Origin of the sequence: Flavobacterium sp. 9 (assembly GCF_002754195.1) — a bacterium.
Classification (GTDB): Bacteria; Bacteroidota; Bacteroidia; order Flavobacteriales; family Flavobacteriaceae; genus Flavobacterium.
Map to the genome: position 1 here is coordinate 5,361,460 of NZ_PEEU01000001.1, position 57,671 is coordinate 5,419,130.

Sequence of the window (57,671 nt, forward strand, 5' to 3'; positions counted from 1 at the left end):
ATTTATAATTTAAAGGAACTAAACTCTCGTTGCTTTCTAAAACTTTTGTTTTGTTTGAGATTAAATCATTTTCTAAAATATAATATTCCAGAACTTCATTTTTTTCAAAATCAAGAGTATAATTTTCAAAAGATTCAGGTAATGCTATTGCAGGATGCGCTCCAATCGAAAAAGGCATTTTAGATTCACCTTCATTAATTACTTTATATTCAATGTCTAATGTAGATTCCTGAAGCGTATAGATAAGTTGTAATTCAAATGAGAAAGGATATTTTTTCAATGTTTCTTCATTATATTTTAATGAAAAAACGGCACTATTTTCGGTTTTTTCGATCAATTGAAAATCCATGTCACGAGCAAAACCGTGTCTTGGTAATTGATATTCAGTTCCGTTAATAGTATAAGTATTGTTTTTTAAAGTCCCAACAATTGGAAAAAGAACAGGCGAGTGTTTCCCCCAGAAATCAGGATTACCTTCCCAGATATATTCTTTATTCTGATTATTTTTTAATGAAAATAATTCTGCTCCCGCGTGTTTAATAGAAGCACTTATCTGTGAATTTGAAATAGTTGTATTCAATTTTTTATAGTTGAAGTAGATTAATTTTATAGATATGTAAATGTATTTTATAAATTTTATTTTTCTAAGAAAAAGCTTTAAAATATTTTTTTGATAAAATTATGCTAAAATTAAATTTATCTTTTAGGTTTTCTCTAGAAATAGCTTTTTTTTTCATTAATTTGCTACATAAACAGCTAAAAAATATGAAAAAGCATTCCTTTAAAAGCCTTTTAACCATGGCTTTCTTTGTTGGAGTTTCTTCTGTTTGGGCGCAACAAACGCCTGCGGGGACAGCAGTAAATCCAGTAAACAATTATAATTATCATGATGCGTTTGCACCAAATTTTTACACTAAAAATGGTACGCCAACGCGATCTGCAAGCGGTCAGCCAGGAGTTGAGTATTGGCAAAACAGAGCTGATTATCAGATTACAGCAAAGCTAAACGGGACTACAAACGAAATTATCGGTACAGACGAAGTTACATATACTAATAATAGTCCGGATAAATTGTCATTTGTTTGGATGTATTTAGACCAAAACTTATTCAAAGCAGATTCAAGAGGAAATGCTGTTGTGCCTTTAACAGGAAGTCGTAACGGAGCTCAAGGTCAGGTTTTTGACGGAGGAAATAAGATAAAATCAGTAAAAGTAATTTCTGTTGGAAAGAAAAAAACAGAAGTTGATGCAAAATATGTAATTACAGATACCAGAATGCAAGTTTTTCTTCCAGAAGAATTAGCTTCAAAAGGAGGTTCTGTAAAAATTAAAATCGAATTTTCATTCATCGCTCCTTTTGAAGGATCTGATAGAATGGGAGTTTTAGAAACTAAAAACGGTAAGATTTTCACAATTGCACAATGGTACCCGCGTATGTGTGTGTATGATGATGTAAGAGGTTGGAATACTGCTCCTTATTTAGGCGCTTCTGAGTTTTACTTGGAATATGGAGATTTTGATGTAAAAATTACAACTCCTGCAAATTATTACGTTGTAGGTTCTGGAGAACTATTAAATGGAGCAGAAGTATTACCTGCTGAGCAATTTAAACGTTACAAAGAAGCTTCTCTAAGTGATAAAACAGTTTCGATTCGTTCTGCTTCTGAAGTTGCTGCAACGGCGACTGCAAATGCAACGGCCGTAAAAACATGGCATTATCAAATAAAAAATGCACGTGATTTTTCTTGGGCATCATCTCCGGCTTTTATTTTAGATGGAGCCAAAATTAATTTACCAAGTGGTAAAAAAGCATTGGCATTATCAGCTTATCCTGTTGAAAGTGACGGAAAAGATGGTTACGGGCGTTCAACTGAATATGTAAAAGCAGCGATTGAAAACTATTCTAAAAGATGGTTTGAATATCCTTATCCTGTAGCAACAAACGTAGCAGGAAACGAAGGCGGAATGGAATATCCAGGAATTGTTTTTTGCGGATGGGAATCTAAAGGAAAAGATTTATGGGGAGTTACAGATCACGAATTTGGACACATTTGGTTTCCTATGATTGTAGGTTCAAACGAGAGATTATTTGCCTGGATGGATGAAGGTTTTAATACTTTTATAAATTCATTAAGTACGGCAGAATTTAACAAAGGCGAATATAATGATCCTCCAACAGATTTGCATAAAAATGCGGAGCCTTTTACAAGACCTGATTTAGAAACTATCATGAGTTCTCCTGATAATATGAAGGAAGCAAATATAGGTATGTTATGTTATTTCAAGCCAAGTTCAGGATTAATAATCTTAAGAGAGCAAATATTAGGAAAAGAGCGTTTTGATACTGCTTTCCGTACTTATGTAGAGCGTTGGGCTTACAAACATCCACAACCAGATGACTTTTTCAGATCTATGGAAAATGTTGCTGGTGAAGACTTAAGCTGGTTCTGGAGAAGCTGGTACGTTAACAACTGGCGTTTTGACCAAGGTGTAAATTCAATTAAATATGTAAAAAACGATCCGTCAAAAGGAGTTGTAATTACAGTTGAAAATTTTGATAAAATGCCAATGCCAATTGTTTTAGATGTTAAAACAAAAAGTGGTAAAGTTTCAAGAGTTACTGTTCCTGTAGAAATATGGCAACGTAACAATGTGTGGTCATTCAAACATGATTCTACAGAAGAAATTCAAAGTATAACACTTGATCCTGATCATGTTTTTCCAGATCATAATGAAGCAAATAATATCTGGACAGCCGGAAAAAGTACAATAGAAAAAGACATAATTTTAGACGGTTATTTAGGAATATATTCAACAACTAAAGCACCACTTAAAATTGAATTTACAGAAAAAAACAGCACATTAAATGCTGAGATTACAAACTATCCAAAGTTTCCTGTATCACCGGTAGAGAACGAAAAAGATACATTTGAATCAACTGGAGCTGGATTAAAATTTAAGTTTAATGAAGCAAAAACAGGATTTGATATGATAATTTTAGGCAGCGGACAATCGATTCCGTTTACTAAATAAGAATTAGAAATATACAATACTAAAATATTTAAAACCCGATAGTTATTCTATAGCTATCGGGTTTTCTTTTTGTTTCAGGTTTTCTATTTTGTTTCAAGTTTCAGGTTAAAAAAGAAACCTCAGAACCTCAGTATCTCAGAACCTTAGTAGCTTACAAAAAATAACATTACATTAAAAAAATGTTAGAATTTTAATTTTTTGTTTTGAGAATTAAAAAATAGTGTACTTTTGCACCAATGAATAAAATAAGTTTACATATAACTTCTTTGTCACGGACAAACTCACCTGTAACTTCTCCCGAAGTACGGATACTATCTCTATAGTATTCACAGAGTTTTTCGCCGCGTATTTATTTATATTCATTTTTCATTTTGAAATCACATAATTTGTCCATTGGACAAACATATCCTAAAAGTATATATTATTTTTTGAATTTTCTTAGTCAAGTTTTTGATTTTGAGAATGTTACTTCTTTTTTGTCTATTTTTATTGGATTGAATTCAGGATTTCAAACTAAACAATACGTTTTAATTTTTAACTCTAACTTCAACTATTGAAATGAAAATCTCTATTGTTGTTACTCAGGAAGAACACTTCAAATTCGCACAGGAAATTTGCGATACAATAGAATCATCTGCCTTGTTAAGAGGTACAGGGATTGCTAAAAGAACTCCTGAATACATTCAGAAAAAAATGTCGAACGGTGATGCGATGATTGCTTTGGCAGATGGAAAATTTGCAGGTTTTTGTTATATCGAAAGTTGGCAACACGGCAAGTTCGTGGCGCATTCAGGCTTAATTGTACATCCGGATTATAGAAGTTTGGGCTTGGCAAAAAAGATCAAATCAAAGGTTTTTGATTATTCTCTAAAAAGATATCCAGACGCTAAAATATTTGGAATTACAACCGGTTTGGCTGTAATGAAAATCAACTCTGATCTTGGTTACAAACCCGTGCCTTTCTCTGAACTTACGACAGATCCAAGTTTCTGGTCTGGCTGTAAAACCTGTACCAATTATGAAATTCTAAAAAGCAAAGAAAACAAAATGTGTCTTTGCACAGGAATGTTGTACGACCCGAAAGAAAAACAAAAAGATCCGCCAAGACATCCTTTTAACGAAGCCGTTTTAAGCAGATTAAAGAAAATAAAACAAGCCTTATTCTTAAATAAACTATTGTCGTTTATCTTTTTAACCTAAGAATAAATTAAAAAAGAAATCTCAAACTTGCTACATACGAAAGTATTAGCCTAAATTATAAAAAATGAAAAAAGTTGTATTAGCTTATAGTGGAGGATTAGATACCTCGTATTGTTTGAAATATTTAAAAAATGAAAAAGGATACGAAGTTCACACCGTACTTGTAGATACAGGAGGATTTGATGCTGAAGAATTATCAGCAATTGAAAAAAGAGCTTACGAATTAGGAAGCGCACAACACGCCAATTTGACTATCATTGACAAATATTATGATAAAGCTATAAAATATTTGATTTTTGGAAACGTATTAAAAAACAATACATATCCATTATCAGTAAGTGCAGAACGTGTTTTTCAGGCAATTGAAGCTATAAAATATGCTAAAAAAGTAGGAGCAAGCGCGATCGCACACGGAAGTACAGGTGCAGGAAATGATCAGATTCGTTTTGATTTAATTTTCCAAACCATCGCTCCGGAAATTGAAATTATTACACCAATTAGAGATTTAAAACTTTCAAGACAAGAAGAAGTAGATTATTTGGCTCAAAACGGAGTTCACTATTCTTGGGAAAAAGCACAATATTCTATCAATAAAGGACTTTGGGGAACAAGCGTTGGAGGAAAAGAAACCTTAACTTCAAGTCAACCGTTACCAAGTGAAGCATATCCGTCTCAATTGCAAAAAGAAGGAGAAGAAAAAGTGACTTTGCATTTTGAACAAGGAGAATTAGTGGCATTAAATGGTAAAAAAGATGCACCGGAAAATAATATTGTAAAACTTGAAAAACTGGCAAATGTTTATGCAATTGGTAGAGATATTCATGTTGGAGATACAATTATAGGAATTAAAGGAAGAGTTGGTTTTGAAGCTGCAGCTCCATTAATCATTATAAAAGCGCACCATTTATTAGAGAAACATACACTTGGTAAATGGCAACAATACTGGAAAGAACAATTAGGAAACTGGTACGGAATGTTATTTCACGAAGGTCAGTTTTTAGATCCTGTAATGAGAAACATCGAAACTTTCCTGCAAGACACACAAAAAACAGTAAACGGAACCGTAACGGTTTCATTAAAACCATATCATTTTTCGCTTGACGGAATCGAATCTAAAAATGATTTGATGAACACAGGTTTTGGTCAATACGGAGAAATGAACAATGCATGGACATCTGACGATGCAAAAGGATTTATCAAAATTCTTGGAAATGCACAAAATATATTTTCATCAGTAAACCATTTAACTCATGATTAATGTTGGAATAATTGGTGGTTCGGGCTACACAGCCGGAGAACTTATCAGAATCTTGATGTATCATCCCAATGTAAACATCGATTTTGTTTACAGTACAACCAATTCTGGTAAACCACTTTCAGTGGCGCACCACGATTTGATGGGAGATATTGAAATGAATTTTACGGATGTTGTAAATCCAAATGTAAATGTAGTTTTCTTGTGTTTAGGTCACGGAAAATCGATTTCATTTTTGGAAGAAAACAAGTTTGCAAGTCATACCAAAATCATTGATTTGGGAAATGATTTCAGATTAACGAAAGATGCTAATTTCGAAGGAAAAGAATTCATTTACGGATTGCCTGAATTAAATAAAGCGGAAATTAAAAAAGCAAATTTTATTGCAAATCCAGGTTGTTTTGCTACAGCTATTCAATTGGCTTTATTGCCTTTAGCAAAAAATAATCTATTGAAATCTGACGTTCATATTAATGCAACAACTGGAAGTACAGGTGCGGGTGTAAGTCTTGCCGAAACTTCTCATTTTAGTTGGAGAAACAATAATATGTCGCATTATAAAGCTTTTGAACACCAACATTTGGGCGAAATCAACCAAAGCGTTAATCAATTGCAAGCGGATTATTCAGATGAATTAATTTTTGTTCCGAATAGAGGCGATTTCACAAGAGGAATTTTTGCAACATTATACACAACTTATGAAGAAAGCTTAGAAGATTTAGTTGCCAAATACGAAGATTTCTATAAAAATGAACCTTTTGTAACCGTTACAACGACAAACATCAATATGAAACAAGTCGTTCAAACCAACAAATGTATCATTAGTTTATTGAAAAAAGGAAACCGGATTTTAATCACTTCAATCATTGACAACTTAACCAAAGGTGCTTCAGGACAAGCGATTCAAAACATGAATTTAATGTTCGGATTAGAAGAAACTACAGGTTTACATTTGAAACCAAGCGGATTTTAGGAAAAATTGTTTCAGGTTTAAAGTTTCAAGTTTCACGTTCTGTACGTAACTTGAAACAAGAGATATGAAACTTAACAATAGTTTCAAGTTTAATGTTTCACGTTCTCTATATAACTTGAAACATTAAACCTGAAACAAAAAAAACAAAAATTGACATGAATTTATTTAACGTATACCCACTTTATGATATAACTCCTGTAAAAGCGCTAGATTGCACAATTACAGACAATAACGGAGTGGAATATTTAGACTTATATAGCGGACATGGTGTAATTTCGATTGGCCATACGCAACCTGATTATGTAGAAAAACTAAAAAATCAATTAGATCATTTAGGATTTTATTCGAATGCAATTCAGAATCCTTTGCAGGTAGAATTGGCTCAGAAATTAGGTAAACTTTCAGGATTAGAAGATTACGAATTGTTTTTATGCAGTTCTGGAGCTGAAGCAAATGAAAATGCTTTAAAATTAGCGTCTTTCCATAACGGAAAATCAAGAGTTGTAGCTTTCGATAATTCTTTCCACGGAAGAACTTCTGCAGCCGTTGCTGTTACAGACAATAAGAAAATTGTAGCACCAATTAATGCACAACAAGTAGTTACTTTTTTACCTTTAAATCAAATCGAATTAGTTGAAGCAGAACTTGAAAAAGGAGATGTTACAGCAGTAATTATTGAAGGAATTCAAGGAGTTGGAGGTTTAGATCAAGGAACAACAGAATTTTTTCAGGCTTTAGAAAAAGCATGTAAAAAACATGATGTTGTTTTGATTTTAGACGAAGTACAATCAGGATATGGAAGAAGCGGAAAATTCTTCGCATTTCAACATCACGGAATCAACGCTGATATTATTTCAGTTGCGAAAGGAATGGGGAACGGATTTCCGGTTGGAGCCATTTTAATTTCTCCAAAATTTGAAGCAAGTTTCGGATTATTAGGAACCACTTTCGGCGGAAGCCATTTATCTTGTGCAGCAGGAATTGCGGTTCTTGACGTAATTGAAAAACTAGATTTACAAAAAAATGTAAACGAAGTTTATGAGTATTTCTTAGAAAAAATTAAAGAAGTTCCCGGAATCAAACAAGTAAAAGGAAAAGGATTAATGCTTGGAGTAGAATTTGATTTTGACGTTGCTGCTTTAAGAAAAAAACTAATCATCGAAAAACACATTTTTACAGGAAGTGCTAACAACAAAAATCTATTAAGAATTTTGCCACCATTGACAGTGAAAAAAGCTGATATTGATACTTTTATCGTAGCTTTAAAAGAAAGTTTGCAAGAACTTCAAAACTAAAGTTTACCAAATACTTTTAATTCGTTTAATCGTTTAACTGGTTAATCGATTAAACGAATTAACGACTAACCAATTAAACCAAAAAAATGAATCCATTATCAATTGAAAAACGCAATCTGGTTTTGCGCTCTATGGCAAAACTGGTCGAGCAGGAGCGGAGTCAGATTATCTTGACCAATCAGGAAGATTTATTGGCATACGACGGCTCAGATTTAGCGATGGAAGAACGCCTAAAAGTAGATGATAAAAAAGTCGACGAGATGATTTTGTCTTTGAATCAACTAGCTTCTCAGGAAGATCCGGTTGGAGTGGAGCGTTTTCATTTTGTTCATGATAATGGAATAAAAGTCATAAATAAAACAGCCGCTTTTGGCACGATTTTAATCATTTACGAATCTCGTCCGGACGTTACAATCGAAGCTGGAGGAATTGCCTTTAAATCCGGAAATAAGATTTTATTAAAAGGAGGAAAAGAAGCTTTAAAATCAAACCTGAAAATTGTTGATTTATGGCATCAGGCTTTAGCAGAAAACGGAATTTCGAAAGATTGGGTAGAATATTTGAATTATAATCGAACAGAAACTCAGGCTTTTTTAGAAAAACCAACTCAAAAAGTAGATTTAATTGTTCCAAGAGGAGGAGAAAAATTAATCGAGTTTGTAAAAGCACACGCCACTTGTCCGGTAATTGTAAGCGGACGCGGAAACAATTTTGTTTACGTTCATAAAGATGCAGATACAGATCTAGCTTTAAAAATAATTTTGAATGCTAAAACCTCTAAAATCTCGGCTTGTAATGCAGTTGACAAGGTTTTAATAGATTCTAAATTGCCCAATTTTGAAGGTTTTACAGCTATTTTAATCGAGACTTTAAAAGAATCTAATGTAGAAGTAATCGTTGATGAATCATTAAAAAGCTTTGAAGACACAGAAACACTTCAAAACGAAGATATTTGGTATGAAGAATTTTTGGATTATAAAATCGTAATCGGAACCATTGATTCTGAGGAAAATGCAATCGAAAAAGTAAATAAATATTGTGGCGGACATTCAGCAGTAATTATTACAAGAGATGACAAAGCAGCACAAGAATTTATGGACGCCGTTGATACAGCAGCCGTTTATCAAAATGCTTCAACCCGTTTCACCGATGGAGGACAATTTGGTTTAGGAGGAGAATTAGCGATAAGTACAGATAAATTACATCAAAGAGGACCAATTGGTTTGCAACATTTGGTAACCAACAAATGGTACGTGTACGGAGAAGGACAAATTAGATAATTGAGATAATTGGATAATTTGTCAATTAGATAATTAAAACTTAATTGTAGACAAAGCTTTGCGAACTTACCGTTTGTAAACACAAACAGAATAAAAAAAACCTTGCGCCCTTTGCGGTAAAAATAATACAGCATGTCAAAAAAAAGGATTTTATTAAAAATAGGAAGTAATACTTTAACCAAAGAAACCAATCATATTTCGCGGGGAAAGATCGAAGATATAGGTATGCAAATTGCTGCTCTAAATAAAGATTACGAATTTGTAATCGTAAGTTCCGGAGCCATTGCAGCCGCCAAACAATTTGTAAAACTTGAAAGCAAAGGAAAAGAAATTGCATTAAAACAAGCTTTAGCTTCAATTGGGCAACCCCATTTAATGCGGATTTTCCATGAGAATTTCAGCGATTTAGGTTTATTGACATCACAATGTTTATTGTCTTATTCAGATTTCGAAAAAGAACAATCGAAAGTAAACATTGTCAATACAATAAACGTTTTGGTCGAGAACAATTACATTCCGATTATTAATGAAAATGATACCGTTGCAACGGATGAGATTCGGTTTGGAGATAATGATAAATTAGCAGCTTTAACCGCGGTGCTGCTAAATGTTGATATTCTGATTATTGCCACCAATACAAACGGAATTTATACAAAAGATTCTATTCATGATGAAAATCCTGAAACGATTCAATTAGTAAAAGACTTAAAAGTATTAGAAAAAGAAATAGGCGAATCAAAATCATCACACGGAACAGGCGGAATGCAATCCAAAATCGAAGCAGCAGGAATCGCAAAAGCTGCCAACATCGAAACTTGGATCGTCAACGGATTAAATGATAATTTTATTCTGAAGGCATTAAAGGACGAAATTCCTTTTACGAAAATTGTGTAGAAATGTTTATTTGTTTAATCGTTAATTCGGTTAATCGATCGGGCAAATAAACAGTTAAACAAATTAACGATTAAACAATAAAAAGACATGAATTATATTTCAATAAAAGATATAGACTCATTATCAAAATGGGTAAAAAGCGCATTAAAAATCAAAAAAAATCCGCTTAAAAATCAAGACCTAGGAAAAAACAAAACCTTAGGAATGTTATTTTTCAATCCAAGTTTAAGAACGCGTTTGAGTACTCAAAAAGCCGCTATAAACTTAGGAATGAACGTTATGGTGATGAATTTTACCAACGAAGGTTGGACATTAGAATTCGAAGACGGAGCAATAATGAATTCTGGAGCTTCAGAACACATCAAAGAAGCTGCAGAAGTAGTTTCTCAATATTGTGATATCATTGCAATTCGTGCTTTCGCAGGTTTGGTAGACAAAGAAAAAGATTATGCCGAAACTGTAATTTCAGGATTTTTAAAACACGCAACAGTGCCAATTGTAAACATGGAAAGTGCTGTTCGTCATCCAATGCAATCTTTGGCAGACGCAATTACAATGGAAGAATACAAAACGAAACACAAGCCAAAAGTAGTTTTGTCTTGGGCTCCGCATCCAAAAGCATTACCACAAGCCGTTGCAAATTCATTCGTAGAAATGATGCAAATGCAAAAAGATATGGATTTTGTAATCACACATCCGGAAGGTTACGAACTAAGTCCTGAAATCACGAAAGATTGCAAAATCGAATACGATCAAAACAAAGCTTTCGAGAATGCCGATTTCGTTTACGTAAAAAACTGGAGTAACTTCAACGATTACGGAAAAGTAACCAACATAGATCCAAGTTGGACGGTTACAGCCGAAAAAATGGCATTAACCAATAACGGAAAATTCATGCACTGTCTTCCCGTTCGTCGTAACGTAATTGTAAGCGATGAAGTGATTGACAGCGAAAACTCAATCGTAATTCAGCAAGCGAATAACAGAACGTATTCTGCACAATTAGTTTTACAAAAGATTTTGAAAAAATTGTAATTTTTTGAGGTACTAAGGTTGTAAGTTTCTAAGATGCTTAGAAACTGATGAATAAAAACCTTAGTCCCTTAGAACCTTAGCAACTTAGAACCTCATGAAAAAAGTTACTTTAATAAAAATTGGTGGAAATATTATCGATAATCCAACCGAATTAGAACAATTCTTAACCGATTTTTCTAAAATCGAAGGACATAAAGTTTTAGTTCACGGCGGAGGAAAATCGGCTACAAAAATGGCACAAAGTATTGGTTTGGTTCCGCAAATGATTGACGGACGCCGAATCACAGATGCGCCAATGCTTGATGTTGTCGTTATGATTTACGCAGGACAAATCAACAAACATATTGTAGCGCAATTGCAAGCCAAAGACAATAACGCAATTGGTTTTTCTGGAGCTGATGGAAATTTAATTCAATCCACAAAACGAAATCACCCAACAATCGATTACGGATTTGTAGGCGATGTAAAGCAGGTTAATACCAAATTATTAGCGACTTTATTGGAAGCAGGAATTGTTCCGGTTTTCTGCGCCATCACACACGATAAAAACGGACAATTGTTAAACACAAATGCCGACACAATTGCAAGTGAATTGTCAATCGCAATGTCTGAAGTTTTTGACGTTACGCTTACTTATTGTTTTGAAAAACAAGGAGTTTTACAAGATTCAGAAGATGATTCATCGGTAATAACCCAAATCAACGAAGAATTATACAATAAACTAAAAGAAGAAAAAGTAATCCATTCCGGAATGATTCCCAAACTGGACAATTGCTTTAACAGTTTATCAAGAGGCGTTCAGAAAATCAAAATTGGGCATCATAAAATGCTCCAAAATTCAGATATTCCGCATACGACTATAACATTATAAAAAATGTTGCCACGAATTGACTCTAGTTTTTTCTTTTAAAAGATAAAATAATTTTAGACGTACGGTAAAAAGTTTATTTTGATTTTAAATCTTTGACAAAAAGATAATTTATGAAAATTGGTGTAATTCGTAGCAAAAAAGCACAACTGCGCAGTACTTTTAAATTTTAATTTAAGAAATTTGCGCAAATTAAAAATGTCACAGATTCAATTAAAAAACTTTGTGACTTCGTCCCGATAGTTATCGGGATCACGGCAGAGAACCTACACAACTATGAAGAATATAGAAACGCTTACCAAAGAAGCCATAGAATTATTAAAAAGTCTTATCGAAACCCCTTCATTTTCAAGCGAAGAAGATCAGACGGCACTTTTAATAGAAAATTGGTTCAATCAAAACGAAATTCCTTTTAAAAGAGAAAATAACAATGTGTGGGCTTTCAATAAATATTTCGACGAAAACAAACCGACACTTTTACTGAATTCTCACCACGATACCGTAAAACCAAACCAAGCTTACACAAACGATCCGTTTAAAGCGATCGTAAAAGATGGCAAATTATTCGGTTTAGGAAGTAATGATGCCGGAGGATGTCTGGTTTCGTTATTGGCGACTTTTGTACATTTTTATGAGAATCAAAACCTGTCTCATAATATTGTAATTGTAGCTTCCGCAGAAGAAGAAAGCAGCGGAAAAAATGGTTTAAACAGCGTTTTACAGCATTTACCAGAATTAGATTGCGCGATTGTTGGCGAACCAACTTTAATGCAACTAGCTGTTGCAGAGAAAGGTTTGTTGGTTCTTGACGTAAAAGTAAAAGGAACTGCAAGTCACGCCGCACATCAAAACGATGATAATTCAATTTACAAATCAATTCCTGTAATGGAATGGTTTAAAAACTATAAATTCGATAAAATCTCGGATGTTTTAGGTCCCGTAAAAATGACCGTAACGCAAATTAGTGCTGGAAAACAGCATAATGTAGTGCCGTCAGAATGTGATTTGGTTGTAGACATTCGTGTAACAGATCGTTATACAAATACTGAAATTCTGGATGTGGTAAAAGCAAACGTAAATGCCGAAGTAACGCCAAGATCAATGCATTTAAACGCTTCGTCTATTCCGGTTGAACATGGTTTGGTACAAGCCGGAATTGCTTTAGGAAGAACAACTTACGGATCGCCAACACTTTCAGATCAATCTGTTTTGAGTTGTCAATCTTTAAAACTTGGACCAGGCGAAACCTTGCGTTCACATTCAGCAGACGAATTTATTTTCATCAACGAAATCGAAGAAGGAATCGACTTGTATATCAAAATATTAACTGATTTCTTTAAATTATAATTTTGTTTTTTTAGAATTAAGATCTTTGTTATGAGAGAAAAATTTGATAAGTGGATACAAGTAAATAAAAAGTCTATTTCTAAATCTGAGAAGTATTCAAAAACTATAACTACTATTTCAAATCATTTTAAAAAGTCTTTAGAAAGAAATATTGATTTATATAAAATTATAAAGTCTGAAGAAATTCTTAAACTTAAAGAAGAATATTTTAGTTACGCTGAATTTCTTTCAAAAAATAAAAGAGGAAATAGAATGTATAGTCGTTCATTAGATTTATATATTGAATTTCTAGAAGATGAAGGAATTTTGCTGGAAATTGAAAAAATTGAAAATGATCCTAATTTAAGAGAGTTAGAAAAAAAAGCAATCATTTTAAGCAGAATTGGACAAGGTAAATATAGAAATGATTTAATAAAAATTTGGAAAGGCTGTTCATTGTCAGGTTATAAAGATGTTAGGTTTCTAATAGCATCACATATAAAGCCATGGAAAGTATCTAACAATGACGAAAAAGTAGATAAATTTAATGGACTTTTACTTTTACCGACTTATGATAAATTATTTGATTTAGGATTTATCACTTTTGATAAAGGTGGATTTATTAAGATTTCAAAAGAATTAGAAGACATTGAAAAAATTGGTATAAATGAAAAGATGAAAATCAAATTAAAAGAAGGTAATTTAAAGTATTTAGAGTTTCATTACAATAACATCTTCAAAAAAACAGTAATATAATAGAAACATTTGTTTCCAAAAAATCTAAAAAACTAAGTTATGAAACTTTGGGAAAAAGGAATACCAACAGATAAACAAATCGAGCATTTCACAGTAGGAAACGATCGTGAACTGGATTTGGTTCTTGCAAAATACGATGCTTTAGGTTCTATTGCACACGCTAAAATGTTGGGTCAAATTGGTTTATTAACTAAAGAAGAAACAACTTCTCTGGTTGATGCCTTAAACGAAATCATTGCTGACGTTGCAAAAGGAAACTTCGTAATCGAAGACAGTTTTGAAGACGTACATTCCAAAATAGAATATTTATTGACTGTAAAACTTGGCGATGCCGGAAAGAAAATCCACACTGCACGTTCTCGTAACGATCAGGTTTTAGTAGATGTTCATTTATATCTAAAAGACGAATTAAAAGCCTTAAAAGAACAAGTAAAAACATTGTTTGATTTGTTAATGGAATCGGCAGAAAAACACCAAAATGTTTTATTGCCAGGATATACGCACTTGCAAATCGCCATGCCATCGTCATTCGGAATGTGGTTTTCTGCTTACGCTGAAAGTTTTATTGACGATATTACAATGTTGAATGCAGCTTCAAAAATCGTTGATCAAAATCCGTTAGGTTCTGCTGCAGGTTACGGAAGTTCGTTTCCAATCAACAGAACATTTACAACTCAGGAATTAGGTTTTGAAACCTTGAAATTCAATGCCGTTGCAGCACAAATGAGCCGCGGAAAAGCAGAAAAAACTGTTGCATTTGCAATGGCAAGTGTTGCAGGAACCTTATCAAAATTCGCAATGGACGTTTGTTTGTACATGAGCCAAAATTTTGATTTTATTGGTCTTCCGGCGCATCTTACAACAGGATCGAGCATTATGCCACACAAGAAAAATCCGGATGTTTTTGAATTAATCAGAGGAAAATGCAACAAGATTCAGGCACTTCCATACGAAATCACTTTAATTACGAATAATCTACCAAGTGGTTATCACAGGGATTTGCAACTTTTGAAAGAAGGTTTATTTCCAGCGCTTCAAAATCTGAAAGCATGTTTAGATATTGCGATTTTCTCAGTAAAAGATATTACAGTAAAAGACAATATTTTAAAAGATAAAAAATACGATTATCTGTTTACAGTAGATACTTTAAACGAAATGGTTGTTGCAGGAATGCCATTCAGAGATGCATACAAAGCCGTTGCAGAACAATTGGAAGTAGGAACTTATCAATCGCCAAAAGAAACAAAACACACACACGAAGGAAGTATTAATAATTTGTGTCTGGATGCTATTAAAGATAAAATGAAAGCAGCTTATTAATTGTTGATTGTTAATTGTAAAATGTAAAACGATTACTATTCATAAAAAAACGAAATCCCGAATCTTTGATTCGGGATTTCGTTTTTAAGCATAATCTATAATCTATAATCTATAATCTATAATCTATAATCTATAATCTATAATCTATAATCTATAATCTAAAATATTTCACAATATTCATCTTACAAATAAAAACACTATTTTTGATTTGCACTTTTATAAAAGTAACTATGAATAAGTTTGACGACCAAGCCACTAAAACGCTTTTCGATAGAAATTTAATAACAGAGAATCAGTATCAGGAAATAAGTTCCTATCGCAATCTGAATATTTTTTCGCTAAATGCCGAATTAAAGTTTTTCCTCTATTTATCGGTTTTGTTATTTACATCAGGAATCGGAATTTTGATTTATGAAAACATCGATAGTATTGGTCATATTGCCATACTTTCGTTATTATTAATTGTCATTGCAGTTTGTTTTTATTACTGTTTTAAAAACGCAAAAGGCTTTCAGAAATCCGAAACCACTTTTGAACATCCTGTTTTAGAATATTTAGTTTTATTGGCAAATATCTTGACTTGTATTTTTATAGGTTATTTGCAATTTCAGTACAAACCATTCGGAACACATTACGGATTAGCAACTTTAATTCCAACGGTTGTCAGTTTCTTTTGTGCGTATTATTTCGATAATAAAAGTGTTTTAACTATTGCTATAACTGGTTTAGCGGCTTATATTGGACTTTCGGTAACGCCCCAGGATTTATTGAATAACAGTTATTTTTATGCAAATCAAACTTTAAGTTATTCTGCAATAATGCTGGGAGTTTTACTCATTTTATGGACAGTTTACAGCACAAGAATTCAGTTAAAAAAGCATTTTACTATTATCTATCTAACATTTGCTTTGCACATTATAAGTATCGCATCAATCAACAGCTTAGTTGATTATTACAGTGAAGGTATTTGGTTGATTTTTGCTTTTGTTCTGGCAGGTTCATCGTATTATTTTTATAAAGTAAGTCATAATCTCAAGGCGATTTCGTTGTATGTTTTTATGATCGTCTATGCTTATATCGGTTTTAATATCTTCTTGTTCCGAGTTTTTGAGCATGTTGATTTTTCAGATATTTGGGAGTTATTTATTTTAATTCTTCCAATTTATTTCATTGGCTCGATAGTCTTATTTATTAAACTTATTAAAAACTTCAATAAAGAAATTGCAAAATGATAGTATACGATAAACAATTTTTAGATGATTTAGCTTTGCTTGGAGAAGCAAATTCTTTGAAAGAAGCGGGTTTTATAAGTAAAGAACAAAGAGATTTAATCAAAAAAGAACTTCCGGATTTTAGAGGAAATAGTAATATTTTGGTTCGATTAGGATTCTTTTTGTTGGGAGCATTTCTATATTTATCGGTATGTGGCGCAATTTCGTTATTAGGTCTTAGTGGAGAACAATCCTTTTTCAATGTTTGTTGTTATATTTTTGCTATTGTTGGTTTTGTCGGAGCAGAATTTTTAGCCAATCACAAATATTATGGACACGGATTAGAAGATGCATTTTGTCTCGGAGCGATTCTAAATGTTGGTTTTGCGATTGCCATCACTACAGAAGGATATGAATTGGTAATTGCGGTATTTGTTGCAATTGCTTCTTTCGTAATGTACATAAGATATTTACATTTATTGTCTTTGCTTGTTTTTTGTTTAGCTACTTCGGCTGTTTTATTTTATGGATTATTTGAATTTGGTCCTGTCGGAAAAACTATTTTGCCATTTGCAGCAATGTTAGTTTCCGCTGCATTTTACTTTTTAACTAAAAAAGCGATTAGTAATCTCAAGGAAAGGTATTACTATAATGGGCTTTTGCTTGCCAATAGTTTCTGTTTAGTATTATTTTATCTTTCTTGTAATTATCTTGTAGTTAGAGAACTTTCTGTAATGCTTTTAGGAAATGAAATACTTCCAGGAAAAGATATTCCGTTTGCCATATTTTTTTATGCGTTTACTTTTATTGTTCCCGTTGTTTATTTGGTGCAAGCCTTAAAAACAAAAGACAGAATCATGCTTTGGATTAGTTTTCTGGCTATTGGATTTTCAATTTATACGATCAGATTCTATTATTCAGTTTTACCAATAGAAGTCGCATTAACTCTGGGCGGATTGGTTTTGTTTGCAATCGCTTATTTTTCTATTAGAAATTTAAAAAATAAAGAAACTGGATTAACTTTTAAACCGGACAGAATTAATAGTTCGAATGCGTTTCTAAATGCCGAAGCCTTAATTGTAGCTTCAACAGTTGGTTTAAAACCAGAAATGAAATCAGAATCTCCAATGGATTTTGGAGGCGGAGGTTTTAGCGGAGGAGGTTCAGAGGGAACTTTCTAGTGAATTGTTAATTGTTGATGATTGATTATTAATTATAAAAATAGAAAAGTGAGATGTAAATTGATTTACATCTCACTTTTTATATTAAAAGTATTTAGGATTAAGAGATTAACTTAATTTTTCTTAATATCTAAATGGTAAAATTTTTTAAACTTTTTCCTTTAAAGCGATTGCATCAATATCGCTGTGCGAAACATCGTAAACAGCTTTTCCGTTTTTGATTAGAATAAGTTGTGGAGATTCGTGATAAACGTTGAATTTGTTAGCAATTTCATTAGAGATATCGCGATGGGCAATTAAATCTAAAAAGTAAGCATCAACGGTTTCATTCAAATCAAATTCGCGTTCAAATTGTTTCAAAGCCATTCGGCTAATGCTGCATCTTGTGCTGTGTTTGAAAATTACAACAGGTTTTTCATTAGATAAAGCTTCTATTTCTGATAATTGAGCTAAATCAGTTAATTCTGTCCAGTTTACATTGCTTTTTGGAGAATCTGTATTCTCTGAATTTCCGAAGATTGAATTTAAAAAACTCATATTTTGGCGTGTTTTTATGACTTTTTGGCGTTAAAAATTGGTTAAAAGCTGATTTTTAGCGACATTTTGTCTGTATTTTTAGTATGGAATATATTTTGAAAGATCTGAAGCAAAGTTATATCATTTAAAGTTAAAAATTTAATCCAATAAATTGTAATTTTAATGGTATCGAAATTTATTAAGTAAAATCAATCATAAATCACATACATATGAACATAAATAAATTTACAATTAAGTCGCAGGAAGCCATTCAGCTATCACAGCAATTGGCCCAACGCAACGGACAGCAACAGATAGAAAACGAACACATTTTTAAAGCTATTTTTGAAGTAGATGAAAATGTGGCGCCGTTTATTTTGAAAAAGCTGAATGTTAATGTTCCGTTGTTTTTACAAATATTAGACAGTACAATTCAGAGTTTTCCTAAAGTTTCAGGAGGAGATATTATGCTTTCCAGAGACGCAAACAAAATGCTGAATGAAGCTGAGATTATTGCTCAGAAAATGAACGATGAATATGTTTCTATCGAACATTTAATTTTGGCAATTTTCGATTCAAAAAGTAAAGTTTCACAAATTTTAAAAGATCAGGGAGTTACAGGAAAAGGTTTAAAAGCTGCTATCGAAGAACTTCGTAAAGGAGAAAGAGTAACATCGGCATCAGCTGAAGAAACTTATAATTCCTTAAATAAATACGCTAAAAACTTAAATGAATTAGCACGTACCGGAAAACTCGATCCAGTTATTGGTCGTGACGAAGAAATCCGTCGTGTGCTTCAGATTTTAACGCGTAGAACAAAAAATAACCCAATGTTAGTTGGAGAACCGGGAGTTGGTAAAACAGCTATTGCCGAAGGTTTGGCTCATAGAATTGTTGATGGCGATGTGCCTGAAAACTTAAAAGATAAAATCGTTTTCTCACTTGATATGGGAGCGCTTATTGCGGGTGCGAAGTTCAAAGGAGAATTTGAAGAACGTTTAAAATCAGTTGTAAAAGAAGTTACCGCTGCCGAAGGTGATATTGTTCTTTTTATAGATGAGATTCATACACTTGTTGGTGCAGGTGGAGGAGAAGGCGCAATGGATGCTGCAAATATTCTGAAACCAGCTTTGGCTCGTGGTGAGTTGAGAGCGATTGGAGCAACGACTTTGGATGAATATCAAAAATATTTTGAGAAAGATAAAGCCTTAGAGCGTCGTTTCCAAAAAGTTTTAATTGATGAACCGGATACAGAAAGTGCAATTTCTATCTTACGTGGAATCAAAGAAAAGTATGAAACGCATCATAAAGTTCAGATAAAAGACGAGGCAATTATTGCAGCAGTTGAACTTTCTCAACGTTATATTACGAATCGTTTTTTACCGGACAAAGCCATCGATTTGATGGACGAAGCAGCTTCGAAACTGCGTATGGAAATCAATTCAAAACCAGAAGAATTAGATGTTTTGGATCGTAAAATCATGCAGTTAGAAATTGAGATTGAAGCCATTAAACGTGAAAAAGAAGAAAGCAAATTGAAGATCCTACGCATGGATTTGGCGAACTTAAAAGAAGAACGCAACGAAATCTATGCAAAATGGAAATCTGAGAAAGATGTTGTTGACGGAATTCAGGCTGTAAAATTAGAAATTGAAGATTTTAAATACGAAGCAGAACGTGCAGAACGTGACGGAGATTACGGAAAAGTAGCCGAAATTCGTTACGGAAAAATTAAAGAAGCGCAAGAACGTCTGGATGTTTTACAGAAACAATTGCAAGAATATCAATCTGGTAATTCTTTGATTAAAGAAGAAGTAACCCGCGAAGATATTGCAGAAGTTGTAGCAAAATGGACCGGAATTCCAGTAATGAAAATGCTTCAGACAGAAAGAGAAAAACTTTTGCATCTTGAAGACGAATTACACAAACGTGTAGTAGGGCAGGAAGAAGCGATTGAAGCGGTGAGTGATGCCGTTCGTAGAAGTCGTGCAGGTTTACAGGATTTGAAAAAACCGGTTGGAACTTTCTTATTTTTAGGAACAACAGGAGTTGGTAAAACTGAGCTTGCAAAAGCTTTGGCAGAATATCTTTTTGATGACGAAAATGCGATGACACGTATCGACATGAGTGAATATCAGGAACGTCACAGTGTAAGCCGTTTGGTTGGTGCGCCTCCAGGATATGTTGGTTATGACGAAGGTGGTCAGTTGACTGAAGCTGTGCGCAGAAAACCGTATTCTGTTATTTTGTTAGATGAGATCGAAAAAGCGCATCCGGATACTTTCAATATTTTATTGCAAGTTTTAGATGAAGGTCGTTTGACAGACAACAAAGGGCGTTTGGCTGATTTCAAGAATACAATTATCATCATGACATCCAATATGGGAAGTCAGATTATACAAGAGAAATTTGAGAATTTTAAAGGAAGTATTGAATCTGTGACTGAATCTGCAAAAGTGGAAGTTTTGGGATTATTGAAACAAACCGTACGTCCGGAATTTATAAACCGTATCGACGAGATTGTGATGTTTACGCCTTTAACGGTCGATAATATCTCTAGAATTGTGAGTTTACAACTTAAGAGCGTTACAAAAATGTTGGCCTTACAAGGTATTACAATGGATGCTACGCCAGAAGCAATCAAGTATTTGTCAGACAAAGGTTACGATCCGCAGTTTGGTGCAAGACCGGTAAAACGTGTCGTTCAAAGAGAAGTGCTGAATCAATTGTCGAAAGAAATTTTGGCTGGAAACATCACTACAGACAGTATAATTTTGATTGATGCTTTTGATGGACAATTGGTTTTTAGAAACCAAACTCATATAGAGAAATAATTTATTGCAGACATACAGATTAGTACGTCTTTATAAGCTAATAAAAACACCATTCGTTGCGGCGAATGGTGTTTTTTTATGCTTAAACGCGAACCAAAATTCGAAAATAATATAACTTTTTTTTAAAGTAATATAAAATAATCCCAAATAAAGTCTTGACCTTTACAGTACTGATTTAACGATCAATCAAAAGAAAGATAATCTTAATTACAAAACGATGAACAATATTTTTAGAGGATTAATAGCAGGTTACGGCGCTAAGAAATTAGGCGGAGGATGTTTTGGAACTATTTTAGTTTTCATAATTATATGGGTGCTTTTAGGACAATGCAGTTAATTTTTAGTTAGAAAAATCAACAAAAAGTCTTAGATTAGCACTAATAAATAACCAAACTTACGAATTATACTGGATGCTAAAAGTCAGTGAATTACGTAGTTTTTTAAAATTAAAAAAGTATAATGGCATCAGGTTTTTTCGTACTATTAGACGATATCGCAGCAATTATGGATGATGTTGCAGTAATGAGTAAAGTTGCAGCAAAAAAAACAGCAGGTATTTTAGGAGATGATTTAGCAGTAAATGCTGAAAAAGCTTCAGGATTTGCTTCATCCAGAGAACTTCCGGTATTATGGGCAATCAGCAAAGGTTCACTTCTTAATAAAGTAATCATTTTGCCGATCGCGTTTTTATTAAGTGCATTTTTTCCAGTTGCAATCATTGTAATCTTAGTACTTGGCGGACTTTTTCTTGCCTATGAAGGAGCAGAAAAAATCTACGAATTTGTATTCCCGCACGAACACGAAAAATCAGAAGGAATTACTGATGAAGTTTTAACCGAAGAACAAATTCTGGAAGCTGAAAAAGGAAAAGTAAAATCAGCTATTGTAACTGATTTTATATTATCTGTAGAAATCGTAATTATTGCCCTTGGAACCGTAATTGGCAAACCAATTGCACAACAAATTGTAGTAGTTTCAATAATTGCTATAATTGCAACAATTGGAGTTTACGGCATCGTTGCGCTTATCGTAAGAATGGATGAAGCTGGATTTAAACTAATTCAAATTAGCAAAAAAGACAAAAGTGTATTTAAATTTATCGGAAACATATTGGTAAAAGCGCTTCCATTAGTAATTAAAAGTTTGACTGTTATTGGTACAATCGCATTACTTTTGGTCGCTGGCGGAATATTCGTGCATTACATTCCGTTTTTCCATCATTACGTTCCGCAATTGCCATTACCTTCAATTATTAAAGAATTTGTGATTGGACTTGCTCTTGGACTTGTAGTTTTGGCAATCGTAAATCTGATCAAAAAGATACTTCCAAAGAAAGCTTCAGCAGAATAAACTCATTATAAAATTATTCAGAAACACCATTCGAAAGATTGGTGTTTTTTTTTGGAGCAAAATAATCAGTTCCAAAAGCCCACCAGTCCCGTCATTCACTATATCTTTTTTTCCGCAAAAGCGGCAAAAAAAGGATGCCGTTTCTACCGGGGCTATGCGATAATTTTTAATTTTCATAAGAAATAACTGTAGTTGCGTAAAATTTTTTAAATAAATAATCTTTTGATTTACAATGATTTAATTGTTTTTGCTGTTTTTTTAACATTTAGGCAAAGCAACCAAAGCAACCTATCTGCATCTTCATAGTAATTAACAATTAATTATAATTTTATATGAAAAATTTTAAACTTAAATCAGTTTTAGTAGTATTATTTTTAGGAATTGCATTAACTTCATGCAGCAGCGACGATGATAAACCAACTCCTCCTCCTACATCAAATACAAAAATTTCTTTTGTATCTGCAGTTACAGGACCGGCAACAGGAAAAGTAAATGACGAATTAAGCTATGAGGCAACTTATACTCCTGAAACTGCTTGTGGTGTATTCAGTAAATTTACAGAAGTGTCAATTGGTGCATCAAAAGGATTTGGAGTTGAAGTTAAATATCCTGCAGAAGTTTGTACACTACAAACTCCACAACCTCAAAAAGCGGTTTATAAATTTAAAGCGACAGCAAAAGGAACTTTTGAAATTAAATTTCAGAAATCAGCAACTGAATTCTTAATTCAAAAAGTGGTTATAAACTAGTTTTTTAGTTGATAAATTTTTAGGTTAGGAACCATTTTATAAATATTAGATTCTGTCAAGGAATAAGATATTTGTAAAATGGTTTTTTTTTAAGTGAGTCACATTCTAATTATTGTAAACGTTTGTTTATAATCTTAAAAAGATAAATTTTACATCTTGTGATTTTGCGAGCAAACAGTAAAGACTATTTTTAAGCGAACTTTGCGTAAATCTTTGCGAACTTCGCGGTTGATAACAACACTTTGTCATTCCTCTAAAAATTACTATTTTTGCACTCTAAATTTTATGTCATGCCGAAAAGAAAATATAAAATCGCCGTTATTCAGTTAAATCTAAATGACGTTGCCGAAAATAATCTAAAAAAATGTATTAGTTGGGTAAAAGACGCTGCCAATAAAGGCGCAGAAGTTATCTTACTTCCGGAATTATATAGCAGTCATTATTTTTGTCAAAGTGAAGATGTAGATAATTTTGCTTTAGCAGAACCACTTTACAGTACTTCGTTTATTGCTTTTAGTGCTTTGGCAAAAGAATTAGGAGTAGTGATTATTGTTCCTTTCTTCGAGAAAAGAATGGCGGGAATCTATCACAATAGTGCGTACATTATTGATACTGATGGAACAGAAGCTGGTTTATACCGTAAAATGCACATTCCGGACGATCCACATTTCTACGAAAAATTCTATTTTACGCCAGGTGATTTAGGATTTCAGGCAATTGAAACTAAAAAAGGAAAAATTGGAACTCTAATTTGTTGGGATCAATGGTATCCTGAAGCAGCTCGTATTACTGCTTTAAAAGGTGCCGAAGTATTGTTTTATCCAACAGCAATTGGTTGGCATCCAAAAGAAAAAGAACAATACGGAGAAAACCAATATGGCGCGTGGATGAACGTTATGAAAGGTCACGCTGTTGCAAATGGAGTTTTTGTTGCCGCTGCAAACAGAATTGGTTTAGAAAAATATATTGAAGGAACAGAAGGAATTCAGTTTTGGGGAGCTTCGTTTATTGCAGGTCCGCAAGGTGAAATTTTAGCTCAGGCTTCTCACGATCAGGAAGAAATTCTAATTGCAGAAGTTGATTTGGATTTGCAAGAAAATGTGCGTCAAAACTGGCCGTTTTTCAGAGACAGAAGAATCGATGCTTTTGGAGATATTACAAAAAGAGCGATAGACTAGTTCAGTCAATTTATAAATACAAAAAAGGACGAAATTTATATTTCGTCCTTTTTTTGTAAGCTTCGGAGAAGCGAAATATTTATAGCAAAAAATAAAAGTTTACAATATAAAGCTCCAGCGGAGGGATATGTATTAGATTGAAAAAAAGATGTCGCTCCGCTGGAGCTTTTTTTATTTGTTTTATTCAAGTTCTATAAAAATTTTGCTCCGCTGGAGCTTTAAATAAGGTATTGAAAATCTAGATTTTTTAAAACTCTGAGAATATTTATAATTTATAACAAAAAAGGAGCAACTTCAAATTTGAAGTTGCTCCTTTTTATTCTTATTAATAATAAGATTATTTTACTTGGAAAGTAACTCTTCTCACGATTTGACGTGCTTCTTTAGATTTTTTATTCACAGAAGTGTCTTCACCATTTGCAATTACATTCAATCTTGAAGCATCGATTCCAGCATTTTCTGCTACTTTTTTCACAGCTTCAGCTCTTTTTCTTGATAATTCAATATTGTAACTAGAATTTCCAATTTCGTCAGCATAACCAATAATATCGGCAGTTTTACCAGGATTGTTTTTCAAGTATTTCACTAAGAAATCAACACCGGATAACGAAGCATTTGTTGGTTTTGAAGAATTAAAATCAAAATAAACATTTACATATCCACCGTTAATCAATTCTTCAACAGTATTGTTTGTTGCGCCTTCGCTGCCTTTTTTAGCATAAGTTTTATCTAAATAACTTTCTAATTCATCAGGAACTCCATTTTGATTGTTATCAATAGATTGTCCTTTAGTATTTACAGCAACTCCTGAAACAGTATTAGGTTCTAAATCATACAAATCAGCAACACCATCTTTATCAGTATCAATAAGATTAGTTTCAATTGTAGTAACTCTATCTTCCAATTTATTTAATCTTTCATTGTCTTCTGAATACCAGTCTGCATGTTTTTCGTTTTTACCTAAGTAGAAGGTCAAACCAACAGAAGCATTTAATAATACTCCTTCTAACGAACTATTATTTGGAATTCCATGCCCATCAAAGTTATGGTTTTGTCTTCCGTTAATAATTCCCGTTAAATCTCCGGTTAAAGCAACTCTATTGCTTAATCTAACTTGTCCAGTTAATCCCATGATTCCATGAGCCATGTAATCTTTTCCATCAAAACCATCGTCGTTACTCAATTGAGAAACACCAAAACCACCATGCGCTAATAAACCAAAAGTGTTCGTCCATGTTTCAAAGTTTAAAGCTCTACCAAGGTTAACAACTCCTTGTAAACTTGCTCTGTAATATTTGCTGTCGAACTCAGGTGTGTCATTGCGTTCCTGAAGTTGATCATAACCAACATCCAGTTTTAATCCAAATTTAGGATTAAACATATATCTCACACCTAAATCTGTGTGAAAAAGACCAAAGGTTTCGCTGGAATAACCAGGAGTCATTGATCGCATTGGTTTGTTTACACCACCATTTAATTCAATAGACCATTTATTGTATGCAGGTTGATCAACTGAAGATTGAGTTGAAGTAGTGGCCATATTTTGAGCATTTGCTGCAAATGATAGTAATACGAGGGATAGGGAAGCTAATTTCTTTTTCATGATATCTAAATTTAATTCGGTTTTTATTTTAAACTCATGACAAAATTATGCGACACATTTTAGAATGCGTTCTATAGCCTCTTACATAATTCCCACCTTTTAGCTTTTAATTATGTAAATAAGTTAAAATAAGCACAATAAAAGACAAAAAAAAAGGATAAAACTAATGTTTTACCCTTTTTTGAAATATCAAATGTGAAAATTATTTTAAATCCGGCTGAAAGATTTTTATCGTTCCGTCGCCTTCACTGCTAACTACTAATAAACTTCTTTTTGTTGGACTTTTAGAAGCCGGAATAAAAAGAATTCCTTCTGGAGCATCACCAGTTTTTACAGTTTGCAAATATTGTGGAGAAGCAGGATTTGTTACATCATAAGTCATAAAAGCATCAGATCTTTCTAAACCAACAAATAGAATATTTTGAGTTCCCATTTTAACAGCAACTACAGCTTCTGGCTCAGAACCCTTATCATCACTACGTTTGTCATCATAAGTTCCTAATTCCTGAGTCTTTTTGTCTACATCATTTTTACTGTCAAAAACAATTTTACCAGTGTTTCCATTCCAGATAGAGAAAGAACGAGCACCAAAAGCTACTAATTCATCTAGATCTCCATCACCGTCAGAATCTCCCATATCAGTAATAAGATTAAGTCTTCCTAAGTTTGGCTCTAGTTTTAAAGTTGCAGCATCAGGAAAAACAGTTGCGTCTAACTTCATGTCTTTCATTCTTTTAATATCTGAATAAGCAGTATATTCTCTTGCGTCACCTTCGTTTGCAGTAACAAAATATGGAGTGTCATTTGCTGTAAAATGGCTAATTCCGTCAGGCATATACATACCTTTAACTTTCCATGGATTAAAAGCAATTTTGTCATCTTTATCACTTACGTCAATTGCATTAGCAGCAGTATTGAAATCTTTAAAACCTAAAGGATAAATTGCAGTAATAGTTTTAGATGTTAAATCTACTTTTGCAACACCATTATTTTCTTGTAAAGTTACCCAGGCAGTTTTAGAATCATCAGAAATAGTTACATATTCAGGCTCGATATCCTGAGCAAAACTTTTTGCATATTTCGAAATTCTAAAACCGTCTTTTTGTAAAGTTGCTGCCTGAGCGCTAAAAGACTCAAAATTTAAAGTCGTAACGGCATAACCATTTGCAACTTCAATTATAGAAATACTTCCGTTTGGATCCTGCAAATAATCTGTGCTTGGTTCTCCTTCATTAGCAGTCATAATAAATTTTCCGTCAGGCGAAAAAGTAATCATGTCAGGCAATGCGCCAACTGTAATTTGTTTGACAAGACTTAAATCGCTGGTATTAAAAACAACAACTTTTCCGTTTCCTTGTTTGTTAACCGTTGATTCTAAAGCCACAGCAAGTTTTCCGTCAAAAACAGAAACACTGTTTGAAGCGCTTTCATATGGAGTTAAATCTATTTTACCAATTTTGGTTGGTTTTGTAGGATCAGATAAATCAATTACATCGATTTGATTTGTTCCGCTATTGTTTACTGTAAAAAGTTTTTTTGTTTTTTCGTCATATGCAGAGATTTCTGCAGCTCCTTCGCCTCCAATTGTAATCGAACCGATTTCTTTAAAAGTTGCAGGATTTTCGTTGCTTCCAATTTCTGGTTCGTTTTTTGAATTTTCATCATTATTACAACTTACCATAATAGATAAAGCTGCTAGTAATGTGATGCTTAGTTTTTTCATTTTAATGTTTTTTAGTTTTGCCAAATTTAATTCGCAGAACTTCGTCCTATATTAAGCCTTCATTATTTAATCTTTAACTTAATTTTTATCAGATATTTTGGCATAAATCCAATTTGATTTCATTGTACTATTTTATAATCCTCCCGAATGCTTATCTTTGTACACTTTTAAATTTTAGAACCTCTTTATGTCAAATAATAGAAGATTTCCAGCAGAATGGGAAAAACAACAAGGAATCGTATTGTGTTTTCCGCATAATGGTAACGACTGGCCAGGAAAATACGAAGCAGTTCAATGGGCTTTTGTAGAATTTATTAAAAAAGTAGCCACTTTTGAAACTGTTTTTTTGGTCGTAGCCGATGAAAAATTAAAAGAAAAAGTTGCTGAAATGCTTGAAAGAGCACGAGTAAATATTGCAAATGTTTCTTTTATTATTCATAAAACCAACAGAAGCTGGATGCGTGATTCTGGACCAATTATTGTTAAAAATGGTTCGAAAAGAGAGGCTTTAAACTTTAATTTTAACGGTTGGGCGAAATATAAAAACTATCAATTAGATAAATTTGTTCCGGGTAAAATAGCTGATTTTATTGATGTTCCTTTAACACAAGTAATGTACAAAGGAAAACCGGTTATTGTAGAAGGCGGTGCAATTGATGTAAACGGAAAAGGAACTTTATTAACCTCAGAAGAATGTTTGATGCATCCTTCAATTCAGGTTCGAAATAAAAACTTTACTAAAGAAGATTACGAAGCTGTTTTTAAAGAATACTTGGGAGTTACAAACGTAATTTGGCTTGGAGATGGAATAGAAGGTGATGATACGCACGGTCACATCGATGATTTATGCCGATTTGTAAACGAAGATACGATTGTAACAATTGTAGAAACAGATAAAAACGACTCAAATTACAAACCATTACAGGATAATTTGAAGCGTTTGCAAAATGCAAAACTTGAAGACGGAAAATCTCCAACAATTGTTGCATTACCAATGCCAAAACGTGTAGATTTTGAAGAATTAAGATTACCGGCGAGTTATGCGAACTTCTTAATCTTGAATAATTGTGTTTTGGTTCCAACTTTTAACGATAGTAATGATAGAGTTGCACTAAATATATTGTCAGAATGTTTCCCAGACAGAGAAGTAATCGGAATTAGTTGTATCGATTTTATCTGGGGATTTGGGACATTACATTGCTTGAGTCAACAGATTCCAGCTTAATATTAGCCACGGATTACACAGATTAAAAGGGTTTTTGCAGGTTTCTTTAATTCTTTAAAGTGGTTTTGTCAGGCTGAGCGAAGTCGAAGCTTCGCAAAGTTTTAAGTTAATAATTTTTTGAATAGACTCCTGCTTTAGCTGGAGGTCAAAATAAAGTCAATATAAAGGGCTTTAGCCAAATTCTTATTTTGGCTAAAGCCTTTTTTTTTGTTAGCATACAATACCTCCAGCTAAAGCGGGAGGCAATTCAAATAAAACTTTGCGACTTTGCGTCTTTGCGCGATTAAAAATAAAAATCTGCGAAAATCAGTTTAATCTGTGGTAAAAAGGCATAAAAAAACCTTGGCGATAACCAAGGTTTTATATTTTCTATATCTCTTCAGATATTTTATCTTCTCTTCAAGCTCTCACAAAAGGAGCTAATAATTGGCTTGAAACTTCTCCAAAACCAATACGAACTTCATTGCTTTCGCAGAAACCTCTTATAATAACAGTATCATTATCTTCGATAAATTTACGTTCAGTTCCATCTTTTAGCTTAATTGGGTTTTTCCCGCCCCAAGTTAATTCTAACATAGAACCAAAACTATCAGGAGTTGGACCAGAAATCGTTCCTGAACCCATCATGTCACCAGAATTTACACGACATCCGTTTGAAGTATGATGCGCTAATTGTTGTGCCATTGACCAATACAAATATTTGAAATTTGATTTAGAAACAATAGTTTCTTCTTGGTTTTCCGGTTGTATTGAAACTTCTAAATGAATATCGAATGCCTTTTTTCCTTTAGTTTGTAAATAAGGAAGCGGCGTTGGATCTTGTTTAGGACCTTTAGTTCTAAAAGGTTCCAAAGCATCCATCGTTACAATCCAAGGAGAAATTGATGTTGCAAAGTTTTTGGCCAAGAATGGTCCAAGAGGCACATATTCCCATTTCTGAATATCGCGCGCGCTCCAGTCATTCAATAAAACCATTCCGAAAATGTAATCTTCGGCTTCATGATTTGGTATGTTTTCTCCCATTACGTTTACATCTGTAGTAATGAAAGCAGTTTCAAGTTCAAAATCTACTGAACGGGAAGCACCAAAAACAGGTAATTTTTCCCCATTTGGTAAAGTTTGTCCCATTGGTCTGTGAACCGGAATCCCAGACGGAACAATAGTTGAGCTTCTTCCGTGGTATCCTACCGGAATGTGTAACCAGTTTGGAAGTAAAGCATTTTCCGGGTCGCGAAACATTTTTCCTACGTTAGTCGCGTGCTCTTTACTAGAGTAAAAATCAGTGTAATCACCAATTAAAACAGGCAATTGCATCTCGACATCGTCAATTTTAAAAATAACAATATCGCGATCTTTTGTTGAATCTCTTAGCTGTGGATTGTTTTCGTCGAATATATCAGCGATACGATTTCGAACGAGACGCCATGTTTTTTTTCCGTCAGAAATAAAATCATTTAGCGTGTCCTGCATGAACATATCATCGGTTAAATCTATTCCTTCAAAATAGCTTAATTGTTGTAAAGCCCCTAAATCAATGGCATAATCGCCAATTCGCGTTCCTACTGTAACGACATTTTCTTTAGTAAGAAATACACCGAAAGGAATATTTTGAATAGGGAAGTCACTATTTTCTGGTACTTCTAACCATGATTTTCTTTTGGTATCGTTGGCGGTTATTGGCATGTGAATGTTAATTATTTGTTGAAAAATTCTATGTCAAATATATCATAATCTAACAGTTTGACAAACGTTTTTTTGTATTTTTGCAGGAAATTAACGAAAAACGAAAAAATGCAACGCGACGAACAAATTTTTGACCTTATACTAGAGGAACAAGACAGACAAATTCACGGATTAGAACTTATCGCTTCAGAGAATTTTGTAAGTGATGAGGTAATGGAAGCAGCTGGTTCTGTTTTAACTAACAAATATGCAGAAGGATATCCTGGCAAAAGATACTACGGCGGTTGCGAAGTAGTTGACGTTATTGAGCAAATTGCAATTGACAGAGCCAAAGAATTATTTGGTGCTGAATATGCAAACGTACAGCCTCACTCAGGTTCTCAGGCAAATACTGCAGTTTACCACGCATGTTTAAATCCTGGTGATACTATTTTAGGTTTTGATTTATCGCACGGTGGTCACTTAACTCACGGATCTCCGGTAAACTTTTCAGGTCGTTTATACAAGCCTGTTTTTTACGGTGTAGATGCTGAAACTGGTCGTTTAGACTATGATAAAATTCAGGAAATTGCTACTAAAGAGCAACCAAAATTAATCATCGCAGGAGCTTCGGCTTATTCTCGTGATATGGATTTTGAGCGATTCAGAGTAATTGCTGATAGTGTAGGAGCAATCTTATTTGCTGATATTTCTCACCCTGCAGGTCTTATTGCAAAAGGATTGATGAATGATCCAATTCCACATTGTCATATTGTTTCTACAACAACTCACAAAACATTACGTGGACCACGTGGAGGTTTGATCTTAATGGGGAAAGATTTCGAAAACCCACAAGGATTAAAAACTCCAAAAGGAGAAATCAGAATGATGTCTTCATTATTAGACCTTGCTGTTTTCCCAGGAAATCAAGGTGGACCATTAATGCATATTATCGCTGCTAAAGCTGTTGCTTTTGGTGAAGCTCTTAAAGATGAGTTCTTTACATATGCAATGCAATTACAAAAAAATGCAAATGCTATGGCAGATGCTTTTGTAAAAAGAGGATACAAAATTATTTCTGGCGGAACTGATAACCACATGATGCTTATTGACTTAAGAAATAAAAATATTTCTGGTAAAGAAGCTGAAAATGCATTAGTAAAAGCAGAAATCACAGTAAATAAAAACATGGTTCCATTTGATGATAAATCACCATTTGTAACTTCTGGAATTCGTGTTGGAACAGCTGCAATCACAACTCGTGGTTTAGTTGAAGAAGATATGGAAACTATCGTAGCACTAATCGATAAAGTACTTGCTGATCACACAAATGAAGCAGTTATTGAAGAAGTAGCAAACGAAGTAAACGAAATGATGAGCGAAAGACCAATTTTCGTATACTAAAAAATAAAATTTAAAACTTAATTGTTTTAAGTTTCAGGTTTCAAGTTTAAAGTTTTGTGCCGCGTAAAAAAACGTAAAGCAAAACTTTAAACTTTTTTCGTTCCTAAAAGAACCTGAAACGTGAAACTTGAAACAAAAAAACTATAAAAGAATGGGCGTATTAAGATTACAATTACCAACAGATCCAAGATGGGTAAATATTGTAGAAAAAAATATTGAAGAAATCCTGACAGACCACGCTTGGTGCGAGCAAAAAGCAGCAACAAACGCAATAACTATTATTACGAATAACTCAGAACATCAGGATTTGGTTAAAGATTTATTGGCTTTAGCCAAAGAAGAAATCGATCATTTTGAGCAAGTTCACAATATCATTATCAAAAGAGGATTAAAACTAGGACGCGAGCGCAAAGACGATTATGTAAATGAACTTTATTTATATATGAAGAAAAGCGGAGACGGAAGCAGAGTTTCAGGTTTGGTAGAAAGATTATTATTCTCGGCAATGATTGAAGCAAGAAGTTGCGAGCGTTTCAAAGTTTTATCAGAAAACATCCAAGACGAAGAATTAGCCGTTTTCTACAGAGAATTAATGGAAAGCGAAGCTGGACATTACACGACATTCATTACATACGCCAGAAAATACGGAGTAGGAATCGACGTTGAAAAACGTTGGAGAGAATGGCTTGCCTACGAAGAATCAATTATCACAAACTACGGAAAAGGCGAAACGATTCACGGATAAGAATTTTTGTTTCAGGTTTTTCTTGTTTCAGGTTTCAGGTTTCAGGTTTTCTGTTGCAGTCAAAAATTTCACGTTTGTCACGTTGAGCGAAGACGTGCTCCAATTAAAAAGTTTTCAGTTTCAGTTTACGTTTGTCACGTTGAGCGAAGTCGAAACGCGCTCCAATAAGAACATTTCCAACAAAAAAATCCGTTTTAAATCCGCGTCTTCGCGATAGCGAATCCGTGTCATCCGCGTCAAAAATTAAACGCAAAGTTTCACAATCAATAATCAACAATTAATAATTAATAATTGAAGAGATTGTTGATAAATGAATAATTAGTTTTCTATTGATCTTAAAAACGTCATTTTCAAAATTTATATCTTTGAGAGTAACAGAAAATTTAAAACCATGAGAATAGAAACTGATCTGAAATTAGGGTTTAAAGATGTGATGATTAGACCAAAAAGATCAACGCTCAAAAGTAGATCTGAAGTCTCACTAGAACGAAATTTTAAATTTTTGCACAGTACCACAATCTGGACAGGAATTCCAATTATGGCTGCCAATATGGATACTGTAGGGACTTTTGAAATGGCAGAAGTTCTCGCTAAAGAAAAGCTTTTTACAGCTATTCACAAACATTATTCATTAGAAGAATGGAATAACTTCCTGCAAAAAGTAACACCGGATTTCTATAATTATATTGCAATAAGCACCGGAACCGGAAAGGAAGATTTTGCGAAAATCGGTCAAATTATAACCGCAAATCTGTTACTGAAATTTATTTGTATCGATGTAGCTAATGGATATTCAGAGCATTTTGTACAGTTCTTAAAACAAACCCGAAAACAATATCCTGACAAAGTTATTATTGCCGGAAATGTTGTGACAGGCGAAATGGTTGAAGAATTATTATTGGCTGGAGCCGATATTGTAAAAGTCGGAATTGGACCAGGTTCAGTTTGTACAACTCGTGTAAAAACTGGTGTTGGATATCCGCAGCTTTCAGCAATTATCGAATGTGCCGATGCTGCTCACGGTTTAGGCGGACACATAATTAGCGACGGCGGTTGCAGTACTCCGGGCGATGTAGCGAAAGCTTTTGGTGCAGGTTCAGATTTTGTAATGTTAGGCGGAATGCTTGCCGGACATACAGAAAGCGGAGGAGAACTGATCGAAGTAAACGGCGAAAAATTCAAACAGTTTTACGGAATGAGTTCTACAACCGCAATGGATAAACATGTTGGAGGAGTTGCAGAATATAGAGCAAGCGAAGGAAAAACGGTTCAGGTACCTTTCAAAGGAAAAGTTATAAATACAATATTGGATATTTTGGGAGGTTTAAGAAGCACTTGTACATATGTAGGCGCTTCAAGATTGAAAGAATTAACCAAACGCACCACTTTTATTAGAGTAAGCGAACAGGAAAATCAAATATTTACTAAATAATAAACAGCATTTAAAATACAATATGATCACAATTTCAGAAGCAGCTATAGGCGACATCAAGCAAATTCAGACTATAGTACATATTACATGGCCAATTACTTATGGTGAAATTTTATCAAAAGAACAATTGGATTATATGTTGGATCTTTTTTATTCTGATGAAGCTTTAACGGAGCAATACAATAAAAGAGAACAATTGTTTTATATGATTTACGAAGGTGAAACTAATATAGGTTTTATCGGAATTGAACATAATTATAACGGAGAAGCAGTAACAAAAATTCATAAAATCTATCTTTTGCCGGAAACCCAAGGAAAAGGAATCGGTAAAAAAGTTATTGATGAAATCGGGAAACTAGCTTCAGAAAATAACTCAACAGCTTTATCTTTAAATGTAAACCGCTTTAATTCGGCATTAGGATTCTACAAGAAAATAGGTTTTGAAATTATCGATGAAGTAAACATTGATATTGGAAAAGGTTATTTAATGGAAGATTATGTGATGAAGAAACCATTGTAATAATTCATTCGAAAAATACTTATAAAATACAAAAAGACCTGATTTCGTTATTAATTGAAATCAGGTCTTTTTGTATTTAGTTTCTTCTGTATTACTTCTTTAAATCATATTCTTCATCAATTTGTTTGATGATAGTTTCTCCGGATTTAATCAGATTATTGTATCGTTCGTAAATCTGATTCCATGGAATTAAATTCCTTGATAATTCTTTTCCTTTTGGAGTGCTTAAAACTCTCCAATTATCTTCGATACTTTCAGGATTAGTAAGATTGTCTTCAAGATAACGCTCTAATTTGTTTTGGTTTGACATCCAGCCAGACTCAGACGAATTTACTTCTGAAAGTGTTTGTTGGTAGAATTTCAGGATATTTAAAGAAAGAGAATCGTTCTCAATATTTCCAATTCTTCCTGAAGATACAAAACCGTTAAATCTGTAAATATTAGGTCTTAAATAAACATTCATATTAATAATCGGAAGTTGCTTTTTTAAGCTATCCTTATCATAAGGTTTGTTTTTATCTAATTTACTTAGAGAAGTATATAGTTTTCCAAATTCCTGATATTGTTTGATAATAGTTTTGCTGTCATTAACATCACTTTGAATATCAGACTTTAATCCAACTAAAAACTTTTTAACCTGATCTTGTTCGTGTCTGTGTTCGCTCCATCCGTGAAGCCAAATCGATAAGGAAACTGCAAAAACGATAATGAAAATCTCTAAACCAATTTCTTTTACTTTTTCTACAAAACTATGTTTTTTGCTTGTTGCTACTTCATGCATTTTTTTGGTATGTTTAATTACTTCTAATTCTGCCATTTTGTTTGTAAATTGGATTGTATGGTTGCAAAAATATGTTAAATGAAGTTAAAAATTTAGATGTTGTTGAAAAAAAATATAAAAAGATAATTGATAAAATTTCTTTGAGGAAAAGTATTTCTATCAAAGGGACCTTTTGCACTTTACAAGTGCAATAATTAAAAAAAAACAATACTTTACTTGTTAAAATTTAAAAATGTATATTTGTCGAAATTAATTATTTAGATAGAAATGCAAGAGATGATTTTAGGAATACTAATCAGTATTATTACAGGTGTAGTATCATCGTATTTATTTTTAATGTATTTCTTGAATCGGAAAAGAGTAAAAATTGAAATATCTTCACATATAAGTAAAGTAACTTTTGAGGGACAAACAAACTACTTTTTTAAATTCATCAATAATACAAATTCAGAAATATTTGATATTAGAGTCGAACCAACTTTTTACAAGCAAGTGGGCGGAGTTGGCGGAATGAATATTCAAGGAAAAGATATCATTTTGAAAGATAATTTCATTTCTTATATTCCTTGCAAAAAGAGTAGTGATACTAATGGTCTTCATGCTATGCGAGTTCGGACAACTGAAGATATTGAATTAAATTGGACCGATAATTCATCCTATATTCGACTTACGGTAATTGCGAAGCATTCATTGTCCGGTTTTACGAATGTTTTTGTGAAAGATTTTTATTCTAAAGACGCAATTACAGATAAGAAATTTAAATCAGGTGATGATTTAGGTGTTGGCTAACAATTAACAGTAATAATTAGGTTACATATTATTTAATCAATAATATTGTTATATAAATTAATTTAAAATTATTTATTATGAAAAGAGATGTTATAGTAGGGTAATTTCCCAAGTAAAAAATATATTAATCAAAGCCAGTTTTATAACTGGCTTTTTTATTTCTTTAACTCACAATAATATCATGTTTAAACAGCAATCCTTTCAACTCTTTCAAAGCAAAAACAGCTTTCTTCAGTTTGGTCTTTGAAGGATCAATAGTATAATTGTAACTGGTTTTAAAATCCGCTTTGTTGGCGATCGCTTTATCAAATTCTGAGCGGTATAAATCGCAATTATCAAATAAAACACTCGTAAGATCAGTTGCCATAAAATCGACTGCAATCAAGCTGCAATTGGTAAATGTGGTACCTTTTATTTTTAAAGTATAAAACTTCGAAAAATCCAGAATGCAATCGTGAAAGTGAACTTCAAAAATAAGTTTATCACACATTGCAAAATTCACTTCTTTGATTTCGCAACGGTTAAAAGTTGCCGTTCTAAAAGCTACATAATTAATTTTGGATTCATTAAAAATGCAATCATTAAAAACGCAATCAATAAAAGTAACCGCTAAAAAAGTACAGGCAGAAAAATTACAATTATTAAAAACACAACATTCAAAATCCTTAAAATTAAGATCGTCTTTACCATAAGTTTTGGTATTGTATTCTTTATCAAGGAAATATTCGGACTCTTTTTTCAATGCTGTTTTTTAATCTTTATTTGAGTCCGAAAGGTACTAATTTTAAGTGTTATTCTAAAAGCGTTTTTTTATAAAAACAGAACTAAAAATCAATTTGATGTTTTTCAGAAACTTGCATTTTTGTAATAATGACATTCTTAATGATTTGAGGTTTTGAGATCGTTTGAATATTGGTTTTTTATATATTTAATTAAATTACTGAAAATTCTATGATTTTTTTAAGATTCAATATTTTATTGTAGTTCTAATTTGATGTAGCTTTACGCTGATTTTTAAAGTAAAAACGAAACAATTTATATCATATGGGATCAACAAGAAAAGAACATGATTTTTTAGGAGAATTAGACATTCCGGATCATCTGTATTATGGTATCCAAACTTTTAGAGCTGTAGAAAATTTTAATATTACAGGAATTCCAATTTCAAAAGAGCCATTATTTATCAAAGCTTTAGGTTATGTAAAAAAAGCCGCAGCTCTTGCCAATAAAGATTGTGGCGCACTTGACGCAAAAATTGCCGAAGCGATTTGTTACGGAAGCGATCAGGTAATTGCCGGTAAATTTGATCAGGAATTTGTAAGCGATTTAATTCAGGGCGGAGCAGGAACATCTGTAAATATGAATGCAAATGAGGTAATCGCAAACATAGGTTTAGAATATCTTGGGCATAAAAAAGGAGAATATAATTTTCTACATCCCAATAATCATGTAAACTGTTCACAATCTACAAATGATGCTTATCCATCGGCGTTTAGAATTGCTCTTTATTTAAAAATGGAAAGCTTCATTAAAACCTTAGAAGGTTTAGAAGTAGCTTTTACAGCAAAAGGCGAAGAGTTTAAAAGCGTCCTGAAAATGGGAAGAACGCAATTGCAAGACGCCGTTCCAATGACTTTAGGGCAAGAATTTAAATCTTATGCTACAACAATTGGAGAAGACGTTAGAAGATTAAAAGAAGCTCAAAGTTTGGTTTTAGAAATCAATATGGGAGCAACAGCAATTGGAACAAGAGTAAACGCGCCAGAAGGATATCCGGAAATCTGCGTGAATTATTTAGCCAAAGAAGTAGGAATTCCGTTGACACTTTCACCAGATCTAATCGAAGCTACAGTAGATACCGGAGCTTACGTTCAAATTATGGGAACGCTTAAAAGAACGGCGGTAAAAATTTCTAAAATCTGCAATGATTTAAGATTGTTGAGTTCAGGACCAAGAACAGGTTTCAACGAAATCAATTTGCCGGCACGTCAGCCAGGATCTTCGATTATGCCGGGCAAAGTAAATCCTGTGATTCCAGAAGTTGTAAATCAGACTTGTTTTTATGTAATTGGGCAGGATTTAACCGTTACAATGGCAGCAGAAGCGGGACAATTACAACTAAATGTAATGGAACCAGTTATTGCTTTTGCAATGTTTACATCGCTGGATTATCTTTCGAATGCAATTCAAACTTTAATCGATAAATGTATTACAGGAATTACTGCAAATGTTGATCATTGTTATAATATGGTCATGAACAGCATTGGAATCGTGACGCAACTAAATCCAATTTTAGGTTACGAGGAAAGCGCAAGTATTGCCGGAGAAGCTTTAAAAATGAATAAAAGCGTTCATGAAATTGTTGTAGTCGAAAGAAAACTAATTACTCAGGAAAAATGGGATGAAATTTATTCTTTGGATAATTTAATTCATCCAAAATTTATCACAAAGTAAGTTTTGGTATAAAAAATATAATAACAAGCCGTCAGTAAATCGACGGCTTTTTTTATTAACAGTGGGGTTTTTATGGCACGCGGATGATACGGATTCGCTATCGCGAAAACGCGGATTTACACGGATTTTCATTGTGTTTTTGCTGTTTTGATTTCTATCTTTTGTGTCCGCTGCGGCGGACACAAAAGGATTTTCTCCCGACACTTCGGGACTATCGGGGCTATCGGGGCTATCGGGGCTAGGTCAATCATTTCCATAAGAATATTTTCGTATAGTTTGTCATTTCGACGGAGGAGAAATCTTCGCAAGTAACTTCGCAATGAGAATCTAATCTTTGTCGAGCTTCTCGTGGAGATTTCTCCTCCGTCGAAATGACAAAACTGCGAGCAAAACCAGCGTAAATCCGCGTTTTCGCGATAGCGAATCCGTGTCATCCGCGTGCCATAAAAAGTACAGTTACTAATCTTTGTAGATTTACGTGTGTGATTTTTCCTTTCTCGAAATGACAAAACCTTTACGATTTTACATCTCCAAAGTATATTTAAATTAATTACATATCGCATTGTTCTTAATAAGAATTGTTGTGTAAAATGTTGAAAATTAGCTATATATTTACATGAGGATTGAATGTTATTTAGAAAATGAAATTTTAAAATGATAAAATCTTTAAAAAATATTTACTTCCATTATCAATATAAAATCTTAGGGTTACTCTTTTTTATTTCATTTCATTCGAACGCACAAACCGAAACTTCTAATCCGGAAATATGTCCTCCAAAAACAATATTAGAAATCTTCAAAAAGAAAGATTCAGCTTATGTTGTCAAACCCACAAAAAATGATTTTTTCTTAATAATTCCTGCTATTGGTTCTCAGCCGGCAACGGGATTCTTTTTTGGAGCCGTTGCGCAATATACCTTTAAAGGAAAGCAAGAAGCAGACAAATATTCTATCGCTAATTTAGGCATAACATATACCGTTAAAAAACAATGGCTTGTAAATGTCAAGAATAATATATTACTACGAAATAACAGGATTTTTTTAAGCGGAGATTATAGATTGTATATTTTTTCGCAGCCCAATTACGGATTAGGAACAGATATTATTCCGCATCACAGCAAAAAAGCAGGATTTAGTATCGATTCTATTGCAGAACCTATGGATTATAATTATTTCAAGTTTCATCAAACTGTTTCGTTTGAAGTCGCTAAGAATTTTTATGTTGGCGGCGGAATAAATCTTGATTGGTATTCGAATATAGAAGATGAGGATTTAGATGTCGAAAACGGACAATTTACGTATCATTATAACTACAGCCAAAAATATGGATTCAATAATTTAGAGTACTTTTTGAGTGGAATGAGTCTTAATTTAGTTCACGATTCAAGAGACAATCAGGTAAATTCGACACATGGCTGGTTTGCCAATATCAATTATCGATTTAATCCCGTTTTGTTTCATAATCAGGAATATAGTAATGTTTTGTACGCAGAATATCGAGGTTTTTTTCCACTTTCGAGCAAGAACAAAGGATATATATTAGGAATCTGGACGTATGGACAATTCGTAACCAGAGGAAAAGTTCCGTATTTGAATTTGCCTGCGATTGGTTGGGATCAGCGAAGCAGGAGTGGAGAAGGATACACGCAAGGATTGTTTAGAGGAAACGGATTAGTATATCTTTCGACAGAATTCAGGTTTCCAATTACTTGTAATCAAATGTTTAGCGGAGTCGTTTTTACCAATTTTGTAACCGCAAGTAATAGCGACACAAATACAGCACTGTTTAGTTCGGTTCAGCCTGCGGCGGGCGTTGGTTTGCGTATTTTAATTGATAAAAAAACGAGAACCAATCTTATTGTTGATTATGCGTGGGGAAATAATTCTAAAGGATTTTATCTAAATGCCGGAGAAACTTTTTGAGATATAGACTATTGTTGACACTTTTTTAAGACACAAAAGTTGCACGCTTCACAATTAAATCATAATTATTAAAATATTCTGAGGCTTATTTTAAACTCAATTCTTATTTTTGTTAACCATACACAAATTAAGATGAAATTACTTATAGTCGAAGATGAACCAAATCTTTTGTCGATTTTACGAAAAGGTTTTGCCGAAAACAACAATGAAGTAAGCGTTGCTCTTGATGGTAAAACAGCTCTTGAAATGATTCATAATTACAATTTTGATGTTGTAATTCTCGACGTTATGTTACCGGATATTAACGGAATCGAAATTTGTAGAAGATTGCGTGCCAGCAAGAATTTTGTTCCCGTTTTGCTTTTAACAGCGCTTGGAACTTCAGAAAATATCGTAACGGGATTAAATGCCGGTGCCGATGATTATTTGGTAAAACCATTTAAATTTGGAGAACTTGACGCAAGGGTAAATGCATTAAACAGAAGAGCAAATCAGGATACCGAAAAAGTAGATACTATTGTAATCAGCGATTTAGAAATAAACGGAAAAGCCAAATCTGTAAAAAGAGACGGAGAATCGATTATTTTAACCGCAAAAGAGTTCAAATTACTGTATTATTTGGCTAAAAACACGGGTAGAATTGTGTCTCGCGATCAGATTTTGGACAATGTTTGGGATATTAATTTTGACATGAATACCAATGTTGTCGATGTTTATATTACGTATTTAAGAAAGAAAATAGATAAGCCTTATTCGACTAAACTTATTCATACAATGAAAGGTTTAGGTTATATTTTAAAGCCATAAAATGGATGTAAGAAAAAAAATAACTTTTACATATGTAGCACTTTCTACCTTTAGTACACTATTATTGTGTATCATCGTTTTTGTTTTATTTCGCGAAAATAATCGCTATCATTTCTTAAAACGACTGGAAGACAGAGCTAAAATTGTGGCTTCAATTCATTTTCAAAAAGATCCTGAAAAAATAAAGTATTATAAAAATCTGAAGAAAAACGGGTTAGAGGAACTTATTGAAGAAGAAGAATTTGTGCTGAAAATAAACAGCGCCAATAGTTTTGATTATAATACAAAATTGAATCTTCCGAATGAGTTTTATACCAATGTTCTAAAAACCGGTGAAGATTATTATGAAGTAAATAATAAGTATTATTTAGGACAAGTTTTCACAGAGAATAATCAGCGATATATTGTAATTGTTGGCGCACGCGATCGTCGAGGTCCAACAACGACAATTTATATCGTAAAAATTATGCTTTTTGGAGGAATAGGATTTGTATTTTTAGCCTTCTTTTTAGGACGTTTTCTGGCCAAACGTGTTATTAATCCTGTTGCAAGAATTACCAAAGAAGTAAACAGAATTAGTGCCTCAAACCTGCACAACAGATTGCCGGAAGTTAAAAACTCAGACGAAATATCAGATCTTACAGAGACTTTTAATGATATGTTGGATCGATTGGAAACCTCTTTTGAGATTCAGGCGAATTTTATCAATAATGCTTCTCACGAATTAAAAACGCCAATAACAACCATTATTGCAGAGTCGGAAATTATGCTTCTTAAAGAAAGAGAAGTTCCGGAATACATTCAATCTTTAGAGAATATTTACAATCAGGCTTCGAGATTAGGAAACTTAACCGAAAGTTTGTTGAAACTCACTCAAACGGGTTACGACGGAAAAAAACAAGTATTGGATATTGCCCGAATCGACGAATTATTAATGGATGTAAAATCGGATTTAGATAAAATTTATCCGGATAATCGTGTGAGCATCAAGCTTAATTTTGCGCCAAAAGATTCTAATTTACTTTTAATTCCCTGCAATAAACCGCTTCTTGAATTGGCAATAAACAATATTATTACGAATGGAGTTAAATATTCGGATAATAATGAAGTTTTCGTTACGCTTTCTGCTAATCAGGAATGGATTAAAATTTCGATTAATGATATCGGAATCGGAATTCCGCCAGAAGATATTCCGCATTTGTATGAACCTTTTTTTAGAGGGAAAATTGCAGCTAAATATATAGGTTACGGTTTAGGGCTTCCTTTGGCTTCAAAAATTATCCGCATGCATGATGGTGAAATTCAGGTACAATCGGAACAAAATAAAGGTACAATTGTAACGATTGTTTTTAACAAATCAAACATCAAGAAAAACAACATTAAAAATTCTAATGTTGAATCTTAGAAAAATCTAATATTAGATTAAGACCCTTCTAATTTGCGTGGAGTTATTTTGTATGTATAAACTAAAAGATTATACATATGAAAAATTTCCTTATACCAACCACTCTAAAAGATGATACTATTTGTGCTGTAAAATCTGCAGTTAACCAAGCAAAAGAATCAAACTGTGAAATCATTTTAATGATGGTTTCTGATACTCCGGACGCTTTTTCGTCTTCGCATTTTTTACGCGAAATGAGAACCGGACTTACTACAAGTCAGGAAGAAGTTCTGGAAACTTGCAGATATATTATAGAACACACACCAAACTGTAAAATTAAAGTACACAATCAATACGGACTTTCTTCACCAATTTTTAGACGCATAATTGAGGTTTTCTCTGTTAAATTGGTAATTCTGACACATTCTTATAAACAAGAAACAAAACGTATTCATCAATATTTGATTCAATTAGCTGGAAACCAAAAATGTCCAATTTTACATTTAGGACTTGAACAGGCTAAAAACGATTTCAATAAAGCACTTTATATCGAAAACGGAAATGCGAATATGCATGTTAAGGATGTTCAACAATTTTTGAACGACAACTTCTCTTATGAAATCGTAAGCCAAACAGCCAATTTTGATGATAATTACGAAAATTTTGCCCCTTATTTATCCGAAGCAATTTCTAAATATGACATCGATTTGTTGGTAGAAACACGCAAAGGCGAGAAAATCAAATTCAAGAAAACAAAAAAAGAAAATATAAATGAAAAACTCGGACTTCCGGTGCTTTCATTATACGAAGAGTTGGTTTAAAACCGAATCTTCTTTTAAAATATAGTTTTAATTAAAAACAGAAAATATGTTATTAAAGAAAAGAATACCAATGCGATATGTACTGGGGAAAATCAAGGTCGAGCTGGCCCTGGTTATGACTTATACGATTTTGTTTGAAATTGTTCACCATTATTTCAGAAGCGTAGCAGTCGAAATACCAATTGCGATTCCAACAATGGTAGGTACAATTATCTCTTTATTATTAGCTTTCAAATCAAATCAAGCTTATGACAGATGGTGGGAAGCAAGGATTATTTGGGGATCAATTGTAAACGAATCGAGAACTTTGGTAAGACAAATGCTGACTTTTTACAAAGACCCAGATTTTTCTGTAGAAGCAAATGAATTCAAAGAAAATTTCACCAAAAGACAAATTGCTTGGTGTTATAGTCTTGGGCAAGCTTTGCGAAATAAAGATGCTATAAAACCCATCAAAGAATTTATTAGCGAAGAAGAATTGAATTTTGTAAAAAATCATCAAAACATTCCAAATGCGATATTGTTGCTTCACGCAAGAGATTTAAGAATTGCCAGAAAAGACAAACGTCTTAATATGTATCAGCAAGTAGAAATTGATAGCACTTTGACAAGATTATGTGATGCAATGGGGAAATGTGAGCGTATTAAAAACACGATTTTTCCAACGACTTACAGCTTGTATATTAGAATGACATTGTATTTATTCATTCTATTATTGCCTTTTGGTTTGATTAGTTTGTTGAGCTGGTTTGCAGTTCCGTTGATTACAATGATTGGAGGAACTTTCTTTTTGATCGAAAGAATGGCAATTCATTTGCAGGATCCTTTTGAAAACAGACCAACAGATACGCCAGTTACAGCGATTTCGAATACAATCGAGAAAAACTTAATGCAAATGCTAAACGAGTTTCAAAGTGAATTTGATATCATCAAAGAATTTAATCTGAAACCAGAACCTAAAAAAGCGGAAAACGACGCTTACTTCGTTTTATAAATTAATATTGGTTTTAATTTGTTAGTTAGACAACATCTTTATAGGTGTTGTCTTTTGTTTTTTATAATACTTTTGGATTTATTTTGACGAAATTCAATGTCATTCAATTAAGTTTTTTTTCTAAATAAAATTAATCTCGCAAAGGCGCGAAGTCGCAAAGTTTTGTCATTTCGACGGAGGAGAAATCACACGCGTAACTCGACAAAGATTGATGATTTTCTTTGCAGAATTTCTAGTGCGATTTCTCCTCCGTCGAAATGACAATATTGTGTTTAGGTTTTGTGATAGATTTATTTCCCCGCCAATCTTCCAAGTGTTTGTATCGATTGACGCAATTCATTTGTCCACGGCAAACCAAAACTCAATCGCATACAATTAGAAAACTGATCCTGCAAAGAGAAAATTCTTCCGGGCGCAATACTAATATTGTGTTTCATTGCCAAATGATAAAAAGCCGCCGTATCAAAGCTTTTGTCCATTTCCAGCCAAAGAAAAAATCCACCTTGAGGCTGACTTACTTTTGTTCCTGTTGGGAAAGATTCCAAAACCGTATTGATATAATTATTACAATTCTGATTCAGGATTGTGCGTATTTTTCTAAGATGGTTTTCATAACGTCCGTTTTTAAGAAAATCTCCCACAACCTGATGCGTAATAGTAGGCGAGGAGAGCGTGTGATAAATTTTGTTTCTTAAGATTTCCTTTTTAAATTTCCCCGGCGAAACCCAACCTACGCGATATCCCGGAGCCAGAGTTTTAGAAACCGAACTACAGCAAAGCACAATTCCGCTTTCGTCATACGTTTTACAATTCGTTGGTCGGCTTGAGCCAAAGTACAAATCGCCGTGAATATCATCTTCGATTAAAGGAATATTGTAAAATTCCATTAATCTCACAACTTCAATTTTATGCTCATTTGGCATCATACTTCCAGACGGATTACTAAAATTGCTCATCAATAAACAAAGCTTTACTTTCTTCGACGAAAGTGCTTTTTTCAACGCATCAAGTTCTATTCCCGTTGTCATGTTTGTAGGCAATTCCATGATGTATAATCCAAGAGATTTAGCCAATTGCAATATCCCAAAATACGCCGGACTTTCAGTAATAATAGTATCTCCCGGTTTAGTCAGCGTCATCAAACAATGCGAAATTGCGCTTGTACATCCCGGCATTGTTATGATATCTTCCTCCGTTAGAGATCCACCCCAGGTAAAAGACCATCGGGCAATTTCCCGTCTTAAATTCGGATTCCCTTTTACCTCCTCATAACTTGTTCCGCTATTTGGGAGTTGTCGCATTGCCTGAACCATTCCTTTGTTTAATTTGGCGATTGGCAACAATTCATTAGAAGGAAATCCCAGCGAAAGCATCGTAATATTCTGATCCGTCATGTTACCATAAACCTGATCGATTAAATCTTGTCTGTCAACGTTTTGACATCTCAAAATAGGACTGCTTGGCGAAGGTTCAGTAATTATTCTGGCCGAAGTATTACTTACATAATAACCAGATTGCGGTCTTGATTCGATCAAAGAACGGCTTTCGACTTCATAATAAGCCTTACTAACCGTGCTCATACTATAACCGGTTTCTGCACAGACTTCGCGGATTGAGGGCAATTTGTCGCCAACATTTAAAACACCGGATTTAATCTGTTTTTCGATTCTGTCAGCAAACTGAAGATATAAGTAATTTGAGTTTTTCATAATAAAAATAAAAACTGTTATGGTGCAATTTACAAAAACTGTATCTGTATTGCTGTTTTATTTTTTAGAAATTTGTTTTATCAGAAAATCATTTAAAAATAACTTTCCGTGAAAACAACAAAATACTACATAGCAGCGATTACATGTTTTGTAATCTGGGGATTTTTTAGTTTGGTTTTAAAACCAATACACGACTATGCCTCTTTAGATATTTTATTTTATCGTGTCTTTAGTTGTAGTATTCTAATGTTGCTGATTGCTTTTACATTCAGACGAAAAAAAGTCAAAGAAGCCATCGAAACCTTCAAAGGATTTACGAAAGCAGAGAAGAAAAAAACTGTCTTATTAAATATCGGCGGAAGCGTTTTTCTAATGGCAAACTGGTTCACATTTATTTATGTAATGAATCATGTTAGTGTAAAAGCAACTTCTTTGGCGTATTTAGTTTGCCCAATTTTAACGACTTTATTAGCGTATTTTATTTTGCATGAAAAACTAAGCAAAACGCAATGGATGGCAGTAGGATTAAGCATTTCAGGATGTTTACTTTTATCGTATGCCAATATTATGGATATGTTTTTTAGCATCATAATTGGTTTTACATATGCATCCTATTTAGTAAGTCAACGTATCAATAAAGGCTTTGATAAATTTATAGTTTTAACGTTCCATATTACAATGGCTGCCTTATTTTTAGTACCATTTTATCCGGCTTATAGCGGTCCGGTTCCAACAGAATTTAAGTTTTATTTCTGTATCGAAACCATCGCAATTCTGTTTACAATCTTTCCGTTGTTCCTTAATTTATATGCCCTTTCGGGAATTAATTCATCAACAGTTGGAATGCTTTTAAATATTAATCCAATGATTGCTTTTCTATTAGCAATGTTCCTATACAAAGAACAATTTGGACCAATACAGATTCTGGCATACGGAATCGTTTTTCTTGCAGTATTAGTTTTTAATTCACATCACATTTTTGCTATTAAGCAAAGATTATTACAATATCCAAAGGCTCTAAAATAACGAAAGGTTGTTTATATTTTTTATTGGTTTAGAAGTTAAATTACCAGAATCTTTAGGATATTCAAAACAGGAATGATTAATTTCATTCCTGTTTTTTTATGGCTTTTTGTGATTTTTTTGCCACGAATTGCACGAATGAACACGAATTTTTTTCTTTATTTTGTCAACCTAAATTCATTCCTATTCGAAACATAGCCCAAGGTTTTAACCTTGGGAAACAGATTGCGATAATTTATTACGTTCCAACGGTTGAAACCGTTGGCAATGTTCAATATAATTTGCAAATTATCTCCAATTATAATTTAGTTAATCAAAGGAAAAATTCGTGTTCATTCGTGCAATTCGTGGCAACATTTTTTTCTTTTGATTAAAATTACCAGAATCTTAACAGGATATATAAGCAGGATTGAGTATTTTCAGTCCTGTTTTTTTATATAATAAATTGTAGAAAAAAACTAAGCCTAAACGGGCAATTAACTGAAACTATATTTATGAAAAATACCAAGCTCCAAGCCTTTACTCCGTTGTTTTATTTAGTGTGGTCAGATGATTTGCTGACTCAAAAAGAGTTTACCACAATTCAGAAATTTATTAATGATTTGTCGTGGCTTTCGCCCGAAGAAAAACAGCAACTTCTTTCGAAAGTAGACATTTCAAATCCGCCTTCGCGAAATGAACTCTCTCAATGGAAATTGGATATTGAGAAAAGTATTCAGAATAAAACTGACATAAAATCACTTTTTGATATTGCAGAAGCAGTTTCAGAAAAAGACGTGGATATTTCGGATTTGAAATCCAGTTTTATAAAACTAGAGAATGATTTAGGAGTTTTAGGAGAAGAAGTAATTCAGAATTTCAAAACAAAAGCGGGTTCTTTTACTGCAAATTCCCAAACCAATAGTGATTTTGATATTCAGAAAATAACAGAACTTCTGGACGGAAAAGAAGCTGCGATTATTAAAAAAGTTAAATCGATTATTTCAAAACCCGAATTTGCTTACGAAACTTCAACAGATATAAATGTCTACCGACAAACAGTTTACAATTGGTGTAAAATCCTGGCAGAAGAAAACCTAGGAAATATGGCATATCCAAAACAATACGGCGGAGGAGAAAATATAGCCGATTATTTCGCGATTATGGAAACTTTGAGTTACCACGATTTAAGTTTAGTGATAAAATTTGGCGTTCAGTTTGGACTTTGGGGAATGAGCGTTCAGTCTTTAGGAACCGAGAAACATTATGCTAAATACCTAAAAGATATTGGAACGTTAAAAATTCCGGGTTGTTTTGCGATGACCGAAACACATCACGGTTCAAACGTAAAAGGTCTTGAAACTACAGCAACTTATAATCATAGCGATCAGACATTTGTAATTCATACACCAAACAAAAACGCGCAAAAAGAATATATTGGAAATGCTGCGGTTCACGGACAAATGGCAACTGTTTTTGCTAAATTAATTATTGACAATCATGATTATGGCGTGAATGCATTTGTGGTTCCGCTTCGAGATACAAACGGAAATACTTTAAATGGAGTTACTATCGGTGATTGTGGTCATAAAATGGGCTTAAATGGCGTAGATAATGGAACCATAAGTTTTGATAACGTTGTAATTCCGAAAGAAAATATGCTAGATCGTTTTGCTTCTGTCAATGATAAAGGCGAATTCGAAAGCCCGATTCCAAGTGATAATCGACGTTTTTTTACCATGTTAGGAACTTTGGTTGGAGGACGAATTGGAATTCCACGTTCGGCTTTGGCTGCAGCCAAATCAGGATTGACAATTGCCATTCGCTACAGCGATCAAAGAAGACAATTTGGACCGGAAGGAGGTTCAGAAGTTCCGATTTTAAATTACAGAATGCACCAACGTCGTTTGATTCCGCCTTTGGCTAAAACTTATGCCGTTCATTTTGCTTTACAATATCTTACGAATCGTTTTCTAAACAGAACCGAAGCAGAAATGCAGGAAATCGAAGCTCTCGCAGCCGGAATGAAATCATATTCGACTTGGAGTACAAGAGATATTCTGCAAGAATGTCGCGAAGCTTGCGGCGGAAAAGGATATTTATCTGAAAATAGAATCGATGCGTTAAAAAATGACACCGAAATTTATACCACTTTTGAAGGCGATAATACCGTTTTGATGCAATTAGTAGCGAAAAACCGTTTGTCTGAATTTAGAAAATCGTTTGGAGAAATGGGGGCTGCAGGAATTATAAATTATGTATTTGAAAATGCAAAAACGGCAATTACAGAGAAAAATCCAATTGCAACACGTAGAACAGATGATGAACATTTGCTTGATGGAGAGTTTCATTTGCAGGCATTTATTCATCGTGAAAAGGCGATATTAGCTTCAGCAGCAAGACGTATCAAAAAACTGGTTGATGGCGGCTTAGAACCTTATGATGCTTTTAATGTTGTTCAGCATCAAATGATTGATGTTGCTCAGGCTTATCTTGAAAGAGTGGTTTTGGAACAATTTCAATTAGCAATAAAAACCGTAGAAGATCAAAAGACAAAAGAAATATTGACAAAACTGAATCATTTATACGCTCTTTCGCAATTAGAAAAAAACAAAGCGTGGTATCTTGAAGACGGATATATGGAAGCGGTAAAAACTAAAGCAATCCGTAAAATTGTGAATCAGCTTTGTTGGGATATTCGACCAGATGCAGTTTCGCTAGTAAATGCATTTGATATTCCTGAGAGTTGTTTGGCGGCGCCAATTGCGGTTTAGTTCTTTTTAATTTAAACCATATAAGTGATATAAGTTCATTTAAAGTTGCAACGATCTTTGTCAAAGTTTTAAACTTTGACAAAGGTTTGAGCATTTTTGTCATTTCGAGCGAAGGGAGAAATCACACAAGAAGCTCCACAAAGAGAATCGCCAATCTGTGTCGAATTACGTGTGTGATTTCTCCCTTCGCTCGAAATAACAGTATTGCGATACTTTGGTTACATAAAAAACATTAATGATATAATTATTTTTATATCATTAATAAATAAAATTATAACTAAAGCATTGCTTTATTAAAATAACTCGCTTTTTCGAAGTCGCTAATATTAATTGAAATAATTGGAACTTCGGGAATAATGGCATTTAGTTTAGATACAATTACGTTTGATAAATTGACCTTTTGATGGGTATTTCGGCCTTCCAGAATGTATGCGAAAACGTGAATAAAATCTTCCAGGGAATTTCCATTATTATAATATGCAAAAGGATTGATACGAACCTTGATTTCAGAAGCAGGAAAAAGTCCTGTTGATAATGCCGAATTATAAACTTCCTGCATGATATCGTCTGCAGATTTTATTCGGATAACATTTTCAGAGCAATCAATAACAAAGTGTGGCATAAGTGTTTATTGTTTAGATTAGATAAAAGAATAGTCTAAACAAAATTATAAAAACATTCTCACGAAAGCCTGAAAACTGCTTTTTTATAATGGTTATTATTCCAAAATTTTGTTATGTTTTTTAATATTTTATAAAATGACCAGACTTTATAAATAATTCAATTTTATACCATGACTTTATTATATTTGTAAGTCTCATAATATCTTTATTTAGCTTGAAAAAATATTTTCTATTTCTGTTAATCGTTCTTGTCAATCTGCCTGTTTATTCATTGGATAGTACAGATGCTATTTTAGCACAGTTAAACAATGCTTTAAAAAATAAGGAACGTTATGTTCAGTTAAAAGAAGAGCGTATTTTGAACTTCAAGAAAATCAAATCTGATAATTTAACTAAGGAACAAGAGTACAATTACAATAAGACATTATATACAGAATATTTAAAATTCAATTCAGATTCGGCGATTCATTACGTCAAGAAAAATCTGAAACTTGCCAATGAACTTCAAAATAAAGAACTGGAAGATTTGGCAAATCTTGAATTAGCAACACTTTATTCTTCGTCAGGAAAATATCGGGAATCAGAAGCTATTCTGAAAGCGATCAATAAAAACCAATTATCAAAAAAGGTACTTCCGGAGTATTACGAATCGTATCGGGAGTTTTATGAGCATTATGTAGCCAATAGTTACGACAAAAAGTATATCACTCAAATTGCGATGTACCGCGATTCTTTATTGACAGTTTTAAATCCTCAGACGCTTAAGTATAAAATCAATCTGATTCAGCGTCATATTCATCATATGCAATTTGGCATTGCGCAGAAAAAATTGATGCGTTTATTAGAAACCGCAAATCAGGACGATACACAATATGCAATGATTGGATATCTTTTGGGAAGTATTTATGAATCTACACATCAATTAGAATTAAGAAAAAAATACTATGCACTTTCGGCACTTTCAGATATTAAACATGCCATAAAAGACAATGCATCTTTGCAGGAATTGGCGCTCGTTTTTTATGAAATTGGCGATGTAGATATGGCTTACAAACTAACACAATCGGCTATTGCGGATGCTTTGTTTTGTAATGTACAGTTTCGAACGCTGCAAATGTCTGAAGTTTATTCGATTATCAATACCGCTTATTTAGAAAGAGAAGCCAAAAGAAAAATGCAATTGCAAATGTATCTTTTGTGCATTAGTATTTTAACGGCATTTTTGATTGTGGCGATTATTTATGTTTACAAACAAATGAAAAAAGTATCCCGAATTCGTGGAGAGCTTTTTATTACAAGTCAAAAATTAGCCGAATTAAATCAGGATATTACCCAGACTAATAATCAGTTGCAGGAGCGTAATGCACAATTATCAGAATCTAATCATATTAAAGAAGAATATATAGCGCATTTCTTTAATTTGTGTTCGACTTATATCAATAAACTGGAAAATTACCGCATCATTTTAAACAAGAAAGCTACGGCAAAACAATTTGATGAGATTTATAAAATTTTAAAATCAACAACTTTAGTTGATAATGAATTGGAGGAATTGTACAAGAATTTTGATATTATCTTCCTGAATTTGTATCCAACTTTTGTAAAAGATTTCAATGCTTTACTAATTAGTGAAGAACAAATTGTTTTAAAACAAGGAGAATTGCTAAATACAGAGCTTCGTATTTTTGCTTTAATCCGACTTGGAATTACAGACAGTGTCAAAATCGCAGCATTTTTAAGATACTCTTTAAGCACAATTTACAATTATCGCACAAGAGCAAGAAATAAAGCGGCAGTTTCAAGAAATGATTTCGAGGAAATGGTCATGAAAATTGGCTTAATTACCTTAAAAATCTAATTGTTTTTTTTAAAACCACTACTTTTTTCGCCTATTATTTTTTGTTAAATAATTGATAGTTAATGTTTTGTATTTTTATTTCACTACTTTTTTTCGTTTAAAAATTCAACACGAACTATAACGTTTTAGCTTTACAATATTATTAAAGGTGTTTTCGAGAACAGCAACCTTTAATTATATAAATGCTTTAATAAATTAATAGTTATGTTTAAAAACGTTAAAACAATTGTTGTTTTACTTTTGCTAGGCTCTTTCTGTGTAAATGCACAGAATAAAGTTCCGGTTTATCTAGATGATAAAAAGTCAATTAATGAACGTGTAGAAGATGCGCTTTCTAAAATGACAACCGATGAAAAAATCGCCATGATTCATGCGCAATCAAAATTTAGTTCACCTGGTGTACCGCGTTTGGGAATTCCTGAAAACTGGATGACTGATGGTCCACACGGAATTCGTACTGAAGTTAAATGGGACGAATGGGATCAGGCTGGTTGGACAAATGATTCTTGTATTGCATTTCCGGCTTTAACGGCGCTTTCTGCAACATGGAATAAAGAATTGTCTTCTTTATATGGAAAATCAATTGGAGAAGAAGCAAGATATCGTAATAAAAATGTATTGTTAGGACCTGGAGTTAATATCTACAGAAGCCCATTAAACGGTCGTAACTTCGAATATATGGGAGAGGATCCTTTCCTAACTTCAAAAATGGTAGTTCCTTATATTAAAGGAGTACAATCAAATGGAGTTGCAGCTTGTGTAAAACATTTCGCTTTAAACAATCAGGAAACTGGTCGTAATTCTGTAAACGTAATTGTTGATGATCGTGCTTTGTACGAGATTTATTTGCCTGCTTTTAAAGCTGCTGTCCAGGAAGGTGATGCTTGGGCAATTATGGGAGCATACAACAGATATAAAGGACAACATTGTTGCCATAATGAGTATTTATTGAATGATATTCTTCGCGGAGAATTGGGCTTCAAAGGTGTTGTAGTTTCTGATTGGGGAGGAGTTCATGATACAAAACAAGCGATTCACAATGGTTTGGATATGGAATTTGGTTCTTGGACAAACGGACTTTCTTGGGGAACAAGCAATGCTTATGACAACTATTATTTAGCAAAACCATATTCGACTATGATTGCTAAAGGTGAAATTGGAACTAAAGAATTAGACGAAAAAGTACGTCGTATTTTACGTTTATCTTTCTTGACTACAATGGATAGAAACAGACCTTTTGGATCTTTTGGAACTGCAGAACACGCTCAGGCAGGTTTAAAAATTGCTGAAGAAGGAATTGTATTGCTTCAAAACAAAAACAATATTTTGCCAATTGATCTTTCTAAAACTAAGAAAATTGCAGTTATTGGAGAGAATGCTATTAAAATGATGACAGTTGGTGGAGGAAGTTCTTCGCTTAAAGCAAGATACGAAATTACTCCGCTTGAAGGTTTAAAGAAAAGAATTGGAAACCAAGCTGAAATCGTTTACGCTCGTGGTTATGTTGGAGATCCAACAAGTAACTATAATGGAGTTGTGGCAAAAGTAAGTTTAGAAGACAAACGTTCTCCTACTGAATTGACTGCTGAGGCTTTAAAAGTAGCTAAAGATGCTGATATTGTTCTTTTTATTGGAGGAACAAATAAAAGCGACAAACAAGATGCTGAAGGATTTGATCGTGCGCAATTAGGACTTTCATACGGTCAGGATCAGTTGATTAACGAATTGACTAAAGTAAATAAAAATATAGTTTTTGTAAATATCTCAGGAAATGCTGTGGCGATGCCGTGGGTTAAGGAAGTTCCGGGAATTGTACAAGGTTGGTTTTTAGGTACAGAAGCAGGAACTGCTTTGGCTGCTGTTTTGGTTGGAGATGTTAACCCTTCCGGGAAATTATCATTTACTTTTCCTGTAAAATTATCGGATAACGGAGCACATGCATTAGGAGATTTTCCTGGTGGAGATGATGTAACTTACAAAGAAAGCATTTTTGTAGGATACCGTTGGGCTGACAAACAAAAAGCAAAACCATTATTCTCTTTTGGACACGGTTTAAGCTACACTACTTTTGAATACGGAAAAGTAACAGCAGATAAAAAACAAATGTCGGCGGGAGATCAAATTACATTCTCTGTTAAAGTTAAAAACACTGGAAAACGTGAAGGTTCTGAGGTTGCTCAGCTTTATATTAGTGATTTGAAATCATCATTGCCACGTCCGATAAAAGAATTAAAAGGTTTTGAGAAAATTTCGCTTAAAGCGGGAGAAGAAAAAACAATAACTTTTACAATTGACAAAACTGCTTTAAGCTTTTTTGATGATAAAAAACACGACTGGGTTGCTGAACCTGGAGACTTTGAAGCAATTATTGGTGCATCGTCTACAGACATAAAATCTAAAGTGGGCTTCTCACTTAAATAGTTTTTATTATTTCTAAATTGGTTGGTTGTAAAGCTGCAATTGTAAAAAGTTGCAGCTTTGCTTTTTTAGAAAATAGTTAGATGTAAAATGTTTATTGTTAGAAATTTTTCATCTTAATAAATTAAAATCTTATAAAATCTAATATGAAAAAAATTATACTAAGTGCTTTGGTTTTGTTTTTAGCGCAAAACCTTTCGGCGCAGACTTTAAATAAAATGCAATGGTTTAATGAACCTGAAAAATGGGAAATTAAGAACAATGCTTTGATTATGAATGTTACTGCAAATAGTGATTATTGGCGTATTTCGCATTACGGATTCACGGTTGACGATGCACCATTTTACTACGCAACTTATGGTGGAGAATTTGAAGCCAAAGTAAAATTAACGGGTAATTATATCGCTCGTTTTGACCAAATGGGATTAATGCTTCGTATTGACGAGAAAAACTACATTAAAACCGGAGTTGAATTTGTAGACGGAAAATTTAATATAAGCACTGTTGTAACGCACGATAAAAGCGATTGGAGTGTTACAACATTAGAAAAAGCACCACCTTTTGTATGGATAAAAGTCGTAAGAAGATTAGATGCTGTTGAAGTTTTCTTTTCGTATGATGACAAAAATTATATTCTAACCAGAAATGCGCCATTACAGGATAATACGCCGGTTATGGTTGGTTTAATGGCTGCGTCACCGGACGGAAAAGGTTTTGAAGCTAAGTTTGAGAATTTTAAAGTAACACATTTACCGGATCAACGCAGATTAGAGTGGCTTAAAAATCACCAATAATAAGTATTGATTGTTAATTATCAATTATTAATTATAAATTGTAGCGTAAAAACCACAAGAATTCTAATTAACAATTAATCATTTATAATTAACAATTAGAAAAACTAACCATTTAACCAAAAAAAAATATTTTTATGAGTTCAATTTCAATGGACATTAAACCAAAAAAACATTATGAAATTCTGGACGGTTTACGTGGAGTAGCTGCTCTTTTAGTCGTTATTTTCCACATTTTTGAGACTTTTAATGAAGGAAGCCGTTTCAAACAAATTATGAATCACGGTTATCTTGCCGTTGATTTCTTTTTTCTGTTATCAGGATTTGTTGTCGCTTATGCGTATGACGATCGTTGGGGAAAAATGGGGCAGTGGGAGTTTTATAAACGACGTTTAATTCGTTTACAGCCCATGGTAATTATGGGAATGATCATTGGAGCAATATTTTATTATTTTCAAGCTTCAGACACTGTTTTTCCACAGATTGCAGGAATGGAAGTTTGGAAAGTAATCTTAACAATGGTAATTGGATTTACATTATTACCAATTCCGCCTTCTTTAGAAATAAGAGGCTGGGGCGAAATGCATCCGTTAAACGGACCGGCATGGTCGCTTTTCTTTGAATATATTGCTAATATTCTATACGCATTAATTTTCCGTAAATTCTCTAATAAAGTTTTAGGATTTTTTGTTTTAATCTTCGCAGCAATGCTGATTAATTATACGGTTTTTGGACCAAAAGGAGACGTAATTGGCGGTTGGTCATTAAACCTGGAACAAATGAATGTTGGTTTTACCCGTTTATTATATCCGTTTTTTGCCGGAGTTTTACTTTCCCGTTTAGGAAAATTAATTCACATAAAAGGCGCTTTCTGGGTTTGTAGTATTATGATTTTCGTGATATTCAGTATTCCAAGAATTGGAGACGAAAATAGTTTATGGATGAACGGTTTATACGAATCTGTTGTTATTATTCTTTTGTTTCCATTAATTGTTGCAATTGGAGCAGGAGGAGAGATAAAGAATCCGCTTTCGCTAAAAATATGCAAAGCTTTAGGAGACATCTCATATCCAATTTACATTATACATTATCCACTAATTTATTGGTATACAGCTTGGGTATTCGAAAATAAAATCCCTCTAAAAGACGGTTACGTAATAGGAATCGGAGTTTTGGTTTCTAGTATTGTAATTGCTTATTTATGTTTGAAATTCTACGATGAACCTGTACGCAACTGGCTTCAAAATAAATTTCAAAAAAGGAAATCAGTTGTTACTAAAACTGCTGAATAACGAATTGAATTTCTAAATTTTGTTAGTTATAGATATTCAAAAAAGGGATGAAACTTTTAAAGTTTTGTCCCTTTTCTATTTATTCCAATCTTAACGTAGAGATGCACAGCAGTGCATCTTTTGGTTTAACCCAAAGATTATAAAGATTACAATGATTTTTTAACCCATGTTTGTGTATATCCATTGAGTAGACGCACTGCTGTGCGCCTCTACGGAGAAAAAATGACAATAGAATGGGAATGACACAAAGACAAAAAAGGGTGGAACTTTTAAAGTTTCACCCTTTTTTATATTTAGCCCAATTAGAAAAAATTTTGTCCCTTTGTCCCGAAGCTTCGGGATTGCAACTTTGAACCTTTAAAAAAACTTATTCTAAAATCAATTGTCCTAAAGCTTCTTTGCTAAAACCTTTTAATTCTTCTGTTTTACCAGCTTCAATTTTTGCAACCCAATTAGGATCAGATAAAAGAGGTCTTCCAACGGCAACTAAATCAAAGTCACCTCTGTCGAAACGTCTGTTTAATTCGTCTAATGAAGTTGGTTCAGAACTTTCTCCGGCAAATGCACCAAAGAAATCACTTGAAAGCCCAACAGAACCAACAGTAATAGTTGGAGCTCCTGTTACTTTTTTAGCCCAACCTGCAAAATTCAAGTCAGAACCTTCAAATTCAGGTTCCCAGAAT

General features: G+C 33.2%; 46 protein-coding genes (2 of these 46 only partly in view). 36 read left to right on the plus strand and 10 right to left on the minus strand.

The window, feature by feature from the left end; all coding sequences use genetic code 11:
• Nucleotides 1-580 carry the 5' portion of an aldose 1-epimerase family protein gene (locus CLU81_RS22435; RefSeq protein WP_099711850.1) on the minus strand. Its footprint begins 272 nt before the window's first position, so 580 of the gene's 852 nt are visible here — the first part of the coding sequence; it begins with the start codon at nt 578-580; its stop codon lies beyond the left edge, outside the window.
• Between the two features lie 185 nt (nt 581-765).
• On the opposite strand from CLU81_RS22435, the gene CLU81_RS22440 reads away from it, so the two are divergent.
• The 14 genes from CLU81_RS22440 to CLU81_RS22505 all read left to right on the plus strand — a co-directional run bounded on the left by CLU81_RS22440 (nt 766) and on the right by CLU81_RS22505 (nt 17,627).
• Complete coding sequence (locus CLU81_RS22440; protein WP_099711851.1) at nt 766-3,033, plus strand: M1 family metallopeptidase; 2,268 nt, start codon at nt 766-768, stop codon at nt 3,031-3,033.
• Nucleotides 3,034-3,591: 558 nt separating this feature from the next.
• Nucleotides 3,592-4,233, plus strand: a complete 642-nt coding sequence (locus tag CLU81_RS22445) for a GNAT family N-acetyltransferase (RefSeq protein WP_099711852.1) — start codon at nt 3,592-3,594, stop codon at nt 4,231-4,233.
• A 64-nt stretch (nt 4,234-4,297) separates the two neighbouring features.
• A complete protein-coding gene (locus CLU81_RS22450) occupies nt 4,298-5,491 on the plus strand; it encodes an argininosuccinate synthase (protein ID WP_099711853.1) in 1,194 nt (397 codons plus the stop codon).
• Entirely contained in the window at nt 5,484-6,461 is a 978-nt protein-coding gene (gene argC, locus CLU81_RS22455) for an N-acetyl-gamma-glutamyl-phosphate reductase (RefSeq protein WP_099711854.1), read from the plus strand. The genes CLU81_RS22450 and argC overlap by 8 nt, the downstream gene beginning before the upstream one ends.
• Nucleotides 6,462-6,616: 155 nt before the next feature.
• A complete protein-coding gene (locus CLU81_RS22460) occupies nt 6,617-7,756 on the plus strand; it encodes an aspartate aminotransferase family protein (protein ID WP_099711855.1) in 1,140 nt (379 codons plus the stop codon).
• Between the two features lie 86 nt (nt 7,757-7,842).
• Complete coding sequence (locus tag CLU81_RS22465) at nt 7,843-9,036, plus strand: glutamate-5-semialdehyde dehydrogenase (RefSeq protein ID WP_099711856.1); 1,194 nt, start codon at nt 7,843-7,845, stop codon at nt 9,034-9,036.
• Nucleotides 9,037-9,168: 132 nt separating this feature from the next.
• A complete protein-coding gene (gene proB, locus CLU81_RS22470) occupies nt 9,169-9,930 on the plus strand; it encodes a glutamate 5-kinase (protein ID WP_099711857.1) in 762 nt (253 codons plus the stop codon).
• A gap of 87 nt (nt 9,931-10,017) precedes the next feature.
• Nucleotides 10,018-10,965, plus strand: a complete 948-nt coding sequence (locus CLU81_RS22475; protein WP_099711858.1) for an N-acetylornithine carbamoyltransferase — start codon at nt 10,018-10,020, stop codon at nt 10,963-10,965.
• 94 nt (nt 10,966-11,059) lie between these two features.
• Nucleotides 11,060-11,836: an acetylglutamate kinase gene (argB, locus tag CLU81_RS22480; protein WP_099711859.1), complete on the plus strand. Its 777-nt coding sequence runs from the start codon at nt 11,060-11,062 to the stop codon at nt 11,834-11,836.
• Between the two features lie 273 nt (nt 11,837-12,109).
• Entirely contained in the window at nt 12,110-13,180 is a 1,071-nt protein-coding gene (locus CLU81_RS22485; RefSeq protein ID WP_099711860.1) for a M20 family metallo-hydrolase, read from the plus strand.
• Nucleotides 13,181-13,210: 30 nt separating this feature from the next.
• Nucleotides 13,211-13,915 carry an HNH endonuclease gene (locus CLU81_RS22490; RefSeq protein ID WP_099711861.1) on the plus strand — a complete coding sequence of 235 codons (705 nt, stop codon included), beginning with the start codon at nt 13,211-13,213 and terminating at the stop codon, nt 13,913-13,915.
• A 39-nt stretch (nt 13,916-13,954) separates the two neighbouring features.
• A complete protein-coding gene (gene argH / locus CLU81_RS22495; protein WP_099711862.1) occupies nt 13,955-15,235 on the plus strand; it encodes an argininosuccinate lyase in 1,281 nt (426 codons plus the stop codon).
• A 230-nt stretch (nt 15,236-15,465) separates the two neighbouring features.
• Nucleotides 15,466-16,467 carry a DUF2157 domain-containing protein gene (locus CLU81_RS22500; protein ID WP_099711863.1) on the plus strand — a complete coding sequence of 334 codons (1,002 nt, stop codon included), beginning with the start codon at nt 15,466-15,468 and terminating at the stop codon, nt 16,465-16,467.
• On the plus strand, nt 16,464-17,627 hold the full coding sequence (locus tag CLU81_RS22505) for a hypothetical protein (RefSeq protein WP_099711864.1): 1,164 nt from the start codon (nt 16,464-16,466) through the stop codon (nt 17,625-17,627). The genes CLU81_RS22500 and CLU81_RS22505 overlap by 4 nt, the downstream gene beginning before the upstream one ends.
• Nucleotides 17,628-17,774: 147 nt before the next feature.
• Here the strand turns inward: CLU81_RS22505 and ytxJ are convergent, their stop codons facing one another.
• Complete coding sequence (ytxJ, locus tag CLU81_RS22510; RefSeq protein ID WP_099711865.1) at nt 17,775-18,164, minus strand: bacillithiol system redox-active protein YtxJ; 390 nt, start codon at nt 18,162-18,164, stop codon at nt 17,775-17,777.
• A 209-nt stretch (nt 18,165-18,373) separates the two neighbouring features.
• On the opposite strand from ytxJ, the gene clpB reads away from it, so the two are divergent.
• The 4 genes from clpB (at nt 18,374) to CLU81_RS22535 (ending at nt 24,254) form a co-directional block, all read left to right on the plus strand.
• A complete protein-coding gene (clpB, locus tag CLU81_RS22515) occupies nt 18,374-20,977 on the plus strand; it encodes an ATP-dependent chaperone ClpB (protein ID WP_099711866.1) in 2,604 nt (867 codons plus the stop codon).
• Between the two features lie 459 nt (nt 20,978-21,436).
• Nucleotides 21,437-22,327 carry a DUF808 domain-containing protein gene (locus tag CLU81_RS22520; RefSeq protein WP_099711867.1) on the plus strand — a complete coding sequence of 297 codons (891 nt, stop codon included), beginning with the start codon at nt 21,437-21,439 and terminating at the stop codon, nt 22,325-22,327.
• A 332-nt stretch (nt 22,328-22,659) separates the two neighbouring features.
• Nucleotides 22,660-23,076: a hypothetical protein gene (locus CLU81_RS22530; RefSeq protein WP_099711869.1), complete on the plus strand. Its 417-nt coding sequence runs from the start codon at nt 22,660-22,662 to the stop codon at nt 23,074-23,076.
• Between the two features lie 290 nt (nt 23,077-23,366).
• A complete protein-coding gene (locus CLU81_RS22535; RefSeq protein WP_099711870.1) occupies nt 23,367-24,254 on the plus strand; it encodes a carbon-nitrogen hydrolase in 888 nt (295 codons plus the stop codon).
• 337 nt (nt 24,255-24,591) lie between these two features.
• On the opposite strand, the gene CLU81_RS22540 is transcribed toward CLU81_RS22535, so the two are convergent.
• Both CLU81_RS22540 and CLU81_RS22545 read right to left on the minus strand, forming a co-directional pair.
• Nucleotides 24,592-25,857: an OmpA family protein gene (locus tag CLU81_RS22540; protein ID WP_099711871.1), complete on the minus strand. Its 1,266-nt coding sequence runs from the start codon at nt 25,855-25,857 to the stop codon at nt 24,592-24,594.
• Between the two features lie 202 nt (nt 25,858-26,059).
• Entirely contained in the window at nt 26,060-27,580 is a 1,521-nt protein-coding gene (locus tag CLU81_RS22545) for a choice-of-anchor I family protein (RefSeq protein ID WP_099711872.1), read from the minus strand.
• A 187-nt stretch (nt 27,581-27,767) separates the two neighbouring features.
• Here CLU81_RS22545 and CLU81_RS22550 point away from each other — a divergent pair, with 187 nt between their 5' ends.
• Complete coding sequence (locus tag CLU81_RS22550) at nt 27,768-28,805, plus strand: agmatine/peptidylarginine deiminase (protein ID WP_099711873.1); 1,038 nt, start codon at nt 27,768-27,770, stop codon at nt 28,803-28,805.
• A gap of 399 nt (nt 28,806-29,204) precedes the next feature.
• On the opposite strand, the gene fahA is transcribed toward CLU81_RS22550, so the two are convergent.
• The gene (gene fahA, locus CLU81_RS22555; protein WP_099711874.1) at nt 29,205-30,488 is read right to left on the minus strand and encodes a fumarylacetoacetase; all 1,284 of its coding nucleotides are present in this window, start codon (nt 30,486-30,488) and stop codon (nt 29,205-29,207) included.
• 108 nt (nt 30,489-30,596) lie between these two features.
• Between fahA and glyA the strand changes: the two genes are divergently transcribed.
• The 4 genes from glyA (at nt 30,597) to CLU81_RS22575 (ending at nt 34,568) form a co-directional block, all read left to right on the plus strand.
• Nucleotides 30,597-31,871, plus strand: a complete 1,275-nt coding sequence (glyA, locus tag CLU81_RS22560; RefSeq protein ID WP_056251471.1) for a serine hydroxymethyltransferase — start codon at nt 30,597-30,599, stop codon at nt 31,869-31,871.
• 151 nt (nt 31,872-32,022) lie between these two features.
• Nucleotides 32,023-32,616, plus strand: coding sequence for a tRNA-(ms[2]io[6]A)-hydroxylase (locus CLU81_RS22565; protein ID WP_055097892.1), 594 nt, complete (start codon nt 32,023-32,025; stop codon nt 32,614-32,616).
• A gap of 391 nt (nt 32,617-33,007) precedes the next feature.
• The gene (locus CLU81_RS22570) at nt 33,008-34,048 is read left to right on the plus strand and encodes a GMP reductase (protein WP_099711875.1); all 1,041 of its coding nucleotides are present in this window, start codon (nt 33,008-33,010) and stop codon (nt 34,046-34,048) included.
• 22 nt (nt 34,049-34,070) lie between these two features.
• The gene (locus CLU81_RS22575; protein WP_099711876.1) at nt 34,071-34,568 is read left to right on the plus strand and encodes a GNAT family N-acetyltransferase; all 498 of its coding nucleotides are present in this window, start codon (nt 34,071-34,073) and stop codon (nt 34,566-34,568) included.
• 91 nt (nt 34,569-34,659) lie between these two features.
• On the opposite strand, the gene CLU81_RS22580 is transcribed toward CLU81_RS22575, so the two are convergent.
• Nucleotides 34,660-35,385 (minus strand): hypothetical protein, encoded by a 726-nt coding sequence (locus CLU81_RS22580; RefSeq protein ID WP_099711877.1) that lies wholly within the window; start codon nt 35,383-35,385, stop codon nt 34,660-34,662.
• 240 nt (nt 35,386-35,625) lie between these two features.
• On the opposite strand from CLU81_RS22580, the gene CLU81_RS22585 reads away from it, so the two are divergent.
• Entirely contained in the window at nt 35,626-36,138 is a 513-nt protein-coding gene (locus tag CLU81_RS22585) for a hypothetical protein (protein WP_144444541.1), read from the plus strand.
• A 163-nt stretch (nt 36,139-36,301) separates the two neighbouring features.
• On the opposite strand, the gene CLU81_RS22590 is transcribed toward CLU81_RS22585, so the two are convergent.
• Entirely contained in the window at nt 36,302-36,880 is a 579-nt protein-coding gene (locus CLU81_RS22590) for a pentapeptide repeat-containing protein (protein ID WP_099711879.1), read from the minus strand.
• A gap of 302 nt (nt 36,881-37,182) precedes the next feature.
• Here CLU81_RS22590 and aspA point away from each other — a divergent pair, with 302 nt between their 5' ends.
• The 6 genes from aspA (at nt 37,183) to CLU81_RS22620 (ending at nt 44,521) form a co-directional block, all read left to right on the plus strand.
• Complete coding sequence (gene aspA, locus CLU81_RS22595) at nt 37,183-38,592, plus strand: aspartate ammonia-lyase (protein ID WP_099711880.1); 1,410 nt, start codon at nt 37,183-37,185, stop codon at nt 38,590-38,592.
• Between the two features lie 654 nt (nt 38,593-39,246).
• Complete coding sequence (locus tag CLU81_RS22600) at nt 39,247-40,515, plus strand: BamA/TamA family outer membrane protein (protein ID WP_099711881.1); 1,269 nt, start codon at nt 39,247-39,249, stop codon at nt 40,513-40,515.
• Between the two features lie 132 nt (nt 40,516-40,647).
• Nucleotides 40,648-41,322, plus strand: a complete 675-nt coding sequence (locus tag CLU81_RS22605; RefSeq protein ID WP_099711882.1) for a response regulator transcription factor — start codon at nt 40,648-40,650, stop codon at nt 41,320-41,322.
• 1 nt (nt 41,323) lies between these two features.
• Nucleotides 41,324-42,727, plus strand: coding sequence for a HAMP domain-containing sensor histidine kinase (locus tag CLU81_RS22610; protein WP_099711883.1), 1,404 nt, complete (start codon nt 41,324-41,326; stop codon nt 42,725-42,727).
• A 77-nt stretch (nt 42,728-42,804) separates the two neighbouring features.
• Nucleotides 42,805-43,527: a hypothetical protein gene (locus CLU81_RS22615; RefSeq protein WP_099711884.1), complete on the plus strand. Its 723-nt coding sequence runs from the start codon at nt 42,805-42,807 to the stop codon at nt 43,525-43,527.
• Between the two features lie 46 nt (nt 43,528-43,573).
• Entirely contained in the window at nt 43,574-44,521 is a 948-nt protein-coding gene (locus CLU81_RS22620) for a bestrophin family protein (RefSeq protein WP_099711885.1), read from the plus strand.
• A 290-nt stretch (nt 44,522-44,811) separates the two neighbouring features.
• Here the strand turns inward: CLU81_RS22620 and CLU81_RS22625 are convergent, their stop codons facing one another.
• A complete protein-coding gene (locus tag CLU81_RS22625) occupies nt 44,812-46,230 on the minus strand; it encodes a PLP-dependent aminotransferase family protein (protein WP_099711886.1) in 1,419 nt (472 codons plus the stop codon).
• A gap of 108 nt (nt 46,231-46,338) precedes the next feature.
• Here CLU81_RS22625 and CLU81_RS22630 point away from each other — a divergent pair, with 108 nt between their 5' ends.
• Nucleotides 46,339-47,256, plus strand: a complete 918-nt coding sequence (locus tag CLU81_RS22630; RefSeq protein WP_099711887.1) for an EamA family transporter — start codon at nt 46,339-46,341, stop codon at nt 47,254-47,256.
• Nucleotides 47,257-47,747: 491 nt separating this feature from the next.
• A complete protein-coding gene (locus CLU81_RS22640; RefSeq protein WP_099711889.1) occupies nt 47,748-50,006 on the plus strand; it encodes an acyl-CoA dehydrogenase in 2,259 nt (752 codons plus the stop codon).
• A gap of 277 nt (nt 50,007-50,283) precedes the next feature.
• Here CLU81_RS22640 and CLU81_RS22645 read toward each other — a convergent pair whose 3' ends face one another.
• Nucleotides 50,284-50,628: a 5-carboxymethyl-2-hydroxymuconate Delta-isomerase gene (locus tag CLU81_RS22645; protein ID WP_099711890.1), complete on the minus strand. Its 345-nt coding sequence runs from the start codon at nt 50,626-50,628 to the stop codon at nt 50,284-50,286.
• 215 nt (nt 50,629-50,843) lie between these two features.
• Between CLU81_RS22645 and CLU81_RS22650 the strand changes: the two genes are divergently transcribed.
• The 4 genes from CLU81_RS22650 (at nt 50,844) to CLU81_RS22665 (ending at nt 56,988) form a co-directional block, all read left to right on the plus strand.
• On the plus strand, nt 50,844-52,487 hold the full coding sequence (locus tag CLU81_RS22650) for a DUF6377 domain-containing protein (RefSeq protein ID WP_099711891.1): 1,644 nt from the start codon (nt 50,844-50,846) through the stop codon (nt 52,485-52,487).
• Between the two features lie 204 nt (nt 52,488-52,691).
• Nucleotides 52,692-54,908: a glycoside hydrolase family 3 C-terminal domain-containing protein gene (locus CLU81_RS22655; RefSeq protein ID WP_099711892.1), complete on the plus strand. Its 2,217-nt coding sequence runs from the start codon at nt 52,692-52,694 to the stop codon at nt 54,906-54,908.
• 143 nt (nt 54,909-55,051) lie between these two features.
• A complete protein-coding gene (locus CLU81_RS22660; RefSeq protein WP_099711893.1) occupies nt 55,052-55,699 on the plus strand; it encodes a DUF1349 domain-containing protein in 648 nt (215 codons plus the stop codon).
• Nucleotides 55,700-55,833: 134 nt separating this feature from the next.
• The gene (locus CLU81_RS22665; protein WP_099711894.1) at nt 55,834-56,988 is read left to right on the plus strand and encodes an acyltransferase; all 1,155 of its coding nucleotides are present in this window, start codon (nt 55,834-55,836) and stop codon (nt 56,986-56,988) included.
• 367 nt (nt 56,989-57,355) lie between these two features.
• On the opposite strand, the gene CLU81_RS22670 is transcribed toward CLU81_RS22665, so the two are convergent.
• Nucleotides 57,356-57,671 carry the 3' end of an NADH:flavin oxidoreductase gene (locus CLU81_RS22670; protein ID WP_099711895.1) on the minus strand. 791 nt of this gene lie beyond the right edge of the window, so only the last 316 of its 1,107 coding nucleotides appear in the window; the start codon falls outside the window, past its right edge — the gene reads right to left on this strand; its stop codon occupies nt 57,356-57,358.

Excerpts from the sequence above, each read along its gene's own strand:
- CLU81_RS22440 (WP_099711851.1), top strand. The coding sequence starts at position 766 with ATGAAAAAGCATTCCTTTAAAAGCCTTTTAACCATGGCTTTCTTTGTT.
- CLU81_RS22445 (WP_099711852.1), top strand. The coding sequence starts at position 3,592 with ATGAAAATCTCTATTGTTGTTACTCAGGAAGAACACTTCAAATTCGCA.
- CLU81_RS22450 (WP_099711853.1), top strand. The coding sequence starts at position 4,298 with ATGAAAAAAGTTGTATTAGCTTATAGTGGAGGATTAGATACCTCGTAT.
- argC (WP_099711854.1), top strand. The coding sequence starts at position 5,484 with ATGATTAATGTTGGAATAATTGGTGGTTCGGGCTACACAGCCGGAGAA.
- CLU81_RS22460 (WP_099711855.1), top strand. The coding sequence starts at position 6,617 with ATGAATTTATTTAACGTATACCCACTTTATGATATAACTCCTGTAAAA.
- CLU81_RS22465 (WP_099711856.1), top strand. The coding sequence starts at position 7,843 with ATGAATCCATTATCAATTGAAAAACGCAATCTGGTTTTGCGCTCTATG.
- proB (WP_099711857.1), top strand. The coding sequence starts at position 9,169 with ATGTCAAAAAAAAGGATTTTATTAAAAATAGGAAGTAATACTTTAACC.
- CLU81_RS22475 (WP_099711858.1), top strand. The coding sequence starts at position 10,018 with ATGAATTATATTTCAATAAAAGATATAGACTCATTATCAAAATGGGTA.
- argB (WP_099711859.1), top strand. The coding sequence starts at position 11,060 with ATGAAAAAAGTTACTTTAATAAAAATTGGTGGAAATATTATCGATAAT.
- CLU81_RS22485 (WP_099711860.1), top strand. The coding sequence starts at position 12,110 with ATGAAGAATATAGAAACGCTTACCAAAGAAGCCATAGAATTATTAAAA.
- CLU81_RS22490 (WP_099711861.1), top strand. The coding sequence starts at position 13,211 with ATGAGAGAAAAATTTGATAAGTGGATACAAGTAAATAAAAAGTCTATT.
- argH (WP_099711862.1), top strand. The coding sequence starts at position 13,955 with ATGAAACTTTGGGAAAAAGGAATACCAACAGATAAACAAATCGAGCAT.
- CLU81_RS22500 (WP_099711863.1), top strand. The coding sequence starts at position 15,466 with ATGAATAAGTTTGACGACCAAGCCACTAAAACGCTTTTCGATAGAAAT.
- CLU81_RS22505 (WP_099711864.1), top strand. The coding sequence starts at position 16,464 with ATGATAGTATACGATAAACAATTTTTAGATGATTTAGCTTTGCTTGGA.
- ytxJ (WP_099711865.1), bottom strand. The coding sequence starts at position 18,164 with ATGAGTTTTTTAAATTCAATCTTCGGAAATTCAGAGAATACAGATTCT.
- clpB (WP_099711866.1), top strand. The coding sequence starts at position 18,374 with ATGAACATAAATAAATTTACAATTAAGTCGCAGGAAGCCATTCAGCTA.
- CLU81_RS22520 (WP_099711867.1), top strand. The coding sequence starts at position 21,437 with ATGGCATCAGGTTTTTTCGTACTATTAGACGATATCGCAGCAATTATG.
- CLU81_RS22530 (WP_099711869.1), top strand. The coding sequence starts at position 22,660 with ATGAAAAATTTTAAACTTAAATCAGTTTTAGTAGTATTATTTTTAGGA.
- CLU81_RS22535 (WP_099711870.1), top strand. The coding sequence starts at position 23,367 with ATGCCGAAAAGAAAATATAAAATCGCCGTTATTCAGTTAAATCTAAAT.
- CLU81_RS22540 (WP_099711871.1), bottom strand. The coding sequence starts at position 25,857 with ATGAAAAAGAAATTAGCTTCCCTATCCCTCGTATTACTATCATTTGCA.
- CLU81_RS22545 (WP_099711872.1), bottom strand. The coding sequence starts at position 27,580 with ATGAAAAAACTAAGCATCACATTACTAGCAGCTTTATCTATTATGGTA.
- CLU81_RS22550 (WP_099711873.1), top strand. The coding sequence starts at position 27,768 with ATGTCAAATAATAGAAGATTTCCAGCAGAATGGGAAAAACAACAAGGA.
- fahA (WP_099711874.1), bottom strand. The coding sequence starts at position 30,488 with ATGCCAATAACCGCCAACGATACCAAAAGAAAATCATGGTTAGAAGTA.
- glyA (WP_056251471.1), top strand. The coding sequence starts at position 30,597 with ATGCAACGCGACGAACAAATTTTTGACCTTATACTAGAGGAACAAGAC.
- CLU81_RS22565 (WP_055097892.1), top strand. The coding sequence starts at position 32,023 with ATGGGCGTATTAAGATTACAATTACCAACAGATCCAAGATGGGTAAAT.
- CLU81_RS22570 (WP_099711875.1), top strand. The coding sequence starts at position 33,008 with ATGAGAATAGAAACTGATCTGAAATTAGGGTTTAAAGATGTGATGATT.
- CLU81_RS22575 (WP_099711876.1), top strand. The coding sequence starts at position 34,071 with ATGATCACAATTTCAGAAGCAGCTATAGGCGACATCAAGCAAATTCAG.
- CLU81_RS22580 (WP_099711877.1), bottom strand. The coding sequence starts at position 35,385 with ATGGCAGAATTAGAAGTAATTAAACATACCAAAAAAATGCATGAAGTA.
- CLU81_RS22585 (WP_144444541.1), top strand. The coding sequence starts at position 35,626 with ATGATTTTAGGAATACTAATCAGTATTATTACAGGTGTAGTATCATCG.
- aspA (WP_099711880.1), top strand. The coding sequence starts at position 37,183 with ATGGGATCAACAAGAAAAGAACATGATTTTTTAGGAGAATTAGACATT.
- CLU81_RS22600 (WP_099711881.1), top strand. The coding sequence starts at position 39,247 with ATGATAAAATCTTTAAAAAATATTTACTTCCATTATCAATATAAAATC.
- CLU81_RS22605 (WP_099711882.1), top strand. The coding sequence starts at position 40,648 with ATGAAATTACTTATAGTCGAAGATGAACCAAATCTTTTGTCGATTTTA.
- CLU81_RS22610 (WP_099711883.1), top strand. The coding sequence starts at position 41,324 with ATGGATGTAAGAAAAAAAATAACTTTTACATATGTAGCACTTTCTACC.
- CLU81_RS22615 (WP_099711884.1), top strand. The coding sequence starts at position 42,805 with ATGAAAAATTTCCTTATACCAACCACTCTAAAAGATGATACTATTTGT.
- CLU81_RS22620 (WP_099711885.1), top strand. The coding sequence starts at position 43,574 with ATGTTATTAAAGAAAAGAATACCAATGCGATATGTACTGGGGAAAATC.
- CLU81_RS22625 (WP_099711886.1), bottom strand. The coding sequence starts at position 46,230 with ATGAAAAACTCAAATTACTTATATCTTCAGTTTGCTGACAGAATCGAA.
- CLU81_RS22640 (WP_099711889.1), top strand. The coding sequence starts at position 47,748 with ATGAAAAATACCAAGCTCCAAGCCTTTACTCCGTTGTTTTATTTAGTG.
- CLU81_RS22645 (WP_099711890.1), bottom strand. The coding sequence starts at position 50,628 with ATGCCACACTTTGTTATTGATTGCTCTGAAAATGTTATCCGAATAAAA.
- CLU81_RS22655 (WP_099711892.1), top strand. The coding sequence starts at position 52,692 with ATGTTTAAAAACGTTAAAACAATTGTTGTTTTACTTTTGCTAGGCTCT.
- CLU81_RS22660 (WP_099711893.1), top strand. The coding sequence starts at position 55,052 with ATGAAAAAAATTATACTAAGTGCTTTGGTTTTGTTTTTAGCGCAAAAC.
- CLU81_RS22665 (WP_099711894.1), top strand. The coding sequence starts at position 55,834 with ATGAGTTCAATTTCAATGGACATTAAACCAAAAAAACATTATGAAATT.